Annotated in this window: 46 protein-coding genes, 1 tRNA gene, 1 other RNA gene and 1 pseudogene (1 of these 49 running past the window's edge); 12 read left to right on the top strand and 37 right to left on the bottom strand. The window is 70.4% G+C overall.

The window, feature by feature from the left end; genetic code table 11:
* Positions 1–153, top strand: partial view of a glycine betaine ABC transporter substrate-binding protein gene (locus STSP_RS07380; RefSeq protein WP_198547288.1) — the end only. 807 nt of this gene lie to the left of the window's left edge; the window shows 153 of its 960 coding nt (coding positions 808–960); the start codon falls outside the window, past its left edge; the stop codon is at positions 151–153.
* An 18-nt stretch (positions 154–171) separates the two neighbouring features.
* Here STSP_RS07380 and STSP_RS07375 read toward each other — a convergent pair whose 3' ends face one another.
* The 6 genes from STSP_RS07375 to STSP_RS07350 all read right to left on the bottom strand — a co-directional run bounded on the left by STSP_RS07375 (position 172) and on the right by STSP_RS07350 (position 6,430).
* Positions 172–960 carry a S16 family serine protease gene (locus tag STSP_RS07375; RefSeq protein ID WP_067273741.1) on the bottom strand — a complete coding sequence of 263 codons (789 nt, stop codon included), beginning with the start codon at positions 958–960 and terminating at the stop codon, positions 172–174.
* Between the two features lie 320 nt (positions 961–1,280).
* Positions 1,281–1,922, bottom strand: a complete 642-nt coding sequence (locus tag STSP_RS07370) for an IclR family transcriptional regulator (RefSeq protein WP_067273738.1) — start codon at positions 1,920–1,922, stop codon at positions 1,281–1,283.
* A gap of 410 nt (positions 1,923–2,332) precedes the next feature.
* Complete coding sequence (locus STSP_RS07365) at positions 2,333–4,132, bottom strand: DEAD/DEAH box helicase (RefSeq protein ID WP_067273736.1); 1,800 nt, start codon at positions 4,130–4,132, stop codon at positions 2,333–2,335.
* 133 nt (positions 4,133–4,265) lie between these two features.
* Positions 4,266–4,646: a type II toxin-antitoxin system death-on-curing family toxin gene (locus STSP_RS07360; protein WP_067273734.1), complete on the bottom strand. Its 381-nt coding sequence runs from the start codon at positions 4,644–4,646 to the stop codon at positions 4,266–4,268.
* The gene (locus STSP_RS07355) at positions 4,643–4,843 is read right to left on the bottom strand and encodes a hypothetical protein (RefSeq protein ID WP_067273732.1); all 201 of its coding nucleotides are present in this window, start codon (positions 4,841–4,843) and stop codon (positions 4,643–4,645) included. The genes STSP_RS07360 and STSP_RS07355 overlap by 4 nt, the downstream gene beginning before the upstream one ends.
* 51 nt (positions 4,844–4,894) lie before the next feature.
* Positions 4,895–6,430, bottom strand: coding sequence for an MFS transporter (locus tag STSP_RS07350; RefSeq protein ID WP_067273729.1), 1,536 nt, complete (start codon positions 6,428–6,430; stop codon positions 4,895–4,897).
* A gap of 293 nt (positions 6,431–6,723) precedes the next feature.
* Here STSP_RS07350 and STSP_RS07345 point away from each other — a divergent pair.
* Positions 6,724–6,795, top strand: a tRNA-Cys gene (locus tag STSP_RS07345).
* Between the two features lie 188 nt (positions 6,796–6,983).
* Positions 6,984–8,030 carry a serine hydrolase gene (locus tag STSP_RS07340; protein ID WP_332835350.1) on the top strand — a complete coding sequence of 349 codons (1,047 nt, stop codon included), beginning with the start codon at positions 6,984–6,986 and terminating at the stop codon, positions 8,028–8,030.
* 161 nt (positions 8,031–8,191) lie between these two features.
* Here STSP_RS07340 and STSP_RS07335 read toward each other — a convergent pair whose 3' ends face one another.
* From STSP_RS07335 to STSP_RS07285, 12 genes and pseudogenes are all read right to left on the bottom strand, one after another.
* Entirely contained in the window at positions 8,192–8,851 is a 660-nt protein-coding gene (locus STSP_RS07335; protein WP_067273727.1) for an SUKH-4 family immunity protein, read from the bottom strand.
* A gap of 277 nt (positions 8,852–9,128) precedes the next feature.
* Positions 9,129–9,454, bottom strand: a pseudogene (locus STSP_RS07330) (phosphotransferase); the annotation flags it as partial.
* A 29-nt stretch (positions 9,455–9,483) separates the two neighbouring features.
* A complete protein-coding gene (locus STSP_RS40730) occupies positions 9,484–9,606 on the bottom strand; it encodes a hypothetical protein (RefSeq protein WP_269801030.1) in 123 nt (40 codons plus the stop codon).
* Positions 9,603–11,930, bottom strand: coding sequence for a xanthine dehydrogenase family protein molybdopterin-binding subunit (locus STSP_RS07325; protein WP_067273724.1), 2,328 nt, complete (start codon positions 11,928–11,930; stop codon positions 9,603–9,605). The genes STSP_RS40730 and STSP_RS07325 overlap by 4 nt, the downstream gene beginning before the upstream one ends.
* A complete protein-coding gene (locus tag STSP_RS07320) occupies positions 11,927–13,972 on the bottom strand; it encodes a 2Fe-2S iron-sulfur cluster-binding protein (RefSeq protein WP_067273721.1) in 2,046 nt (681 codons plus the stop codon). Before STSP_RS07320 ends, STSP_RS07325 begins: the two co-directional genes overlap by 4 nt.
* On the bottom strand, positions 13,969–14,862 hold the full coding sequence (locus STSP_RS07315; protein ID WP_067273718.1) for an FAD binding domain-containing protein: 894 nt from the start codon (positions 14,860–14,862) through the stop codon (positions 13,969–13,971). The genes STSP_RS07320 and STSP_RS07315 overlap by 4 nt, the downstream gene beginning before the upstream one ends.
* 276 nt (positions 14,863–15,138) lie before the next feature.
* Complete coding sequence (locus STSP_RS07310; RefSeq protein ID WP_198547287.1) at positions 15,139–16,779, bottom strand: beta-N-acetylhexosaminidase; 1,641 nt, start codon at positions 16,777–16,779, stop codon at positions 15,139–15,141.
* Positions 16,780–16,811: 32 nt separating this feature from the next.
* Positions 16,812–17,660, bottom strand: a complete 849-nt coding sequence (locus tag STSP_RS07305; RefSeq protein WP_067273712.1) for a carbohydrate ABC transporter permease — start codon at positions 17,658–17,660, stop codon at positions 16,812–16,814.
* Positions 17,661–17,662: 2 nt separating this feature from the next.
* Positions 17,663–18,643 carry a carbohydrate ABC transporter permease gene (locus tag STSP_RS07300; RefSeq protein WP_067273710.1) on the bottom strand — a complete coding sequence of 327 codons (981 nt, stop codon included), beginning with the start codon at positions 18,641–18,643 and terminating at the stop codon, positions 17,663–17,665.
* Positions 18,640–19,926, bottom strand: a complete 1,287-nt coding sequence (locus STSP_RS07295) for an extracellular solute-binding protein (protein ID WP_408646241.1) — start codon at positions 19,924–19,926, stop codon at positions 18,640–18,642. The genes STSP_RS07300 and STSP_RS07295 overlap by 4 nt, the downstream gene beginning before the upstream one ends.
* 327 nt (positions 19,927–20,253) lie before the next feature.
* Positions 20,254–20,544, bottom strand: coding sequence for a DUF3039 domain-containing protein (locus STSP_RS07290; RefSeq protein WP_067273706.1), 291 nt, complete (start codon positions 20,542–20,544; stop codon positions 20,254–20,256).
* A 30-nt stretch (positions 20,545–20,574) separates the two neighbouring features.
* Positions 20,575–21,147, bottom strand: a complete 573-nt coding sequence (locus tag STSP_RS07285) for a YqgE/AlgH family protein (protein WP_067273700.1) — start codon at positions 21,145–21,147, stop codon at positions 20,575–20,577.
* Between the two features lie 296 nt (positions 21,148–21,443).
* Here STSP_RS07285 and murA point away from each other — a divergent pair, with 296 nt between their 5' ends.
* Positions 21,444–22,787 (top strand): UDP-N-acetylglucosamine 1-carboxyvinyltransferase, encoded by a 1,344-nt coding sequence (murA, locus tag STSP_RS07280; protein ID WP_067273698.1) that lies wholly within the window; start codon positions 21,444–21,446, stop codon positions 22,785–22,787.
* A gap of 200 nt (positions 22,788–22,987) precedes the next feature.
* On the opposite strand, the gene STSP_RS07275 is transcribed toward murA, so the two are convergent.
* The 12 genes from STSP_RS07275 to STSP_RS07220 all read right to left on the bottom strand — a co-directional run bounded on the left by STSP_RS07275 (position 22,988) and on the right by STSP_RS07220 (position 39,277).
* Complete coding sequence (locus STSP_RS07275) at positions 22,988–23,269, bottom strand: HU family DNA-binding protein (RefSeq protein WP_067273695.1); 282 nt, start codon at positions 23,267–23,269, stop codon at positions 22,988–22,990.
* A gap of 360 nt (positions 23,270–23,629) precedes the next feature.
* On the bottom strand, positions 23,630–25,063 hold the full coding sequence (locus STSP_RS07270) for an NAD-dependent malic enzyme (RefSeq protein ID WP_067273693.1): 1,434 nt from the start codon (positions 25,061–25,063) through the stop codon (positions 23,630–23,632).
* A 494-nt stretch (positions 25,064–25,557) separates the two neighbouring features.
* Complete coding sequence (locus STSP_RS07265) at positions 25,558–27,885, bottom strand: HelD family protein (RefSeq protein WP_067273691.1); 2,328 nt, start codon at positions 27,883–27,885, stop codon at positions 25,558–25,560.
* A gap of 163 nt (positions 27,886–28,048) precedes the next feature.
* On the bottom strand, positions 28,049–28,900 hold the full coding sequence (locus STSP_RS07260; RefSeq protein ID WP_078066952.1) for an anti-sigma factor family protein: 852 nt from the start codon (positions 28,898–28,900) through the stop codon (positions 28,049–28,051).
* Entirely contained in the window at positions 28,897–29,418 is a 522-nt protein-coding gene (locus STSP_RS07255) for a sigma-70 family RNA polymerase sigma factor (protein ID WP_067273687.1), read from the bottom strand. The genes STSP_RS07260 and STSP_RS07255 overlap by 4 nt, the downstream gene beginning before the upstream one ends.
* A gap of 237 nt (positions 29,419–29,655) precedes the next feature.
* Positions 29,656–30,291, bottom strand: a complete 636-nt coding sequence (locus STSP_RS07250) for a CGNR zinc finger domain-containing protein (RefSeq protein WP_067273684.1) — start codon at positions 30,289–30,291, stop codon at positions 29,656–29,658.
* 185 nt (positions 30,292–30,476) lie between these two features.
* On the bottom strand, positions 30,477–31,616 hold the full coding sequence (locus tag STSP_RS07245; protein ID WP_067273680.1) for a uroporphyrinogen-III synthase: 1,140 nt from the start codon (positions 31,614–31,616) through the stop codon (positions 30,477–30,479).
* A 237-nt stretch (positions 31,617–31,853) separates the two neighbouring features.
* Positions 31,854–33,236, bottom strand: coding sequence for a nitrate/nitrite transporter (locus STSP_RS07240; RefSeq protein ID WP_067273678.1), 1,383 nt, complete (start codon positions 33,234–33,236; stop codon positions 31,854–31,856).
* A 206-nt stretch (positions 33,237–33,442) separates the two neighbouring features.
* Positions 33,443–34,750 (bottom strand): acyltransferase family protein, encoded by a 1,308-nt coding sequence (locus STSP_RS07235; protein ID WP_078066951.1) that lies wholly within the window; start codon positions 34,748–34,750, stop codon positions 33,443–33,445.
* A complete protein-coding gene (locus tag STSP_RS07230) occupies positions 34,747–36,921 on the bottom strand; it encodes a glycosyltransferase (RefSeq protein ID WP_067273673.1) in 2,175 nt (724 codons plus the stop codon). The genes STSP_RS07235 and STSP_RS07230 overlap by 4 nt, the downstream gene beginning before the upstream one ends.
* A complete protein-coding gene (locus STSP_RS07225; protein ID WP_157902786.1) occupies positions 36,922–38,127 on the bottom strand; it encodes a hypothetical protein in 1,206 nt (401 codons plus the stop codon). It abuts the gene before it with no gap.
* 148 nt (positions 38,128–38,275) lie between these two features.
* On the bottom strand, positions 38,276–39,277 hold the full coding sequence (locus STSP_RS07220) for a LysR family transcriptional regulator (RefSeq protein WP_067273668.1): 1,002 nt from the start codon (positions 39,275–39,277) through the stop codon (positions 38,276–38,278).
* 84 nt (positions 39,278–39,361) lie between these two features.
* On the opposite strand from STSP_RS07220, the gene STSP_RS07215 reads away from it, so the two are divergent.
* The 7 genes from STSP_RS07215 to STSP_RS07185 all read left to right on the top strand — a co-directional run bounded on the left by STSP_RS07215 (position 39,362) and on the right by STSP_RS07185 (position 50,509).
* Complete coding sequence (locus STSP_RS07215; RefSeq protein WP_067273665.1) at positions 39,362–40,729, top strand: MFS transporter; 1,368 nt, start codon at positions 39,362–39,364, stop codon at positions 40,727–40,729.
* Positions 40,730–40,922: 193 nt separating this feature from the next.
* A complete protein-coding gene (locus STSP_RS07210) occupies positions 40,923–42,215 on the top strand; it encodes an ABC transporter substrate-binding protein (protein ID WP_067273663.1) in 1,293 nt (430 codons plus the stop codon).
* On the top strand, positions 42,215–43,189 hold the full coding sequence (locus tag STSP_RS07205) for a carbohydrate ABC transporter permease (RefSeq protein ID WP_067273661.1): 975 nt from the start codon (positions 42,215–42,217) through the stop codon (positions 43,187–43,189). The genes STSP_RS07210 and STSP_RS07205 overlap by 1 nt, the downstream gene beginning before the upstream one ends.
* 53 nt (positions 43,190–43,242) lie before the next feature.
* Positions 43,243–44,007: a carbohydrate ABC transporter permease gene (locus STSP_RS07200; protein ID WP_067273811.1), complete on the top strand. Its 765-nt coding sequence runs from the start codon at positions 43,243–43,245 to the stop codon at positions 44,005–44,007.
* Positions 44,008–44,020: 13 nt separating this feature from the next.
* The gene (gene yicI / locus STSP_RS07195) at positions 44,021–46,333 is read left to right on the top strand and encodes an alpha-xylosidase (protein ID WP_067273658.1); all 2,313 of its coding nucleotides are present in this window, start codon (positions 44,021–44,023) and stop codon (positions 46,331–46,333) included.
* A 44-nt stretch (positions 46,334–46,377) separates the two neighbouring features.
* Positions 46,378–47,388: a LacI family DNA-binding transcriptional regulator gene (locus tag STSP_RS07190; RefSeq protein ID WP_067273656.1), complete on the top strand. Its 1,011-nt coding sequence runs from the start codon at positions 46,378–46,380 to the stop codon at positions 47,386–47,388.
* A gap of 175 nt (positions 47,389–47,563) precedes the next feature.
* Positions 47,564–50,509, top strand: a complete 2,946-nt coding sequence (locus STSP_RS07185) for a glycoside hydrolase family 3 protein (RefSeq protein WP_232789549.1) — start codon at positions 47,564–47,566, stop codon at positions 50,507–50,509.
* 212 nt (positions 50,510–50,721) lie between these two features.
* Here STSP_RS07185 and ssrA read toward each other — a convergent pair.
* From ssrA to ftsE, 5 genes are all read right to left on the bottom strand, one after another.
* Positions 50,722–51,090, bottom strand: a transfer-messenger RNA (tmRNA) gene (ssrA, locus tag STSP_RS07180).
* 162 nt (positions 51,091–51,252) lie between these two features.
* Positions 51,253–51,732: an SsrA-binding protein SmpB gene (smpB, locus tag STSP_RS07175; RefSeq protein ID WP_067273654.1), complete on the bottom strand. Its 480-nt coding sequence runs from the start codon at positions 51,730–51,732 to the stop codon at positions 51,253–51,255.
* Between the two features lie 18 nt (positions 51,733–51,750).
* Positions 51,751–52,926: a S41 family peptidase gene (locus STSP_RS07170; RefSeq protein WP_067273652.1), complete on the bottom strand. Its 1,176-nt coding sequence runs from the start codon at positions 52,924–52,926 to the stop codon at positions 51,751–51,753.
* Between the two features lie 68 nt (positions 52,927–52,994).
* Positions 52,995–53,912 (bottom strand): permease-like cell division protein FtsX, encoded by a 918-nt coding sequence (ftsX, locus tag STSP_RS07165; RefSeq protein WP_067273650.1) that lies wholly within the window; start codon positions 53,910–53,912, stop codon positions 52,995–52,997.
* A gap of 48 nt (positions 53,913–53,960) precedes the next feature.
* A complete protein-coding gene (gene ftsE, locus STSP_RS07160; protein ID WP_067273647.1) occupies positions 53,961–54,650 on the bottom strand; it encodes a cell division ATP-binding protein FtsE in 690 nt (229 codons plus the stop codon).
* 319 nt (positions 54,651–54,969) lie between these two features.
* On the opposite strand from ftsE, the gene STSP_RS07155 reads away from it, so the two are divergent.
* The gene (locus tag STSP_RS07155; protein WP_067273646.1) at positions 54,970–55,161 is read left to right on the top strand and encodes a hypothetical protein; all 192 of its coding nucleotides are present in this window, start codon (positions 54,970–54,972) and stop codon (positions 55,159–55,161) included.
* 213 nt (positions 55,162–55,374) lie between these two features.
* On the opposite strand, the gene STSP_RS07150 is transcribed toward STSP_RS07155, so the two are convergent.
* Positions 55,375–55,968, bottom strand: a complete 594-nt coding sequence (locus STSP_RS07150; protein WP_067273643.1) for a hypothetical protein — start codon at positions 55,966–55,968, stop codon at positions 55,375–55,377.
* A 292-nt stretch (positions 55,969–56,260) separates the two neighbouring features.
* On the bottom strand, positions 56,261–57,367 hold the full coding sequence (gene prfB / locus STSP_RS07145) for a peptide chain release factor 2 (RefSeq protein ID WP_067273642.1): 1,107 nt from the start codon (positions 57,365–57,367) through the stop codon (positions 56,261–56,263).
* Between the last annotated feature and the right edge of the window lie 304 nt (positions 57,368–57,671).

The following is a 57,671-nucleotide window of genomic DNA, read 5'->3' as shown; positions in this document are numbered from 1 at the left end:
CCGGCGATCCCGGCCATCCTCGATCCGATCACCAAGAAGCTCAACAACACGGTGGCCCAGGAACTCAACGCGAAAGTGGACGTCGAGGGGCAGGACCCGCATCTGGTCGCGCTGGAGTGGATGGTGCAGGAGGGCTTCGTCAAGGAGAGGTGAGGGTCAAGTCCGCTGGCATCAGCAGCTGGGGACCGAGCCGCCCTTCTCCAGGGCGCGCAGCGATTCGACGGTCGCCTTCAGGGTCGTCACCGGGATGAGCCGCATGCCCTCCGGCAGCTCCGCCTTGGCGTCCGCGCACTCGGCCTGCGGCACCAGGAAGACCGTGGCCCCGTCGCGCTTGGCGGCCTGGGTCTTGAGGGCGACGCCGCCGACCGCGCCGACCGTGCCCTCCGCGTCGATCGTGCCGGTACCCGCGATGGTGCGGCCGCCGGTGAGATCGCCTCCGGCGCCGTCGCCGTCGAGCTTGTCGATGATGCCCAGCGAGAACAGCAGCCCGGCGCTGGGGCCGCCGACATCCGCGAGCTCGAGCTTCACCTTGACGTCGTCCGGGTCCTCACCGAGATACGACAGGGCGGCCTCGGTCGCTGCGTCCTGCGACTTCCGCATCTCCTCCGCGTTGTGCTGCTCGATCTCCTTGGTGCTCTCCCCGCTCGGGTAGACCGCGTCGCGCGGCATCACGGCCTGGTCCGTGCGGAACCAGCCGTCGAGCACGTTGCCGAGCCGCACATCCACGTCCGGGCCGGTCGCCGCGATGGTCGTCATGCGCAGCTGCCCGCTGGTGTCGCGCGTGGGCGCCCCCGTGATGGTGATCACCGGCTTGCCCTTGTTCTCGCCGAGCACGTCGGCCGTCATCCCGGGCTGCGCCACGGCGAACGGCAGCGGCGCGACGACCGCGCTCGCGAGCAGAGCCACGACGGGGGCGGCACAGACGGCGACGGCCTTGGGACGGGAGAGACGAGAGAGCACGGTGCCAATGTAACGTCACCGCTGTGGGCAGGCTTTCCGCAGGGCGGACCCCACCGCTGCGGGCAGGCGTACCGCACCGCTGTGGGCAGGCGTTCCGCACCGCTGTGGGCAATCGTTCCGCAGGGCTGGGGGCACCTCCCAGCGTTAGCTGGGGGAGGGTGGGCACAGCACCACGACGGCGGGCGCCGCAAAACGTCGGCTCGCACCGGACGCCGAGGACGAACGCCTGGTGCTGTGGCTGCAGCTGCGGACGCTGGGCGGACTCAGGGCCGCGGCCGCGGCGGGCTGAGGATACGGCGAACCTGGCCCGTGGGCGGGCGTCACCGAAGGGCGTCCGCGACCTCCCGGGCCGCGTCCACGACACGCGGCCCGACCCGCTCCGGCACACAGTCCGACAGCATCACGACACCGACACTGCCCTCGATCCCGGTGACCCCGGTCAGCGGCGCGGCCGCCCCACTCGCCCCCGCTTCCAGATCCCCATGGGCGAGCGTGTACCCGGGCCCGTTCGTCACCCCCTGGCGCGCGGCGAGGATGGCCCGCCCGGCGGCCCCCCGGTCCAGCGGGTGCCGGATCCCCGCGCGGTACGCCACGTGGTAGTCGGTCCACGTCGGCTCGACGACCGCGACGGCGAGCGCTTCGGAGCCGTCGACCAGCGTGAGATGCGCGGTCGCGCCTATGTCCTCGGCGAGCGACCGCAGCGCGGGCAGCGCGGCCTCGCGCACCAGCGGGTGGACCTGGCGCCCCAGGCCGAGCACGCCGAGCCCGACACGCGCCCGGCCGCCGAGATCGCGGCGTACGAGGGCGTGCTGTTCGAGTGTGGCGAGGAGCCGGTACACGACCGTGCGGTTCACGCCGAGCTTGTTGGAGAGCTCGGTGACGGTGAGGCCGTGGTCGGTTTCGGCGAGCAGCTTGAGGACACGAAGTCCCCGGTCGAGCGTCTGGGAGGTCTCCGCGGTCACGACGCCCACTCCTTAGTGGTGAGGGTCGACGGCCCCTCACGGCGGATGCGCCACCGGTCCCTCGGCGACGCGGTCAGGAGCCGCCGGTCTGCAAGCGGCCCGGGACGACCCGGGTTGGGCACCGGCTGCGCTCCGCGGCGGCGCTGCCACGAAGCGTGCGCGTTGCCGGGGACAGTAGCGATCCGGTCCGGTGAGCGGAAGACACCGTCCAGAATCCGGTCAGTAGCTCCACACCAAGGCCAGATTTGCCCGAAAAGTCCGTGGTCCTGGCGGGGTATGCCGTTGTGGGCAACCGTTCCGCAGGGCTGGGGGCGCCTCCCAGCGGTAGCTGGGGGAGGGTGGGCACAACCCACGAAGGCGGGCGCCCTCAAAACGTCGGGTGCCCTACCACCGGGAGCCCAGCGGCAGCGTCACCGCATACGCGTAGCCCACTCCTGAACCTTCGCGATCCGCTGCCTCAGCTGCCCCGCCGTGGCCTCCGCGCTGGGCGGCCCGCCGCACACCCGGCGCAGCTCCGTGTGGATCACTCCGTGCGGCTTGCCGCTCTGATGGACATACGCCCCCACCATCGTGTTGAGCTGCCTGCGCAGCTCCAGCAGCTCCTTGTGCGAGACCACGGGCCGCCGCTCGGCGGGGAGTTCCAGGAGATCGGCCTCTTCGGCGGGCTTCTTGCGGCTGTGCGCGATCTGCCGCGCCTGCCGCTTCTGGAGCAGCATCTGGACCTGATCGGGCTCGAGGAGCCCGGGAATCCCGAGGTAGTCCTGCTCCTCCTCGCTCCCCGGGTGCGCCTGCATGCCGAACTCGGCGCCGTCGTACAGCACCCGGTCGAACACGGCGTCGGACTCCAGCGCCTCGAACGGGAGCATGTCCTGCTCCCCCGTGTCCTCGTCCTGCTGCTTGTTCGCCTCGTCCATCTCCTTCTCGGACTCGGCGTACGGGTCCTCCTCGCCCTCCTTCTTCGGCTTGTCGAGGACGTGGTCGCGCTCGACCTCCATCTCGTTCGCGAAGCCGAGGAGGTCGGGGATGGTGGGCAGGAAGACGGACGCGGTCTCGCCGCGGCGGCGGGAGCGCACGAAGCGTCCGACGGCCTGGGCGAAGAACAGCGGCGTCGAGATGGTCGTCGCGTACACGCCGACCGCCAGCCGCGGCACGTCGACGCCCTCCGACACCATGCGGACGGCGACCATCCAGCGGTCCTGGTTGTTGCTGAACTCGTCGATCCGGTCCGAGGCACCCGCGTCGTCCGAGAGGACCAGGGTGGCCTTGGTGCCGGTGATCTGGCGGATCAGCTTGGCGTACGCGCGGGCCGAGTCCTGGTCGGATGCGATGACGAGCCCGCCCGCGTCCGGTATGCCCTTGCGTACCTCGCTCAGGCGCTGGTCGGCGGCGCGCAGCACGCTCGGCATCCACTCACCGCGCGGATCGAGGGCCGTCCGCCAGGCCTGGGAGATCGCGTCCTTGGTCATCGGCTCGCCGAGCCGCGCCGCGATCTCGTCACCCGCCTTGGTGCGCCAGCGCATGTTGCCGCTGTAGGAGAGGAAGATGACGGGCCGGACGACGCCGTCACCGAGGGCGCTGCCGTATCCGTACGTGTAGTCGGCGGCCGACCGGCGGATCCCGTCGTTCCCCTCCTCGTACGTCACGAAGGGGATCGGGTTGGTGTCGGACCGGAACGGCGTACCGGTGAGCGCGAGACGCCGGGTCGCGGGCTCGAAGGCCTCGAGGCACGCCTCGCCCCAGGACTTGGAGTCACCGGCATGGTGGATCTCGTCGAGGATGACGAGGGTCTTGCGCTGTTCGACGCGGTTGCGGTGCAGCATGGGGCGGACGCCGACGCCCGCGTAGGTGACGGCGACGCCGTGGTACTCGCGGCCCAGCGGTCCCGCGCTGTACTCCGGGTCGAGCCTGATCCCGATCCGCGCCGCGGCCTCGGCCCACTGCTTCTTCAGATGCTCGGTCGGCGCGACCACCGTGACCTGCTGCACGACGTGGTGGTGCAGCAGCCAGGACGCCAGGGTGAGCGCGAAGGTCGTCTTGCCGGCGCCGGGCGTGGCGACGGCGAGGAAGTCGCGCGGCTGCTCCTGGATGTACTTCTCCATCGCCCCCTGCTGCCAGGCACGCAGCTTGTTGGCCGTACCCCAGGGGGCACGGCCGGGGAAGGCGGGAGAAAGGTGGTGCGAGGAGGAGCTGGTGCTGGCGGTGGTAGTCACGGTCTCCGGTTCGGGTCGCTCGGCGCTTGGGGTCAGTCGACGTCGACTACGTATGACAACCGGGCCACCTTACCGGGGGCCTCATCGGTCCCAGGGGCAAGCTCAGCCGCTTTGCCCCCGAATGCGACATGGGTCACAGCTCCCTCAACCGGGCTGCGATCAGCCCCAGATCCCGCACCTCGCCGGAAGCGACATCGACGACGAGGTCGTATGCGGCGTCCTGATCGGCGAGGGTCAGGTCGATGCCGTTGGCCTCGAGGAACGTGGCGGCCGACAGCCATGCGGTGCGCTTGTTGCCGTCGACGAGCGGATGATTCGTGGCGATGGCATGGAGCAGCGCGGCCGCTTGCTCATACCGGTCCTGATGGGCGGACCTGCCATACATGCGCGCCCGCGGCCGGTGCACGGCTGATTCCAGCAGCCCTGGCGCGCGTACTTCGGGGGGACGGCCGCCGAACGCCAGACGGGCGATCTCGGACACCTCGGCGACGGTGAGACAACGCGTCCGGCTCACTCGCCGAGCCTCCGAAGCAGCTCGCCGTGGCTGTCGGCGATGCGCTCTGCGATGTGCCGGACCAGATCGCCTTCCCGGTGGAGGTGCCGGATCAGGACCTCGCGCGCGACCTCTTCCGGAGTGCGCTCCGTTGCGTCGACGTAGTCCTGGAGCGTCGCCCACTCGGGTTCGGTGAGGGCGAGAGTCAGCTCGTGCATGGCGCGAACCTAGCGTGCGGCCGTCATCGCCTCACTCCGTTTTCCGGCGGTTCACTCCTGCGGGAGCCGAGCCGACACGGGTGCGCCCAGCCGCGTAGCCACCCACGCCCCCACCAGTGCCACCGCCGCCATCGGCAGGAACACCGCCGCGAACGCCGCCGGGTGCGAACCCTGTGCCGCGTCGGCCGCGCCGTGGGCGAGCGATGCCGCGGCGCCCACCGTGCCGCCGCCGAGCGCCGCGAAGGCCGCGCCGCCCGCAGCCAGCAGGAGGACGTTGGACAGGCCGTCCGAGATCTGCAGCGCCGCGGAGTTCGCTCCCGCCTCCTCCGGTGGAGAGAGCTTCAGCAGGAGCACGCTGGTGGAGGAGATCACCAGCCCCATGCCGAAGCATCCGAAGGCCCAGGCGACGGCTACGGTCCAGGCGGGCACCGCCGGTATCAGCACGCTCGGCGCCACCGCGATCCCCGCCGCGACCAGCACCATGCCGAAGACCGTCAGCCGTTCCCGGTGGGGCTCCACGCGCGGACGGGCCTGGACCCAGCTGCCCAGCGCCCAGGTCGCACCGCCCGCAGCAAGGGACATCCCGGCGAGCGTGGGCGACAGCCCGCGCTGGGTCACCAGCATCAGCGGTACGAACGACTCCGCCGCGATGAAGGACCCCGCTGCTATGCCGCGCAGCAGCACCACGGACGGCAGGCCGCGGGCCGCCCGCCAGGTGCCGTGCGGAAGGAGGCCGAGGACGGCCGGGACCAGCAGTGCCGTACCGGCCACAGCAGGGGCGAGCGAGAGCCACCTCAGGTCCTGGGCTGCGTACTGGAGCAGCCCTGCACCGAGCGAGATACCGAGCGCCAGCCGTATGCGCCGTCCGTCGAAGGCCGTCGGCACCGCCCCTTCCGGCGGCCTGGACGCCCTGCGCCGTATCTGCGGCAGGGCGAGGGCCAGCGGAAGCACGACGAGTACCGGGATGCCGAGGAACACCCATCGCCAGCCGAGGTGTTCGGTCACCGCGCCGGCGGCCAGCGGGCCGACCACGGACGGGACCACCCAGCTCGCCGCGAACGCCGCCATGATCGCCGGTCGCAGCCGCTCCGGGTAGGCGCGGCCCACGACCACGTACAGCGCGACGATCACCAGCCCGCCGCCGAGCCCCTGCACCGCCCGGCCCAGGATGAACAGCCACATGGCGCCCGCCGTGCCGGACAGCAGCAGCCCTGCCGCGAACCCGGCGATGCCTGCCGTCAGCGGCGCCAGCGGCCCGCGTCGGTCGGCCCACTGGCCGGACAGCACCATCCCGAACAGGCTCGTCGTGAAGTACCCCGAGAACGCGAACGCGTAGAGCGAGACGCCGTCCAGGTCGGCCGCGGCCACGGGCATCGCGGTGCCTACCGCTGTCGCCTCGAAGGCGATCAGCAGCACGACGGAGACGATGCCGATGCTGAGGGCGCGGTGGGGGCGGCCGAGCACGCCGCCGGGGCCGTCGTCTCCGGCTCCCCCGCCTCCCCCGCCGACGGCATCGGCCGGATCGGCGCCGGTAGCGACTACGGCAGTCTCGGCGACCTCGGTGTCGCGCGGTTCCAGGGCGGTCATGTCCGCCACAGTAAGGGCCGCAGCCTGGGATGGCTCCTGTCCGGAGACCCTGACCGGCTGGTTCCTTGGTCCTAGGCCTTCTCGGCCGCGTCCATCCGCTCCCCCTCCCCTCCTCCCCCGGCGGAATGTGTCCCTCTATGAACGCCGTATGGCAGTCCCATTGCAGACCGCCCGCGTCCCTTGAGCGCCTCGCGAGCCGCCGCTTACCGTCGAGACATCGAGTTCGAGACGTCGAACCCGAGGCAAGAAATCCAGAATTCCGGATGCTCCCCACGGTCCGGAAATTCCGGCAAGGCCGTGTGCCCGAGTGGATTAGGGGCTCGCCTGCAAAGCGAGTTACGTCGGTTCGATTCCGATCACGGCTTCTACCGTCTTGAACAGACAGAACGAAAGGGCGGCATCCCCGAAGGGGTGCCGCCCTTTCGTTCGTCCGTCGCAGTGTCCAGCGGGGCACGACACGCCTGCCGTGACGGTCACCGCCACAGCGGCCGATTTGTCATATCTTCGGCTTTCTCGTCGTCTCTCTCCCCAGGAATGCCGAGGCCTGCCCGCCGTGCCCTATGGACAGCTCAACTGGACGCATACGGCGTATGAGAAGCACAGACGCCACAGCGCGGAACACCGCGGCCGCCTCGTTCCCGTCGGCCTCCACCCGTACGCGCTGAGGGTCTGCGCGGCCACAGCAGTCGTGGCGTCGCTTGCCGTCTGTTCCTCCGCCGGCACCCGTCACGAGGCGCAGCCGTCCTCCACGCGGATGGACGCGTCGGCCGCCGTACTGGCGGTGTCGCCACCAGTACGGCGACCGACGCGTCCAGTACTGCCGGCGCCGCCGCGCGAGAAGCTCGGCGCGGCTCTCGCGCGGGCCCTCAAGCCGGTCCTGCCGGACGGCGACACGCGGCTGGCGGTGTCGGTGCTCGACCTGGACGGCGTCGACCGGGAGATCGCCTCGTACGGGGACGATGCGACGTTCGACACGGCGAGCATCATCAAGGTGGACATCCTCGCGACGCTCCTGCTCCAGGCGCAGGACGAAGACCGCGACCTGACAGCCGCGGAGCGCCGGCACGCCGAGGCGATGATCCGGACGAGCGACAATGGCGCGGCGAACCTCCTTTGGCGGGCGATCGGCAAGGCGGAAGGTCTCGGCGCGGCGAACAAGCGGCTGGGGCTTGCCTCGACAGAGGGCGGCCCCGGCAACCGCTGGGGACTCACCCAGACCACAGCGAAGGACCAGGTCAGGCTGTTGCGCGCGGTGTTCGCCCGAGGGTCGGCGGCCTCCGCCCGCTCGTCCCAGGGGCTGAACCAGGCATCCCGTGCCTACATCCAAGAGCTGATGGGCCAGATCACGGAGGACCAGGACTGGGGAGTGTCGGCGGCAGGCTCCCGGTGGGCCCTCAAGAACGGCTGGCTCCGGCGGAACACCACCGGGCTGTGGGCCATCAACAGCATCGGGCAGGTCACGGTGCGCGGACGCCGGTATCTGGTCTCGGTCCTCAGCGGCGGCAACGCGTCGATGGGGGGCGGGATCTCGCTGGTCGAAGGGGCGGCGAGAGCAGCGATCCGCGCGGCCAGCGCCCATGCCGGTCCCCGGCCGGAGTGAGGGCGGCTTCCGCGCGTTGCTCGCCCAGCGCGGTGCGGACCTCGCCTCCGGCCGCTCCCTGCTGGCCTGATGCGCGGCGCCGGGCTGCGGGACGTCCGAGCCGAGGGCTACTCTCCCCTCACCTCGCCGCCCTGCCGGGAGCTGGAGGCCGCGACCGTGCGTCAGCTCCGCGAGCAGCTGGTGGCGGGCGGGCCGGCCACCGACCCGGAGATCGACCGGCACTTGGCCCTGCGCGAAGAGGAGCTGGACGTCACCACCGCCCCGCTCATCACCTGCTGGGGCCGCCGACCCCTGTGATGCCGGTGCATCAGCCACAGCGTCCAGACCAGCGTGGATATGTCGGCCGTGGATATGTCGACCGTGGATATGTCGGCAGCGGATATTTCGGCGTCGAGCGGGCGCGGAGTGGCGTCCCGCACGCGCCAGCCGAGGACCGCGCCGGTCGATCCGTCGACGACGAGGTCCGTGCCCTCGGCGAGGCGCCCGAGGCGGATCAGCTGCGACGCCCGCTCCGGGAGAACACCGTCCGCCGGGGCACCGAGCCGGTCGTCCGCGTAGTACTCGGCGAGCGTCGGCAGCGGCACGTCCGTGTCCAGCTGGAACACGAAGCCGTCCTCGGGCAGTCCGACGTCCTTCAGGAAGCGGCGGGTCGGCTCGTGGGTGAGGGCCCGCGGAAAGTCGACGTCCTCGAAGCGCATCACCGCGCCGGGCCCGAACTCCTCGTTCAGGAGCCGCTGCGGCAGGTCGAGCGCAAGGTCCGAGCCCGAGCTCTGACGCAGCTCTCCCTCGAGCGCGGCGATCACGCCGGTGACAGCACTCATAGCGGTCACGGCACTCATAGCGGTTGTAGTGGCATTTGTAACGGTCTTGCTCATGACTCCCCCATGCACCCATGCACCCATGCACCCATGCAGCCGAGCACCCCTGCGCCCCTGCACCCGTGCACCCGTGCACCCGTGCAGACGACACCTCCGGCCACGGCCGCCCACGGCCGTCCCACTGCTCAAGAACCCTACGACCCACCACTGACAACGCCCCGCCCCGACGCCGTCACCCCACCCGGGCACCGTCCCGTCCCGACAGAATCGCGTCCACCGTCACCACGACGTACAGCGGGCGAGTGCGGACCGACGCGACGTACGACCTCAGGTCCTTGCCCAGGACCACGTCCTGCACGACCGCCGTGAACCCGGCCTTCGCGTACTCGTCCGCCGTCAGCGCCGACAGCCGGTAGCGGAGCCGCAGCTGAGCCTCGGCCTCCGCACCCGCCTCGGGCCCGTACTCCTCGCGGCCTGAGAGCCGGGAGTCCGGGGGTGTCCCCCGGGAAAGCACAGCATGCGGCGGAAGAGATCCCCGGGCACGTGGACGGCCCGCGGCAGTCGCTCCGCCAGCGCCTGGGCGAACGTCGACTTGCCGGCGGCCATCACACCGGTGACCAGGACGACCCCGCGCCTCAGGTGAGGTACACGCCACCGAGCACGACGGCGATCGCCGCCAGGACGAACACCATGATCCACACCAGCAACTTCCCGGCGCTGGGCGACGGTTCGTACCGAGGAGGCTCCGGCGCGTTCACTGGGCCGTCACCACCGCGGCCTGCGGCCGGATCGGCAGCCGGTTCACGGGACGCCCGGTCGCGGCCCGTACGGCCGAGGCGATCGCCGCCGGGGACGTGACCACGGGCACCGCGCTGACCGATTTGGCCCCGAAGGGGGCCACCACGTCCCGCTCCTCGACCAGCTTCACGATGCGGATGTCCGGGGCGTCGAGCGCGGTCGGCAGCGCATAGCCCGTGAGGTCGGGGTGGCGGACCAGGCCGCGCGGGGTGCGCAGGTTCTCCGTGAGCGCCGCGCCGACGCCCTGCGTGACGCCCGCCTCGATACGGGCCTTCAGCTGGGCGGGGTTGAGGACGCGGCCGACGTCCTGGGCGACCGCGAGTTCGACGACCCGTACCGACCCCAGCTCGATGTCCACGTCCACCACCGCGCGGATCGCGCAGAACGCGAGGCCGACGAACGCGTCGCCCTGGCCCGAGTCGTCGAGCGGCTCCGTCGGATGCGGGCGGCACTGGGCGGTGGCCCACAGCTCCTTGCCCTCCATGGCCTCGGTGACGGTCGTGGACAGCACTCCGTCGTACGAGGTGATCTTGCCGTCCGTGATCTGGAGCAGCTCCGCCGACATCCCGAACTTGTGGGCGAGCGGCTGCAGCAGCTGCGTACGGACCATCTTGGCGGCGCGTTCCACCGCGCCGCCCGACACCCAGGTGTGGCGGCCGCGGCAGCCCGGCCCGGCGGGCGGCTGGTCGGTGTCGACGGACGCCACGTGCACCTCGTCGATCCCGAGCGTCTCCTGGACGATCTGCCGGGCGAGCGTCGAGAAGCCCTGGCCGGTCTCGACGGCGGCGCACAGGACCGTCGCGACGCCTTCCTGGACCCGCACGGTGGCCGTGGAAACCTCGTCGGTGCCCTCGGCGCCCAGCATGTGCACCATGCCGAGGCCGTAGCCGACGCCGCGGCGCACGGCGCCCGGTTCGCCCGCGCCTTCAGGGCCGCCCGGCAGGACCCACTCGTCCTCGGGGCTGTCCTTGGGCAGCGGGGGCAGCGGGAAGTCCCGTACTGCTGTGAGGAGTTCTTCCACCGGCGCCGGGCACGTGACTGTCTGGCCGGTCGGCAGGACGTCGCCGGTCGACATGACGTTGCGCAGCCGCAGCTCCGCCGGGTCGATGCCGAGCTTCTTCGCGAGCTTGTCCATCTGCGCCTCATAGGCGGCGCAGACCTGCATCGCGCCCTCACCGCGCACATGGCCGGACGGCGGGTTGTTCGTGCGGACAGCCCAGCCCTCGATGAAGGCGTTGGGGACGGCGTACGGCCCGCAGGCGAAGGAGACGGCGGCGGCCAGCGCCTGCGACGAGGTGTCCGCGTACGCGCCCGCGTCGAGCAGGATCTGCGCCTCGACCTTGACGAGGCGGCCCTCGCCGTCCGCGTGGTGGCGGTAGCGCAGCAGCGTGGGGTGGCGGTGGGCGTGGCCGAGGAAGGACTCCTCGCGGGTGGCGGTGAGCTTCACCGGGCAGCCGGTCTTCAGCGCCAGCAGGCCGAGCGGCAGTTGGAAGCCGGGGTCCTCGCGGTCGGCGGTCGCTCCGGGCACGCCGGTGACGACGACCTTCACGCGTTCCGGGTCGAGGCCGTAGACCGCGGCCGCCCTGTCGCGGTCGGCGTGCGGGTCGGTGGAGGCCACGTACAGCTCGACGCCGCCGTCCGGACGGGGCACGGCGAGTCCGGCCTCCGCGCCGATCGGCGCCGGGTCCTGGCGGCCGATGCGGTACAGGCCGTCGACGACGATCTCGCCCGTCGCCTCCGGGTCGCCGTGGCGCAGCGGGATGTGGCGGATCAGGTTGCCGTCGGGGTGCAGGGGTTCGGCCTCGAAGGCCTTCTCCGGGTCGGTCACCGGGTCGAGTGCTTCGTACTCGACGATGATGGCGGCTGCCGCCATCCGGGCCGTGTCGGGATGGTCGGCGGCGACGGCGGCGATGGGCTCGCCGTGGTGGCGTACGACCTCGGAGGCGAAGACGGGGCGGTCCGCGCTGCCGCGGCCGTGCACGGCGGCGCCCGGCACGTCCTCGTGCGTGACGACCGCGCGGACACCGGGCATCTCGCGCGCGTGGGTGGTGTCGATCGAGACGATACGGGCGTGCGGGTGCGGGGAGCGCAGGATGCCGGCCCAGAGCAGGCCCTCGGCCCACAGGTCGGCCGCGTACGGGAAGGTGCCCTCCGTCTTGGCCCGGCCGTGCGCGGAGGGGAGCGAGGCGCCGATGCCGTGCTGCCGCACCTCTGAGGTCGCGGCGGGCTGCGCGGTCGTGCCGGTGGGCGTTGTCGCGGTGGCGGCTGCGGCGTCGTTGCTCATGCCGTGCCTCCGTCCTGGTCGTCGTACGGTCCTGGCGCGCGGTCGTCGTACTGCCCTTGCGCCTGGTCGTCGTACGCCGCTTGCGCTTCGTGTGCCGCCGCGTTGACGCCGCCGGCGCCCGGGCCCGCCTGGTGCGGGATGCGCACCTCGGCGGATCCGGCCGCGGCTTCCGCATCCGCTTCCGTGTCTGCTTCCGCCTGGGCCTCGGCCTCCGCCTCCGCGGCCTCGGCGGACGCCTGGCGCTCGGCGACGACCTCGCGTACAGCGTCCAGGACGCCCCGGTAGCCGGAGCAGCGGCACAGGTTGCCGCAGAGCGCCTGCCGGGTCTCGCGCTCGGAGGGCGCGGGGTTTCCTTCGAGCAGGTCGTGGACGGTCATCGCCATGCCCGGTACGCAGAAACCGCACTGCACCGCGCCGCAGCGGGCCAGCGCCCGCTGGACGTCGGAGGGCTGCCCGTCGCCGGCCAGGCCCTCCACGGTGCGCACCTCGCTTCCGGCGGCGGTGGCCGCGGGCACCAGGCAGGAGGCGACGAGCCGCCCGTCCACCTGGACGTTGCAGGCGCCGCACTCGCCTTGTGCGCAGCCGTCCTTGGCGCCGGCCAGACCGAGCCGTTCGCGCAGCACGTAGAGCAGCGACTCACCGATCCAGGCGTCGGCGACGGGGCGGTCCGTCCCGTTCACGCGCAGGACGTAGGAGGCGAGGGGGTGCTCGTCGTGGGGGGCCGGGGGTGCCTCGGCCTCGGCACCGTCGGCGGGGCCGCCGGGACGGGCCTGCGGGGCGTCTTCGGCGGAGTCGGCATCCGCGAAGTCGGCATTCGCGGGGTCGGCATTCGCGGGGTCGGCGGCGGGCTCGTGGTCCGCTGATGCATCCGCGGCCTCCGACGGGTCGCCGGAGGCCACCGGGTCGCTGGGCGCGTGGACGCCCCTGGAGGCCGCGACCGCGTCATCGGCCGAAGCCGCGTGCTCGGCCGCAGCCGCGTGCTCTGCCGAAGTCGCATGCTCGGCTGGAGCCGTGTGCCCTGCCGCATGGGTGTGGTCCGAGTGAGCCGCATCCGATGCGGAGGGTTCCGGGGCTGAGGAGTCGGCCGATGCCTGGGGTGCCGCTTCCGGAGTCGCTTCCCGGGAGACCACGGGTGACTCGTCGCCGGTCGGCTCTGCCACCGCGGCAGGCATCCCGGTCTCCGGGTGACCGGCGCCGGCGCCCCCGAAATCGGTGGAAGTGAAGCCCTGTTCGGACTCCGCAGGGTGGCCGGGGTGCAGGGCCGCCAGGGTGTGGTCCCCGGCCTCCGCCCGGCCGCTCCACGACTGCCCCGCGTCGGCCCCCGTCGCCCATGGCGCGGGCGCACCGCCCGGGAGGGTCGCTGGGGGCGTGCCGCCCCACTGGGAGGCGAGCGCCGAGGTGGTGAACTCGCCGGACTCGTCCGGAAGGTCCCCTTCAGCGACGGGGATCGACCACTGTCCGGTCACGTCGGACGACCCCGACCCCGCCTGGGCCTCTTCCGGCTCGGCGAAGGACCACTGCCCAGTCATCCCGTGGTCGTACGAGAACGGCTCGCGGATGACGGCGTGCGGGTCCTGTGCCCCGTACGAGTCCTGCCCACCGTACGAGTCCTGGCTGCCGTACAAGTGCTGCGCGCCGTACGGGTCCTGCGCGGCCTGCGGCGCGTGGTCGGCTGCCGCGGCCGCTCCCGTCCCCACGCCCGCCCCGGCGTCCGACTCCGGCCACTGCGAGGTCTGCACATGCCCGGTTGCGTCCGTCTGGGCATGCCCGGCGCCGCCCTGCACCGCGCCCGGCATGAGCCACGTGCCCGTGGCCGCCGGATCGGTCGCCCCGCCCGCCGCCGGAGCGACCGTTATGGGCGGCGGCACGAAGCCGTGTCCGGGCGCCGCGAGCGGGCTGCCGGTGTAGCCGTCGATGCCCCCCTCGGGGAGCGTCACGAACGCCGTCGCGTCCGAGTCGTACTCGCCCTGGGGAAGCGGCTCCCAGGCGCCCGGCACACCTGTCGGGCCGCCGTTTCCCTGGTCGTCGTGGTGGTCGGTCACGACAGCGCCCTCCCCAGTGCTCGTCGGGCCAGCACGGCAACGGTACGCCGCAGGTGCAGTACGGCGGGCGGCAACTGCTGCGGGGTGCCGTCCTCCGCCGGTGCCGGGTCCGGAATGCACGCGGCGGCGACGTACTCGCCGAACGCCGTCAGCGCCTCGGGCACCAGCGCCCGCTCCCCGTCCCAGTCGATGAGCGAGGCGACCCACTGCTCGGCTTCCAGCGGCCGCAGCGGCATCGGTGCGACGGCGCCCACGGCGCACCGTACGCCCCGTCTGGCCGGGTCGAGGACCACGGCGACGGACGCGGTCGCGCGCCCGGGCCCCGTCCGCCCGGTCGCCTTCAGGAAGACCTGCGGGGCGTGCAAGAGCGGCACGCGCACGTACCCGATGAGTTCGCCCGCGCGCAGCATCTCCATACCGGCGAGCAGGTGCGAGACGGGGAGCTCGCGGCGGGCGCCGTCCGGGCCCGCGATGATCAGCGTGGCTTCCAGGGCGGCCAGGACGGGCAGCGCGTCGCCGGTCGGGGCTGCGGTCGCGATGTTGCCGCCGAGCGTGCCGGCGTTGCGGATCTGGGGCGGGCCGGCGGCGCGCGCGGCGGCGGCGAGGGCGGGGATGAGGGCCGCGAAGTCCGGGCGGCCCATGCGCGCGTGGGTGAGGCCCGCGCCGAGCAGCGCATGACCGTCCTGGTACTGCCAGCCGCGGATCTCGCTGATCCGGCCGAGTCCGACGAGCGCGGCGGGCCGCAGCAGACCGGAGTTGACGGCGGCCATCAGGTCGGTGCCGCCCGCCACGGGCACCGCGGCGGGCATGGCGGTCAGGGCCGCCACGGCCTCGTCCAGGGAGCCCGGCAGCGTCACGGACTGCGCCGCCTGCGGTGCGTGCGTGGTCAAACCGGCTGCCCCTTCCCGCTGTCCACCTGGTCCACCTGTGTTGCCGTACGGTACGTGCTCACAGGCCGGACGTGGCAACTCTGGCACATCTTTCCGCAGGCCCGACGCGGGGGTCCGCTAGGAGTCATTCCTCCTCTGTCAAGGCGATGGTCCTGATATCGCACAACCTCGCCCGTCGGCTCGAATTGACACCCTTCCATGCCTCTTGGGTGGATTTTCCGTCATGGACCCACGCTCCCAGCAGCGGCCGCCGCCGGTGAACCTCCTGGGGTCGCCTCACACGTTCGGGGGCGCCCCCTCGATCGGGCGTCCGAGACTGGCCGCCGTCATTCCCTCGGGGGCCGGGCGGCGCTGCCACGGCAGGGGGCCGGTGGGCGGGCGGTAGCCGACGCCCAGGGCGTCGAGCCGCCGGTAGTGGGCGGCCATCCGCTGCTCGAAGTCCGTGAAGTCGCGGTCGGCCGGGGCGGGCAGCCGGGACCAAACGACCTCGGCGAAGGCGGCCAGACGAGGGAAGGTCTGGTAGTCCACGCGCGCCTGGTTCTCCATCACCTCGGTCCAGACGTTGGCCTGGGCGCCGAGGACGTGCCGCGCCTCGTCGGGTGAGAGCTGCGGCGGTACGGGTTCGAAGCGGTAGACGTCCTCGAGGGTGCGTACGTATCCGATGGGCATCGGTTCGTCGTCGCCGCCCGCCTGGCGGTGGTCGAGGTAGACCTGCTGCTCGGGGCACATGACGACGTCGTGGCCGGCGCGGGCGGCGGTGATGCCGCCCTGGTAGCCGCGCCAGGACGACACAGCCGCTCCAGGAGCCAGGCCGCCCTCAAGAATCTCGTCCCACCCGATGAGGCGTCGCCCGCGCGCGGCGAGCCAGCTGTCGAAGTGCCGGATGAACCACGACTGCAGCTCGTCCTCGTCGGCGAGCCCCAGTTCCTTGATGCGGGCCTGTGCGGCCGGCGACCGCTTCCACTGGTCCTTGAGGCACTCGTCGCCGCCGACGTGGACGAACGTGGACGGGAAGAGCTCCAGGAGCTCCTCGAAGACCCCTTCGTAGAAGCGGAGGGTGGTGTCAGTGGGGGCGAGTACGTTGGCGGAGATGCCCCAGGTGTCCCAGACGGAGAGGGAGTTGGTGTCGATGACGTCGGTGTTGCCGAGTTCGGGGTACGCGGCGATGGCGGCCTGCGAGTGTCCCGGGATGTCGATTTCGGGCACGACGGTGATATGCCGCTCCGCGGCGTAGGCGACGATCTCGCGGATGTCGTCCTGCGTGTAGTAGCCGCCGTGCGGCTTCTCCTCCCACAGCGGTGAGGCGCGGTGGCCGATCTTCGTGCGCGCGCGCCACGATCCGGTCTCGGTCAGCCTCGGGTGGCGCTTGATCTCGATGCGCCAGCCCTGGTCGTCGGTGAGATGGAAGTGGAAGACGTTGAGCTTGTGCGCGGCGAGCAGGTCGAGGTAGCGCAGGACGCCGTCCTTGGGCATGAAATGCCGTGAGACGTCGAGCATGAGGCCGCGCCAGGCGAAGCGGGGGGCGTCCTCAATGCGGGTGACCGGCAGCCGCCACTCCCGTCCAGGGAGCGGGGCGCGCCGGTACGCGTCGGGTCCGAGCAGCTGCCTGAGGGTCTGGGCGCCCCAGAAGAGCCCGGCGGGTCCGCCGCCCACCAGGTCCACGCTGTCGGGTGAGACCGTCAGGCGGTAGCCCTCAGCGCCGAGTTCCCCGGTGACCGCTGGGTCCAGGGACAGCCTGATGCCGTTGTCGCCCGAGCCCGCTGCCAGCGGAAATCCGGTGGCGGCGCCGAGCGCGGAGCGCAGCCACCGCTCCGTGCCTTCCGCCCCATCGCCCGCGGCCAGGCGGGTTTCGGAGCAGAGCACGAAGACGTCGTCGCCATGGCCGGACACATGACCGGGCGCGGGAATCAGATCCATGCGGATGCTCCTGTGGGATGTCATGGATGTCATCAGTCCTTCACCGCTCCGCCGAGGCCCGACACGAGCCGCCGCTGCACGAGCACGAAGAAGACCAGTACCGGAATAGTCATCACCGTGGACGCCGCCATGATCCCGCCCCAGTCGTTCTCGTCGGGCTTGAAGAAGACGAGCAGGGCCATCGGCAGCGTCGACTGCGACGTGTCGCTGATGATGAAGGACTTGGCGAAGAGGAAGTCGTTCCAGGTCGAGATGAACGAGAAGACGCTGGTGGCCACAAGCCCCGGGAAGACCAGCGGGAAAAGGATCTGCCAGAGGAACCGGGTGCGGCTCGCCCCGTCGATGTACGCGGCTTCCTCGAGCGCTTCCGGAACCGCCTTCACGAACCCGCGCAGCATCCAGATCGCGAACGGCAGCGAGAAGGCGATGTGCGGCAGGATCAGCGAGCCCAGCGTGTTGAGCTGCCCGAAGTCCCGCATCAGGAAGAACAACGGGATCGTCAGGGCCTCGACGGGCACCATCTGCGCGATCAGAAACATGATCAGCAGCGTCGTCCGGAAGCGGAAGCGGAATCGCGTGACCGCCGTCGCCGCGAGAAAGGCGATCAGAGCGGAGACGACCACCACGGTCACCGCGACGACCACGCTGTTGAGGAAGTACCGGCCGAATTCCTGCTGCCCGAAGACGCGCCGGAAGGAATCCAGGGACGGGTCCAGCGTCCACGGCCGGGGCTCGGTCGACTCGATCTCACCGGCCGGTTTGAAAGCGCTGAGCACCATCCAGTACAGCGGAAACGCCACGATCACCGCGATGAGCAGTGCCGACGCCTCGGCCGCAAGCCGCCAGGGCCGCCGCACCGCACCCCGTACGAAACTCGTCATGCTCACAGCTCCTCCCCCTGCCTGCGCAGCAGCCGCAGATAGACCAGCGTGACGGCGAGCAGGATCAGCAGCATCACGACGCCGATCGCCGAACCCAGGCTGTACTGCGAGGAAGCGAAGGCCTTTTGGTACGCGTACACGTTGAGGACCAGGTTCTGGCCGGCGATTCCACCGCCGCCCGTCATCACGTAGATCTGCGTGAACACCTTGAAGTCCCAGATGACGGACTGGACGGTGACGACCGTGAGGATCGGCCGCAGCATCGGCGCGAGCACCGAGCGCCACATGCGCCACTGCGACGCACCGTCCAGCGCGGCGGCCTCGAGCACCTCTGCGGGTACGGCCTTGATGCCGGCGTAGACGGTCACCATCACGAACGGGAAGGAGCACCACACCACTTCGAGCAGGACGAGCGCGAAGGCGCTGTAGCGGCCGTACGTCCACGAGAAGTCGCCGAGCCCGAACACCTTGTTGACGGGCCCGAAGTCGGGGTCGAAGAGGAACATCCACACCGTCGAGCCGGTGATCGCGGGGGTCGCCCAGGCGCCCAGCGCGGCCAGCATCAGGGCGAGCCGCGGCACGGCGCGTACGCGCGTGAGCAGCACAGCGAGGGCGCAGCCGACGGCCAGCGTCGACACGACGCAGGCGGCCGCGAACAGCACCGTGGTGAGCAGCACCTGCCAGAACTGGCCGTCCGCGAACAGCGTCGCGTAGTTGCCGAAGCCCTGGAAGGTGGTCGGTTCACCACCGCTGACCTGCGCCTGCGTGTACTCCAGGAAGGAGATCAGGCCGAGTTGGTAGACCGGGTAGACCAGCAGTCCGGCGAGGACAACGAGGGCGGGGGCGAGGTACAACCAGGGAGTCCAGCTTGGACGCCGCGCGCCCCGACGCCGCCCCAAGGGGCGCGGGGAACTGCGCGACCAGCCACGGACCACCGGCAGCCGCACACGATCCGTACCCCCCGAGCTGGTAGGCGCTGTCATCCGACGGAACCAAACGCGTCGTCCATCTTCTTCGCCGCGTCGCCCGAGGCAGCCGCCACGTCCTTACGGCCGGTGATGACCTCCTGGAACATGTTCGGCAGCACCAGGGACGCATCGATCTGCGCCCAGGCCGGCGAGGCGGGGACGAACTTGGTGCCCGCGTCCAGGGTCTTGATGAAGGGCTCGACGAAAGGTTCCTTCTGGGCAACGGTGTTGCGCACGTCCGTGTAGGTCGGCAGGAAGCCCATCGCGTCGAAGAGCTTCTCCTGGCTCTCCTTGCCCGCCAGCTGCTCCATGAACTCGACCGCGAGCGTGCGGTGCGACGTGCTCTTCAGTACGCCGAGGTTGTTGCCGCCCGCGAAGGCCGGTGCGATCTCGCCCGCCTTGACGCCCGGCAGCGGCACGACCGCGTACTTGCCCTTGACCTTGCCCGCCTCGACCGCCTCGTGGTTGAAGTCGCCGCCGATCGCCATGGCCGCCTTGCCGGACGCGAAAGCGGTCACGACGTCGTTGCCGGTCATGGCCGCGCACTTGGCGGCGGGACAGTTGTCGTCACCGAAGAGCGAGGTGTAGGCCTTGATGCCCTTCTGGGAGGCGGCGCTGTCGATAGCGGACTCGTAGGCGCCGCCCTTCTCCACGGCCAGCTCGCCGCCGTTGGCCCAGACGAAGGGCATCGCGGCGTACGTGGACGTGCCGCCCACCGCCATCCCGTACAGATCCGGCTTCGCCTTATGGATCTTCTTGGCGGTCGCGGCCAACTCGGCCTGCGTCTTGGGCACGTCGAGGCCGAGCTCCTTGAAGATGTCGGTCCGGTAGTAGAGGGCCCGGACGCCGACGAAGAACGGCGCTCCATAGACCTTCCCGTCGACCGTCACGCCCTCCTTGGCGGTCGGGTCGGTGTCCTTCGCCTCGGCCCAGGCCCCGAACTCCTCGGTGATGTCGGCGAGTCCACCGTCGTGGACGTAACCGGCGGTGTCCGTGTTGCCGTACTCGACGACATCGGGGGCGCTCTTCGGGTCGTTGAAGGCCGCCTTCATCTTCTCCGCGCGGGTCTCGACGGGGATGTACTCGACGGTGACCTTCGTGCCCGCGTGGGCCTTCTCGAAGGCGTCGACGGCGGCGTCGACGACCTTCTGCTTCGGCGCGTTGTTGACTTCCTGGAAGAGCCAGACGCGCAGCGTGCCGCTCTTCTCGTCCGTGGTCGAGCTGCTGTCGGAGGTCCCCGGGGCGCAGGCGGTGGCGGTGAGCCCGGCGAGGACAAGTGCCGCCACGGAGGCGGTCATTCGGGCAGAGGCAGGGAGCTTCATCGGGCATCCTCCGAAGGTGTTGCAGCATATGCAATAGCGGTTTCGCTCTGCACAACACAACGGAGGCTAGGAGTTCAATGAACATGACCACAAGTGGTCTCAACCACTCTGTGACCACCGGAAGCACCCCGTGCAACGCCCGGGCAGCACAAAGGCCCCGGAGGCGCGCAGAGAGCGCGTTTCCGGGGCCTTCAGACCATCGCAGCCATGGGGCCACCGCAGGGACTGCGGGGCGGGGCCAATCAGAGGGCCACCGCAGGGACTGCGGGCAGGGGTCAGACAGGGGCAGGTCAGGCAGGGGCCTTACTTGTCGCCGCCCTTGCCCTTGTCTCCGCCGCCGGCACCCATGGACTCGTAGATCTCCTTGCACATGGGGCACACGGGGTACTTCTTCGGGTCGCGCCCGGGCACCCACACCTTGCCGCAGAGCGCGACGACGGGCGTGCCGTCGAGGGCGCTCGCCATGATCTTGTCCTTCTGGACGTAATGGGCGAAGCGCTCGTGGTCGCCGTCACCGTGCGACGTCTGTGGCGTCGGCTCTACGAGGGTCCCCGTACCTGTTCCGCGCTCGCGCTCGGGCTCAAGAGTGCTCATAAACGCCAAGGGTACTGAAGCGCGCCGGGATCAGTTGAGCGACGGGTCGTCCGGATAGGTGGCGACCATGGCGAGCTCGCTGCGCTGGCGTCGCAGCACCTCGCGCCAGAGCCGCTCCGGCGTCGGGGACGACACGTCACCCGGCTCCGACTCGACGACGTACCAGGCGCCCTCCGCCAGTTCCGCCTCGAGCTGACCGGGGCCCCAGCCGGCGTATCCCGCGAAGATACGGAGCGAACCGAGCACGGACGCGAGCAGCTCCGGCGGTGCCTCCAGGTCGACGAGCCCGATCGCCCCGTGCACCCGCCGCCAGCCCAGCGGCGCCGTCTCACCCGCCGCGCCGCCGGGGATCACCGCGATGCCGAGCGCCGAATCGAGCGAGACCGGGCCGCCCTGGAACACGACACCCGGCTCCCCCGCGAGATCGCCCCAGCCCTCGAGGATGTCGCCGACGTCCACCGGGGTCGGACGGTTGAGGACGACGCCGAGCGAGCCCTCCTCGTCGTGGTCGAGGAGGAGCACCACCGCGCGGTCGAAGTTCGGGTCCGCCAGGGCGGGGGTGGCCACGAGCAGCCGCCCTGTGAGCGAGGACACCTCGGTCATGCCAGACATGATCCCGCATCTTCCCCGCGCGGGGACACCCAATGCCCTTACCCGAGTGAATACGGCCGCGGAGCGAAGGTGTGGCCTGGTAGCGCCCCCTTTACGGGGTGGTGGACGACGGACGGGCGGACCGGGCGGAGCGCGCCCGAACCGGTGACCCGGCGTTCCCGCCCGGGCACGGTTCGTGTTGTAGCGAAGTCATGACGCCCTCGTGCCGTCCTCGGGCTTACGGAAGGGGGGTGGGCGGCCATTACGCTTCTCCTCGGCCCTGCCCCTTAACCCGGAACGCGAGATTCATGACGGTCACCGGCACTGACGACGTACTGCTTGTTCACGGCGGAACCCCGCTGGAGGGCGAGATCCGTGTCCGCGGCGCGAAGAACCTCGTGCCGAAGGCCATGGTCGCGGCGCTGCTCGGCAGCGCTCCGAGCCGGCTGCGCAACGTCCCCGACATCCGCGACGTCCGTGTCGTACGCGGTCTGCTGCAGCTGCACGGTGTGACCGTCCGCCCGGGCGAGGAGCCGGGCGAACTGGTGATGGACCCGTCGCACGTCGAGAGCGCGAACGTCGCGGACATCGACGCGCACGCGGGCTCCTCGCGCATCCCGATCCTGTTCTGCGGTCCGCTGCTGCACCGCCTCGGGCACGCGTTCATCCCGGGCCTGGGCGGCTGCGACATCGGCGGCCGGCCGATCGACTTCCACTTCGAGGTGCTGCGGCAGTTCGGCGCGCGGATCGAGAAGCGCGCGGACGGCCAGTACCTGGAGGCGCCGCACCGGCTGCGCGGCACCAAGATCCGGCTGCCGTACCCGTCCGTCGGCGCGACCGAGCAGGTGCTGCTGACCGCCGTCCTCGCCGAGGGCGTCACCGAGCTGTCCAACGCGGCGGTCGAGCCGGAGATCGAGGACCTGATCTGCGTCCTGCAGAAAATGGGCGCGATCATCGCGATGGACACCGACCGGACGATCCGCATCACCGGCGTCGACAAGCTCGGCGGCTACACGCACCGCGCGCTCCCCGACCGCCTGGAGGCCGCCTCCTGGGCGTCCGCCGCGCTCGCGACCGAGGGCAACATCTACGTCCGCGGCGCCCAGCAGCGCTCGATGATGACCTTCCTGAACACCTACCGGAAGGTGGGCGGCGCCTTCGAGATCGACGACGAGGGCATCCGCTTCTGGCACCCGGGCGGCACGCTGAAGTCCATCGCGCTGGAGACGGACGTGCACCCCGGCTTCCAGACCGACTGGCAGCAGCCGCTGGTCGTCGCGCTCACGCAGGCCACGGGCCTGTCGATCATCCACGAGACCGTGTACGAGTCCCGTCTGGGCTTCACGTCCGCGCTGAACCAGATGGGCGCGCACATCCAGCTCTACCGCGAGTGCCTGGGCGGCATGGACTGCCGCTTCGGCCAGCGCAACTTCCTTCACTCCGCGGTCGTTTCGGGCCCCACGAAGCTGCAGGGCGCCGACCTGATCATTCCCGACCTGCGCGGCGGCTTCTCGTACCTGATCGCCGCCCTGGCGGCCCAGGGCACGTCCCGCGTCCACGGCATCGGCCTGATCAACCGCGGCTACGAGAACTTCATGGAGAAGCTCGTAGAGCTGGGCGCAAAGGTGGAACTACCGGGCAGCACGCTCTGACGTAAGCCAGGGCACCCGCCGCCGCTGTGGGCAGTCGCGCCGCGCGCCGCTGTGGGCAGTCGTGCCGCTGGGGCGGCACGGGTGGGCACAGCGGCACCCCGGACGGCGGGCAGCCGCCAAGAGACCCCAGCCACCCCCACGAAGTCGCACATGCGAAAGGGCGGCCACCCCTCTCGGGGTGGCCGCCCTTTCGCCTGGGCTCACTGGCCCTTGGCGGCTTCCTTGAGCTTGGACCCCGCAGACACCTTCACGCTGTAGCCGGCCGGGATGTTGATCGGCTCGCCGGTCTGCGGGTTGCGGGCGGTACGAGCGGCACGGTGGGTGCGCTCGAAGGTGAGGAAGCCGGGGATGGTGACCTTCTCGTCGCCCTTGGCAACGACCTCGCCGACCGTCTCGGCGAACGCGGCCAGCACCGCGTCGGCGTCCTTGCGGGTCACCTCGGCGCGGTCGGCCAGCGCGGCCACCAGCTCACTGCGGTTCATGTTTGTACTCCCGTGTTCTTCTTGCCGTTGAGGCGTGCCACGCGGCGGAGCCGCATATGGATGCGGCGAAGCCGATGCTGCCAGGGTCCTCGGTCGGTCCCCGGACCCGGGTCCGTAGCCAGACCCTCGCGCCCAGAGACGCATCCTGCCCCCACCTGCGGCGGGAAAGCCAATCCGGCACCCCTGGGAGTCACACGAAAAGCGCCACTGCCTCGAATTGATGACGCTCCGTCCACTCCCGACAGCGGACCGCAGGGCTCAGGCTGGCTGCCCGCCACCCTAGAGGGAGGCTTCAGACCCCGCGTTCCACGACGCGCCGACTCTAATACCCCGGACCGACAACGCCGGTATCCCGGTCGTTCAGGCGGTGGTGTTACCCGTCACAGCGACCCCGGCGGCCTTCGCGGCGTCCCGCACCGCTCCGGCGACGGCGCCCGCGACCTTGTCGTTGAAGACGCTCGGGATGATGTAGTTCGGGTTGAGCTCGTCCTCGGTGACGACGTCGGCGAGGGCCGTGGCGGCGGCCAGCATCATCTCCGTGTTGACCGTCCGCGACTGTGCGTCGAGCAGGCCGCGGAAGACGCCCGGGAACACCAGCACGTTGTTGATCTGGTTCGGGAAGTCCGAGCGGCCGGTGGCCACAACTGCCGCGGTCTGGCGGGCGATTGCGGGCTCGATCTCCGGGTCCGGGTTCGCGAGCGCGAACACGATGGCGTCGTCGGCCATGGCGGCCACGTCGTCGCCGTCGAGCACGTTCGGCGCCGAGACGCCGATGAACACGTCGGCGTCGCGCACCGCTTCCTTCAGCGTGCCGGTGACGCCCTCGGGGTTGGTGTTGTCGGCGATCCACCGCAGCGGGGAGTCCGCGGCGGCGTCGACGAGGTCGGCGCGGCCGGCGTGGACGACACCGTGGATGTCGGCGACGACGGCGTGCTTGACGCCAGCGGCGATCAGCAGCTTGAGGATGGCCGTACCGGCCGCACCGGCGCCGGACATGACCACGCGCACGTCCTCGATCGCCTTGCCGACCACGCGAAGTGCGTTGGTCAGCGCGGCGAGGACGACGATCGCGGTGCCGTGCTGGTCGTCGTGGAAGACGGGGATGTCGAGGGCCTCGCGCAGCCGCGCCTCGATCTCGAAGCAGCGGGGCGCGGAGATGTCCTCGAGGTTGATCCCGGCGAAGCCGGGGGCGATGGCCTTGACGATCTCGACGATGGCGTCTGTGTCCTGGGTGTCGAGGCAGATCGGCCAGGCGTCGATGCCGGCGAAGCGCTTGAAGAGAGCCGCCTTGCCCTCCATCACGGGCAGGGCGGCCTTGGGGCCGATGTTGCCGAGGCCGAGCACGGCGGAGCCGTCCGTCACGACCGCAACGGAGTTGCGTTTGATGGTCAGGCGGCGGGCGTCCTCGGGGTTCTCGGCGATCGCCATGCACACGCGGGCCACACCGGGCGTGTAGACCATGGACAGGTCGTCACGGTTGCGGATGGGGTGCTTGGACGCCATCTCGATCTTGCCGCCGAGGTGCATCAGGAACGTACGGTCCGAGACCTTGCCCAGGACGACGCCCTCGATGGTGCGCAGCTTGCCGACGATCTCGTCGGCGTGCGCGGTGGAGGTCGCGGCGATGGTGACGTCGATTCGGAGCTTCTCGTGCCCCGAAGCGGTGACGTCGAGGCCGGTCACCGAGCCTCCGGAGGACTCGACGGCCGTGGTGAGCTGGGACACCGCGGTTCCGCTCGCGGGCACCTCCAGCCGGACCGTCATCGAGTAGGAGACGCTGGGCGCCGTTGCCATGGCCGACTTCCTCTGCTTTCCCTTTGTGTCGCGTGTGTCGCGTGCGCTGTCCGCGAGTCCACGGACAGCGTCATCCGATGGTGTCACCTACCGCCGAGTACGCGGTAGCCGCATCGGGTTGCGAACGTTTTGTTCTCGCGGAAGACCGCTCCGACCATACGAGAGCGCCGGCTCTCTGTGCGGCGGAGGGGTGCCCGGGCGCGCAAGGACAACACGGTCGGCACACGCGTCGGCACACACGTCGGCACACACGAACAGGCCCGCGCCGCCTGGTGGCGCGGGCCTCTCGCACGCTGAGTGACACCGACCCGCCATGCTCGCCTCGCGGCAAGTGGTCGCTCGAAGCGACGAAGGTTGGGCCCGGGGGCTTGGATCGAGCCGGTGCCACGTCAAAGGTAACAAACGATCCCCGTAAGGCAATTCCCGTCCCGCCCATCGGTCCGGAAGGAGGTCCGGATCACGCTCCCGGATCAGTCCCACGGAGCAGATCCGGATCAGTCCCGGAGCAGATCCGGCATTCCGGAGGCGTCCGGCTCGTCCCGCTCCGCCGAGACGACCGTGAGCTGCTGCGTCGCGCGGGTCAGCGCGACGTACAGGACACGCAGTCCGGCGGGCGACTCGTCGGCGATCTCCGCAGGTGAGACGACCACCGTCGCGTCGTACTCCAGGCCCTTCGCCTCCAGGCTGCCGAGTGCGACGACACGCTCGCCGAGTCCCGCGAGCCAGCGGGCGGCCTCCTCGCGGCGCTGCATCGCGACGACGACACCGACCGTGCCGTCGACCTGATCCAGCAGGCGACTGGCCTCCGCCCGGACGGTCCCCGCCATCCCGTCGCCGCGTACGACGGCGAAGCGGGGCTGTACGCCCGTCGAGCGTACGGCGGACGGCGCCGCGGAGCCCGGCATGGCGAGGGTGAGGACGCGGGACGCCAGCTCGGCGATCTCGGAGGGGTTGCGGTAGTTCACGGTGAGCGTGAAGCGGCGGCGGGGCCGGGTGCCGAGGGCCTCGTCGCGGGCCTCGGCGGCCTCGTCCGGGTCGGACCAGGAGGACTGGGCGGGGTCGCCGACGATCGTCCAGGTGGCGTGCCGGCCGCGGCGGCCGATCATGCGCCACTGCATGGGCGTGAGGTCCTGGGCTTCGTCGACGATGACGTGCGCGTACTCCGTACGCTCCTGGGCCAGCCGCTCCGCGCGCTCGCGCGAGGACTCCTCGCGGACCGGCATGAGCTCCTCCAGGCCCGTGAGCTGGTCGAGCGGGTCGAGCTCGCGCTTCTTGCGGGGCTTGGCGGGGGTGCCGAGGATCGCCTGGAGCTCGTCGAGCAGGGCCACGTCGTGCACGGAGAGCGCGTCGCGCCGCAGCGAGCGGGCGATCCTGCGCACCTCGCCGGGGTTCAGCTCGCGGCGCGCCCACCGGCCGAGCAGCTTCTCGTCACCCATCGCCGTGAGGACACGGCGCGGGGTGAGCTCGGGCCACCAGGCGTCGAGGAACGCGATGAAGTCGTCCTCGGAGCTGATGTCCTCGTCGAAGGAGGAGCGCAGCTCGGCGGCGAGCTCCGGGTCGGTGTGCCGGGATCCGGCGCCCGACTGCTCCCACAGGGCGTCGAGCAGCAGCTTGCGGGCACGGGGACGGAGCAGGTTGACGGGCGCGGTGCCGCCGAGGGCCGCACGGCGGATACGGCCGAGCTGCTCGCCCTCCAGTTCGAGCCGACGCCCGAAGGCGACGACCCGCAGCCGGGTGGGCGGCCCTGCGGGGGCCGCGGAACCGCGCGCAGGCCCGAGCTCCAGCGCCCCGCGCGCCGCCTTCCGCAGCACGCGCAGCATCCGCGACGAACCCTTCACGCGGGCCACCGACGGCGCGTCGTACACCGTGGCCTCTGCCCCGTCGACCAGCGAGCCGACCGCGCGGATCGCCACCTGGCCCTCCTCGCCGAGGGACGGCAGGACGCCCTCCGTGTACGCGACGAGCAGCGGCGTCGGCGAGACGATGAGGATGCCGCCCGCGTACCGGCGCCGGTCCTGGTAGAGCAGATACGCGGCGCGGTGCAGGGCGACCGCCGTCTTGCCGGTGCCCGGGCCGCCCTCGACGTACGTCACGGAGGCGGCCGGTGCCCGGATCACCAGGTCCTGCTCGGCCTGGATGGAGGCGACGATGTCGCGCATCGTGTGCGTGCGGGCCTGGCCGAGCGCGGCCATCAGCGCGCCGTCGCCGACCACGGGCAGTGCCTGGCCGTCCAGGTAGGCCGTGAGCTCGGGGCGCATCAGGTCGTCCTCGACGCCGAGGACCTTGCGTCCCTTGGAGCGGATGACACGGCGGCGCACCACCCGGCCGGGGTCGACGGGCGTGGAGCGGTAGAAGGGTGCGGCGGCGGGGGCGCGCCAGTCGATGACCATCGGCGAGTAGTCGGCGTCGAGCACACCGATGCGTCCGATGTGCAGGGTCTCGGCGATGTCGGCCGTGTTGTCGTCGCGCACGGCGCCCTCGGCCGGCTCCACCGCCGTGTACGCGCCGTCGGGACCCTTCTGGCCGTCCTTGCCCCGCAGCAGATCGATACGGCCGAAGAGGAAGTCCTCGAACTCGTTGTTGAGGCGGTTGAGGTGGATTCCGGCACGGAAGACCTGCGCGTCCCGCTCGGCGAGCGCGCCGGGCGTGCCGACGTGACCGCGCTTGGCGGCGTCGTTCATCAGGAACTCGGCCTCGTGGATCTTCTCCTCGAGACGCCGGTACACAAGGTCCAGATGGTCCTGTTCGACGCCGATCTCGCGGTCGCGTACGGAATCGACAGCGATCTCTGCAGCGGAATCGACGGCTTCCTGCGCGGCCACCGAGGCCCCCTTCTGACGTGCTGGGCAGCCGTCCACCGTACGCGAAAGGGGGCCCTGATGTGCACCTGCGTACGCACATTCCTGCACAAATGTGCTACGCGGACCGCCAGACGTCCCACACGTCGACCCGCCGGACGTCCCACACGTGCACCAGCCGGACGTCCTATACGTCCACCTCCACCAGTCGCCTGCCGTCGAAGGTTTCGACCTCGAAGTGGTCGATGTCGTTGCGGGCGAACGCGGCGCCCCCGTGCACGTACAGCGGGTGCTTGGCGGACTCGTGGGTGCTGCCTGGAATGCCGTATCCCCACTTCGGGACGGACCAGGTGGTCACCGTCTCGCGCTCGCCGTTCTTGCCGACCGCGATGAGGGAGCACTTCTCCGGGCCCTTGACGTTCTTCAGCTCCAGGACGGTGTGCGTGCCCCAGGCCTTCGTCTCCATGCCGATGGTGGCGGTGACCTTGGTCGACGCGTCCGTGGCCTGCACCTTCTCGTCCATGTGGTGGAAGAAGGCGTCCTGGGCCGGGCTGGTCGGATGCGGATCGGCGAGCGTGGTCGCGTCCTCGCCGTCCACCGCCATGACCGTCAGCGGCCCGCCGATGATCAGCGCGGCCGCGGCCGCCACCAGATACAGACCCCGCCTGCGCTTCACGGCGCGCCGGGCCGCGACCTCGTCGATGAGGCGTTCGGAGAGCTTCGGGCTGGGTTTGGCCGCGAGCTGTGCGCCGAACTGCTGCCGGACCGGGTCGCTCTGCGCGCCGGGAAGATCGGCGAGCGCCGCCAGCATCGGCTCCATCCCGGCGAGCTCTTCCAGCTGCTGCGCACACCAGTCGCAGCCGGCCAGATGCGCCTCGAACGCGGTCGCCTCGGCGTCGTCCAGGATGCCGAGGGCGTAGGCGCCGACCGTCTCGTGCACGTCGTCGGGTCCCTCGGGCCCCGGAGACCGCCCAGAGCCGGGAGACCCGGGAGACCCGGGCGATCCGAACCCGGACCCGTACCCGTCGTACGCGCTCATGCCGTCACCCCCCGCTCCTCCAGCGCCAGCTTCATCGAGCGCAGCGCGTAGAACACCCGCGAGCGCACCGTGCCGCTGGGTATGCCGAGCGTCGCGGCCGCCTCATTGACCGTACGCCCTTTGAAATACGTCTCGACCAGTACCTCTCGGTGAGCCGGGGTCAGGTCCTCGAGCGCGTCCGAGAGTGTCATCAGCCACAGCGCCTTGTCGATCTCGTCCTCCGCGGGGATGACCTCCAGCGGCGACGGGTCGACCTCCTGCGGCCGGGCCTGCCGGCTGCGGTGACCGTCGATGACGATGCGCCGGGCGACCGTCACCAGCCAGGGGCGTACCGAGCCGGTCGCACGGTTGAGCTGACCGGCGTTCTTCCAGGCCCGGATGAGCGTCTCCTGCACGACGTCCTCGGCGCGCTGCCGGTCCCCCGCGACCAGCCTGAGCACGTATGCGAGCAGTGGACCGGCGTGCTCCCGGTAGAGGGCGCGCATGAGCTCCTCGTCGGGTTCCGCGGGCTGGGACATGCGATGTCGTGCCCTGGGCGGACGTTCATCGGCCACGGCGGAATCCTTGCGCACGCCTACCTCCGGTGTCCCCGAATCGACTCGGGCTGCCCAGCCGGTGCTTCCCAGCCGGTCGCTCACCATCGGGGTACGTAGCGCGGTGGCGTTGTGTTCAAGGCTCCGTCAAAGCAATTCCACAGCAAGGGGTTTGCCGGATTCGCCAGCGCCTCAAGGCACTTGACCGGGGCTGCCGGATGTTCAGGCCCGCGCGAGTGCCGCCCGGCGGCGGTGCCGGGCCACGCGTTCCCGGTTGCCGCACGCCTCGCTCGAGCACCATCGCCTGCGTCGGCCACGTGATGTGTCGAGGTAGATGAGGGGGCAGTTGTCGCCCTCGCACTGCCGCAGCCGCGCTCGGGCGACCGGGTCCGTCAGCAGCTCGACGGCGTCGCGCGCGACGGCGGCGAGGAGCGGGGTGCAGCCGGGGTCGGCGTGCAGGGCCCGGACGAGAGTGCCGTCGCCGGTGCGGATCGCCCTGGGGGCGGGCGGGGCCCAGAGGGCGAGTGCGTTGACGCGTTCCAGGGCGCTGCCGACGGACCGTCCCTCGAGTTCGCCGCGCACCAACTTCCCGACGTGGAAACGGAGTTCGTGGAACGCCGAAAGCCAGGAGGGCTCGGCTGTGCTCAGGGGCGTACCCGCGGGGACGAGCCCCGCGCCCACACACCAGACGCGCAGCCGGTCCACCGACCCGAGCCGCTCCTCGGGATGCGCCGTCGCCAGCAGGTCCAGACAGATCCGCCCGGCGTCGAACCGCGGCTCGTGCGGGGGCGCACCTGGGGCCGGTACAGGGGACGACGCGTGGGTGGCCGCGGCCGCGCCGGCGACGCCTGATGCCATGAGCCTGTCACCGCCTTGGGGGATACCGGTGAGTGCCGTATCCCTACAGTGCCTGCCCTGGCGCGCCGCCGGAACCCCTGGTACCGGTGCTCGTGCGCGCGGTCCGGGATCCCCGGGCGTACCCCGTCACAGTGCGGGTGCCTCAGCACCCACGGTGCCGTCGGCGGCCGGGAGCCGCCCCGCCCCTACGCGTCCGCGTACTTCGAGTCCGCCGCCGGATCCAGCGCCAGCCGGTACCCCCGCTTGACCACCGTCTGGATCAGCTTCGGGGTGCCGAGGGCCGTGCGGAGGCGGGCCATCGCCGTCTCCACCGCGTGCTCGTCGCGGCCCGCGCCGGGCAGTGCGCGCAGCAGGTCGGCACGGGGGACGACCCATCCCGGGCGCCGGGAAAGGGCACGCAGGAGCGACATCCCGGCGGGCGGCACGGGTCGCAGGCAGCCGTCCACCAGGACCGCGTGGCCGCGGATCTCCACCCGGTGCCCCGCGATCGGCAGCGCCCGGGCGCGGGCGGGCAGTTCCTGGCAGAGCAGCTGTACGAGGGGGCCGAGCCGGAAGCGCTCCGGCTGCACGGTGTCGATGCCGCAGGCCTGCAGCGGCAGCGCCGTGACGGGACCGACGCAGGCGGGGAGCACGTCGTGGTTCAGGGCCGAAAGCAGTTCGGGCAGCAGGCCACGGCTCTCGGCACGGGACAGAAGGGAAGCGGCGGCCGGGGCGCTGGTGAACGTGAGCGCGTCCACGCCCCGCGAGACGGCCAGGTCGAGGAGCCGGTCGACGGGCGCGATGTCCTCCGGCGGCATCCACCGGTAGACCGGGATGCCGACGACCTCCGCGCCGCCCTCCCGCAGCGCCTCGACGAAGCCGGGCAGCGGCTCGCCGTGGAGCTGCACCGCGATACGGCGCCCGTCGACGCCCTCGCTCAGCAGCCGGTCGAGGACCTCGGCCATCGACTCGGACGACGGCGACCACTCCTCGGTGAGCCCGGCGGCCCGGATGGCGCCCTTGACCTTGGGACCGCGGGCGAGCAGCTCGACGCCGCGCAGCCGGTCGAGCAGGGCCTCGCCGAGGCCCCATCCGTCGGCGGCCTCGACCCAGCCGCGGAACCCGATGGCGGTGGTGGCCACCACCACGTCGGGCCGCTGGTCGATCACGTCCTTGGTCGCGGCGAGCAGTTCGCTGTCGTCGGCGAGGGGCACGATGCGCAGCGCGGGGGCGTGCACGACGGAGGCTCCGCGCCGCTGCAGCAGGGCGCCGAGCTCATCGGCGCGGCGTGCGGCCGTCACCGCGACGGTGAACCCCGCGAGGGGGCCTTCCTTTTGGTCGAACATTGGCTCTCGTCCCGAGCTCTCGTGGTTCTCCGGTGGCTGTCAGGTAGTCCTCCGGGGTTCACCGAGCCTGCCAACAGCCCGTGACAGGCTCGGATCGTTGTCATGTCGTCCGTGTTACGTCACCGCGCATCCCGTACAGACCGGCGGCGGGACGTCCGGCCCGGCCGCGGGTACGGCCGGGCCGGGTGCCCGCGGCGATCAGCCACCGATATCGACGTCCCGGAATGCTGCGGTCCGTCACACCTCCGCGTAGCTGAGCTGCGGCTTCGTCTCCGAGGTGGCCGCGGCGGGCGAGGCGGTGGCGGCCGGACGGCGAAGGTATACGGCCCAGGTCACCGCGATGCACACCGCGTAGAAGGCGAGGAACGCCACGAAGGCGCCGGTGCCGGTGCCCGCCGTCATGAACGACTGCCGGAAGGCGAGGTTGATACCGAGACCGCCGAGCGCGCCGACCGCACCGATCAGGCCCATCGAGGCACCGGACAGCCGGCGCCCGTAGGCCGCGGCCTCTTCCCCGGCGAGCCCCTTCTGCACGGCCTTGGCGGCGAAGATGCCGGGGATCATCTTGTACGTGGAGCCGTTGCCCAGGCCCGTCAGGACGAAGAGCGCGATGAAAGCGGTGGTGAACAGCGGCAGCGACTTCTCCATCGAGGCCATCACGATCACGGCGGTGGCCGCGGCCATGGCGACGAAGTTCCACAGCGTGATGCGGGCGCCGCCGTACTTGTCGGCGAGCGAGCCGCCGATGGGCCGGATCAGCGAGCCGAGCAGGGGGCCGATGAAGGTGACCGACGCGGCCTGCAGCGGCGTACGGCCGAACTGGGTCTGCAGCACGAGACCGAAGGCGAAGCTGTAGCCGATGAAGGAGCCGAAGGTCCCGATGTAGAGGAAGGACATGATCCAGGTGTGTGCGTCGCGGACGGCTTCCTTCGCCGCGCCGGTGTCGTTCTTGACGGACGCGATGCTGTCCATGAAGAGCGCGGCGCACACCGCGGAGATCACGATGAGCGGGATGTAGATCCCGAGCAGCACCCGGGGACCGCCCGCCGCACCGATGACGCCGAGGGCCACGAGCTGCACGACCGGCACGCCGATGTTGCCGCCGCCGGCGTTCAGACCGAGCGCCCACCCCTTCTTGCGCAGCGGGAAGAAGGAGTTGATGTTGGTCATGGAGGAGGCGAAGTTACCGCCGCCGACGCCGGTGAGGACCGCACACAGCATGAAGGTGGTGTACGAGGTGCCGGGCTCCATCACCACGAACGCGGCGATCGTCGGCAGCAGGAGCAGCGACGCCGCGATGACCGTCCAGTTCCGGCCGCCGAAGCGGGCGACGGCGAAGGTGTACGGCACGCGGACGAACGCCCCGACGAAGGTGGCCATGGCCACGAGGAAGAACTTGCCGGCCGGATCGATCCCGTACTCGGGCCCCATGAAGAGGACCATGACGGACCACAGGGTCCAGATCGAGAATCCGATGTGCTCGGACAGGACGGAGAAGATGAGGTTGCGCCGCGCGACGCGCTCACCGGTCTCCTTCCAGAACTCCTCGTTCTCCGGGTCCCACTGCTCGATCCAGCGGCCCCCCTTACGCGATGCGGTGGTGGTGCTCGGGGCTGTCATCTCACGCCTCCACGTATCTCGGCTGATGAGCCGAAGGTAGGGAGGGCGCGTTTCCGCACTGTGGCTGTGGGTGACCGCCGGGGAACTTTGCTCTCACCCCGGCCAGGTCGGGGAAGTGAGGGTTTTGCCGTGGATCATGACGGCTTGGCCGCGGGCCCTGCCCTCGGTCTCGTATTCCTCTGCGAGCGCCACATTCACGGCGGACGCTACCGCGCCCGTGTCCGCGGCTTCGCCGCCGTCTTCGTCGCACCGTTCGGCCACAGCCGCGGCCGCCGCTTGGCCGCAAGGTCCTCCAGCCAGCCCACGGCCAGGATCGCCGCGCCTATCAGGGGCCAGACGAGCGCGAACATCCACAGCGAGTACGTCGTGTCCAGCGCCGCGTACATGCGGTCGTTCATGAACGGGAGGTCGTACGCCAGGTCGATGATCGGGACCGTGGCCATGATCAGCATGTTGTGCCAGAGGTAGATCGTCACCGCTCGGTTGTTGGACAGGGTGACGAGCTTGTCCCATGTCGCCAGGCGGCCCGGCAGTTGCTGCCACGACGGCGAGTAGACGAGCAGGATCACCACAAAGCCGAAGGACCAGGTGGCCTGGGCGAGCGGGATGTCGTTGAGGTCCCAGCCGTCCGGGCCGAGGTGGCCGGAGGCCCACCACAGGCCGAAGGCCATGATGAGCGACGAGCACGAGACCGCCATGTAGCGGGGGATCTTCTGCAGGTGGCCCTCGTGGTGGGCGAAGCCCAGGACCCAGCAGCTGCCGAACACCGCGAAGTCCGTGACCGCGTTGCCCGTCTCACCGGGGATCTTCACCAGACCCGTCCCCACCACCGCCGTCAGCGCCAGCGGGGCCAGCAGCGTCACCCACGGCACGCGGCGGAACGCCCACAGCAGCAGCGGGGACGCGATCACGAACCACAGGTACGCGCGCAGGTACCACAGCGGGCCCGCCGCCTGGGCAGGCCACGTGTCCTCGAGGAGGCCCGCCTTGTCACCGAGATGCCACGGGAACGGCGGGGCACCGATCGGGACGACGTAGTTGAACAGGCTCGCCCAGCCCCAGGTGCCGCCGTGGTCGGGATCGGTGCCCGGGTTCCAGCCGCCCGCGAAGAGCAGCACGAGCACCGCCGCGCTGAACGCCCACATGGGGGGCAGGAGCCGGCGGACACGGCCCCGGATCACACTCAGCGCCGGGCGGCCCAGTGAGCGGGCCATGAGCGAGCCGGCCAGCGCGAACATCACGCCCATCGAGGGGAACAGGATCGTCAGCCATGCCCAGCCGAAGAGGTGGTAGACGACGACGCGGACCAGCGCGATGGAACGCAGCAGGTCCAGATAGCGGTCGCGGCCCGGCTTCTTGGGTGCCTCGGCTGCCTTGGGCGCGTCGGCTGCCATAGGCGCCTCGGCCGACGCGTACGCAGAAGACGCCTGTTCAGGAGTCCACGGCATCTCTTCAGGGCTCGGCGGCACCTGCTCAGGGCTCGGCGGATACGGAATCCCATACGGATGCGTCATGCCACTGGCCTCCGATCACCGCTGCTGCCCGTCCTCTGCTGGGGGACGGACACGGCGCCGGGCGCCGCCTCCACCACTCCGGTGCGCCGGAGTTTCTGCCAGCGCAGCCGGCCTCCGGTGAGGGCGGTGATCCAGGACTGGAGGAGGACCACGTACATGAGCTGCCGGTACAGGATCTGCTGGAGCGGCAGGGATACCAGATGGGTCATGCGCTCGCGGTCGAGCCGGAAGGCGTAGGCCGCGCAGACGGCCTGGATCCCGAGGACGCCGAGCCAGGCGCCGACGGTCTTCTGCGTGGGGCCGAAGACCAGCCCGTACAGCAGGAAGACGTCGATGAGCGGCGCGAGCAGCGGGGCGAGCACCATGAACAGCGACACCAGGGGCAGGCCGACGCGGCCGAAGCGGCCGGACGGGCCGCGTTCGATGAGCGCCCTGCGGTGCTTCCAGATCGCCTGCATCGTGCCGTACGACCAGCGGTAGCGCTGGGACCACAACTGCTGGACGGACTCGGGGGCCTCGGTCCAGGCGCGGGCGTTCTCCGCGTAGACGACGCGCCAGCCGTCGCGGTGCATCGCCATGGTGATGTCGGTGTCCTCGGCGAGCGTGTCGTCGCTCATGCCGCCGACCCGCTCGAGCGCCGTCCGCCGGAAGGCGCCCACCGCTCCGGGGATGGTGGGCATGCAGCGCAGCATGTCGTACATACGGCGGTCGAGGTTGAAGCCCATCACGTACTCGATGTGCTGCCAGGCGCCGATGAGCGAGTCCTTGTTGCCCACCTTCGCGTTGCCTGCGACGGCGCCGACGCGCGGGTCGCCGAAGGGCTGCACCAGCTCACGGACGGTGGACGGCTCGAAGACCGTGTCGCCGTCCATCATCACGACGATGTCGTGACGGGCGTTGGCCAGGCCGCGGTTGAGCGCCGCGGGCTTGCCGGCGTTGAGCTGGCGCACCACGCGGACGTTCGGCATGCGCATGTCCTCGACGATGCGGGCCGTGCCGTCGCTGGAACCGTCGTCGATGACGATCACTTCGATGGGGTGGTCGCTCTGCGCCAGCGAGTTCACCGTGTTCCGGATGCACTTGGCCTCGTTGTACGCGGGGACCAGCACCGACACCGGTTCGGTGACCGGCGGGCCCCAGCGGAAGCCGCGCCGCCGCACGCGCCGGGCGTGCACGGCGGACAGGACGAGCATGAGGCCGAAGCGGGTGATGACGAGGAAGCCGATCACCGCGAGGCCGACGACGAGGACGCCGGTCACGTTCTCGGACGCCTCGACCAGGTACACCCACGCCTTGCCCTTCCACAGGTCGAGGCCGGTCACGGGCGTGTGGGCGCTCGGTGCGTCCAGGGCTTCGGTGAGGTTGGCGAACTCGTACCCTTTCGCCTGCAGTTCGGGCAGGAAGCGGTCGAGCGCGGCCACGGTCTGCGAGCGGTCGCCGCCGGAGTCGTGCATCAGCACGATGGCGCCCTGGTGGCCCTTCGGCGTGGCCCGGCGGATGATCTCGTCGACGCCCGGGCGCCGCCAGTCCTCGCTGTCGGTGTTGTTGACGACGGTGATGTACCCACGGCCGCCGATGTACTCGGTGACGGGCCACGACGCGTTGTCCATGGCGGCGGAGAACGACGAATAGGGAGGGCGGAAGAGCGACGTGCGGATACCGGCGGCGCCGGCGAGCGCGAGCTGGTTCTGCGACAGCTCCCAGTCGATCCGGCGCTGGGACTGGTACGAGAGGTCGGGGTGGTTGAACGTGTGCAGACCGATCTCGTGGCCCTCCGCCACCATGCGCTGTACGAGCTCGGGATAGCGGGAGACCATCGTCCCGGTGACGAAGAAGACGGCGTGCGCGTCGTGTTCGGCCAGCACGTCGAGGACCTTGGGGGTCCACACCGGGTCGGGCCCGTCGTCGAAGGTCAGCACGAGGCGGCGGTCCGGCACGCTCAGCGTGGCGGCCTGGCCGCTGCGCGTGTCGATGACCGGACCGCCCCTGAGGACCTCGTCCGGCACCTTGTCGGCGGCCACCGGCGGGCGGACGCGGTGGTCGGCGAGGATCTCGCTGTGCACGTAGCCGCGGAGCATCAGCATCGCGAGCAGCGCGACGAGGATCAGCGAGGGCAGCAGGTAGCGCATGGGCAGCCTGCGGCGTTGCGGACTGCGTGAGCGGGAGGTCATTTACAGGGTGCTTTCCGAGGACGAGGGCGAGGAAGCGGAGGGTTCGGCGGGGCTGCCGGGGTCCAGCTCGACGGGGGCCTCCCCTATCGGGCTCTCCGCCACGGTGTCGGTGCCGTCGTCCTCGCCGCTGGACGGCGTCGGCTCGGTGGACGGCTCGCCGGTGTCCGTCGGTTCGGGGTCGACCGGATCGGTCGTGGGGCCGCCTCCGGTCGGATCGGGGCCGGGACCGGGATCATCGGAGGTGGTGTCCTGCGGGTCCGGCTCGTTGCTCGTCGTGGGGTCGGGGTCGGCGGACTCCCCCGGCTTGCTGGCGCTTGCGCTGGGGTCGGGCGAGGCGCTGGCGCTGTCCCCTGGAGACGCCGTGATGCCGTCGGTGCCCGAGGGCAGCACGTCAGGTGCTGTGCCCGCCGAGTCGGACGGGCTCGCGGTGTCGGCGGGCAGCGGTGAGGGCTCCACCTGGCTCGCCGGTTTGCCGTCGTCCTTCTGACCGGTGATCGGCAGCCAGGGCGCGCTCGAGTTGCCCGAGAGCAGGGTGGCCACGATGACCACCGCGTAGACCGCGCAGACCGTGCCGACGGCGATGCCTATCCGGCGCAGCGTACGGCTGCGGCGTCCGGAGTCGTCGACGAAGACCGGGACCTCGTGACCGCGCTGCTTCTCCTGGACGGTCAGCCGGCCCTCGTCGTACCCGATGGCGTCGAGCTGGACGGTGACCTCGTTGGGGTCATGGGCGTGGGCGAGGAGGAGGTCCTCTCCGGACCGCTCTCCATGACCGCCACGGTCCGGTCCATGACCGACACGGTCCGGCTGCCCGGTCGGGGCGCCCCGCAAGCCGCTGCCGTCCTGTGGCTCCCGGCCTCCCCCAAACTCTCGGCTTCGCTCGAGCAGGGGGGACCCCCGGCGAAACCAGTCTTCGGCCGTCCGCCCGGCATCGCTCGCCGGGCCGCCGTGCGACGGCTCAACGTCATCCGCCTGGCTGTCGCCGCGGGAGGGTTCGGCATCGTCCGCCCGGCCGCCGTCGCGGGACGGTGCGGCGTCATCCGCCTGGCCGTCGTCGCGCGACGGTTCGGCATCGTCCGATCGGCCGTCGTCGCGCGACGGTTCGGCGTCGTTCGCCCGGCCTTCGGCCTCCGGCCGTTCCGGGTCGTCCGACTCTCCGGAGTCCTCCGACAGTTGGGCGTCTTCCCGCCACTTGTCCACGCGCACGCACTTCCCCCCAGGGACCGATCCGGGTGCGCGTACGACTCCGGGCACCTGCCGTCGGATCGGGCCCCCACCCGATCCGAGCGCCCCCCTATCACACTGCGCCCGGACCATGAATGTAGCGCACCGGAGTGACAGTCGTACCGCTGAGTCAGTCCTGGCTCACCATGACGAGGGCGTCCGCGGCTGGAATCCATCCGTCCGTGGGCCGGCGAAGCCAACCGTGCCGCGTCGCCAGAGTCGCCGCGGCCTCGCGCAGAGCGTCAAGAGCCGGATGTACCAGGCCCTTTGGCCACACCAGTGACACGGGCGACAGCGGGACGGGGTCGACGAGGGGCCGGAGCACGGTGCCGGGCATGGGCGGGAAATCCACCACGGCCAGTACCGGGTTGCGGTATTTCGCCATGATCCGCTGGAACTCCTCGGCGCCCACCGCCAGCGGTGCGGGCGGCGCGACCTCGATGCCGCGGCCCTCGAAGAGCCGGTACGCCAGGTCGGTCCACTCCGGTGTGCGGGGGTTGCCCGCGCCCGCGTACACGGTCTCGCCCGCGAGCTCGTCGAGTGGCACCGCCTCGTGCTCGGCCAGCGGGTGGTCGGTCGGCAGGATGACCGCCATCGGTTCGTAGCTGACGGGCTGCTGCGCGAGGCGGCCTCGTAGCGCGGGGGCGAGACCGGCGTACCGCCCGAAGGACGCGTCGAGGCGCCCGGCGAGCATCTCGGCCGCGGCGCCGGTGAGGCCGCTCTCGAAGCGGGCCATCAGCTCGCACTCGGGCACGAGTTCCCGGGCGTGCTCCAGGATCCGCCCGAAAACCAGGCCCGGGCTGTTGACGTCCACGAGCAGCGGCCGCCCCGGGTCCCCCGTCCCGCGGCGGAAGGCGGCGAGCAGCGCGTCCTGCGCCTCCAGCACGCGCCGCGCGTACGGGACGAGCCGCTCACCGTGGGCGGTCAGGGCGACCTGACGCGTCGTCCGCACGAAGAGATCGACACCCAACTCCCGTTCCAGGCGGCGGATGTCGCGGCTCAGGGCCTGCTGTGCGACGTACAGCCGGGCGGCGGCGCGGGTGAAGTGCAGTTCTTCCGCTACGGCGAGGAAGGCGCGGAGGAGGCGGGGGTCTGTCGCTGCGTTCGCGGACGGGGGTGTGGGGACGGGCACGCGGCGAATTTACAACGCAGGTGCGTCAATCGGCGTCGAGAAGGTGTTGGACCGCACGGGCCGCGGGCCAGCACCGTTTGATGCATGCCGCAACAACCTTCATCGCTGTTCCTGGCCGTCACCGGGGATTCCCTGATAGCGGCGGCGGTGCCGCCCGCACGCGACCTGGTGGACGACCGACCCCAACGAACCCGTTCAAGCGACGGGCGCCGCCCACGGCGGCGACGCGGGAGTCCGGTGAACCCGTACGCCCGTCTCTTCGCCATAACGGGCGCCCGCGCGTTCACCATCGGGAATCTCATGGCCCGGCTGCCCATGGGCATGTTCAGCGTGAGCGCCGTGATCATGATCGCCGGGTCACGCGGCTCGTACGCCCTCGCGGGAGCGGTGACGGCGACGGGGCTGGCCGCGACGGCCGTGGTCGCCCCCTGGACGGCGCGGCTCGTGGACCGCCTCGGGCAGGCGCGGATCGCGTTGCCCGCAACGGCCCTCGCGGTGCTCGGGAGCCTCGCCCTGCTGCTGTGCGTGCACTACGGAGCTCCCGACTGGACGCTCTTCGCCGCGTACGCCGCGACCGCCACCACACCCAACACCGGTGCCATGTCCCGCGCCCGATGGTCCCACCTGCTCAAGGGCGACGAGAAGGCGCTGCACGCCGCCAACTCCTTCGAACAGGCCGCGGACGAGCTCTGCTTCATGCTCGGGCCCGTACTCGCCGCCTTCCTCTGCGGCACGTTGTTCCCGGAGGCGGGCACCCTGGTCGGCGCGGTGCTGCTGATGACCGGGATGCTCGTCTTCGCGGCCCAGCGCTCGACGGAGCCGCCGCCCCGTCCGCGTACCGCCGCCAGGACCGCGTCGCCCCTCCGGGCGCGCGGGATGCCGCCCCTGCTCGTCGCGTTCCTCGCGATGGGTGCGGTCTTCGGCTCGATGGAGGTCGTGACGATCGCGTTCGCGGATGCACAGGGACACAAGGCGGCCGCGGGTGTGGTGCTCGCGCTGCAGGCGGCCGGTTCGTGCGCGGCCGGGCTGCTGTACGGAGCGACGCGGCCGGTGGGCCCGGCGAATCGTCGCTTCCCGCTGTGCGTGGCCGCGATGACGGCCCTCATGTGCCTGCCCCTGCTGGCGGCCGCGCTCACCGGATCCCTGGTGGCACTCGCCGTCTCGCTGCTGATCGCCGGGATGGCGACGGCCCCGACGATGGTCACCGGGATGACGCTGGTGCAGAGCCGCACCCCTGACGACCGGTTGAACGAGGGCATGACCCTCGCGGTGACCGCCCTGCTCGGCGGCATCGCGTGCGGCTCGGCCGCCGGCGGCTGGGCGGTGGAGCGGGTGTCGGCCACGGCGGGGTACGGGGTGCCGGTCGCCGCGGCCGCGGCAGCGCTGCTGGTCGCACTGGCGTCGGCACCACTGACCCGGGCAAGGCGCCATGCGACCGCTCGCACATCCTGATCACGTCCCGGCAGAAATTCCCGTCCAGCCCATTGACGCCCCCACAGCGCGCACATAGGTTCCCGCATCGAAGCGCTTCGACGAAGATCGTCGAAACGATTCGACGATCCAGGCCGAATTCGACGGCATTCGACAGCCCGGCGTCATGCGATCCACCCGCAAGTGATCTTCCCACTCCCTTCGGAGGCACTGGATGTTGACGGCACGAAGGCGTGCGGCGGCGGTGGCGGCTGCGGTTCTTTCGGGAACCCTGCTCCTGGCCTCCTGCGGCGAATCGGACAGCGGTTCGTCCGACGCGAAGACCCTCACACTCTGGCATTACGAGGCCCCAGAAAGCGCAATGGGCCAGGCCTGGAACGAGGCGATCAAGGAATTTGAGAAGACCCATCCCGGTGTGAAGGTGCGCTACGAGGAGAAAGGCTTCGAGCAGATCCAGAAGACCGCCCCGATGGTGCTCAACTCGGACGACGCGCCCGATCTCATGGAGTACAACAAGGGCAACGCGACGGCCGGTCTGCTCTCCAAGCAGGGGCTGCTCACCGATATGACGGCCGAGGTCGAGAAGCGCGGGTGGGACAAGCTGATCGCGCCGAGCGTCCGCACGACCAGCCAGTACGACGCCAAGGGCGTCATGGGGTCCGGCAACTGGTACGGCGTGCCGAACTACGCCGAGTACACGATGGTCTACTACAACAAGGACCTCTTCAAGAAGTACGGCATCGCCGAGCCGAAGACCCTCGACGATCTCACCAAGGCCATGGACACCTTCGTCGGGAAGGGAATCACTCCGCTCGCCAACGCGGGCGCGGAGTACCCGGCGCAGCAGTACCTCTACCAGCTCGCACTCTCCAAGGCCGACCGCTCCTGGGTCGATTCCTATGAGCTCTACAAGGGCAAGACGGACTTCCACGACCCCGCCTGGACCTATGCCGCGGAAACCTTCGCGGACTGGGTGAAGAAGGGCTACATAGCGAAGAGTTCGAGCGGCACCAAGGCCGAGGACGCGGGCGTCGCGTTCATGTCCGGCAAGAATCCCATCTTCTTTTCCGGCAGTTGGTGGTTCGGCCGCTTCAAGGAGGAGATCAAGTTCGACTGGGGCACGTTCCTGTGGCCCGATTCGAAGATGACGCTGGGCTCGGGCGGAAATCTCTGGGTGGTGCCGAAGGGCGCCAAGAACAAGGATCTCGCCTACGACTTCATCGACATCACGATGAAGAAGAAGTACCAGAACCTGCTCGGCAACAAGGGCGGTGTCCCGGTCGCGGCCGACGCGTCCGCCATCACCGACGAGCAGTCCAAGGCCCTCATCGAGAACTTCAACACGCTGTCCGCGAATGACGGTCTGGCCTTCTACCCGGACTGGCCCGTCCCCGGCTTCTACGACGTCCTCGTCTCCGAGACGCAGAAGCTCATCACGGGCAAGGCCACGCCGGACGCGTATCTCGACGCGCTGCAGAAGGCCTACGACGACGGTGTGCCGCAGTAATGACCGTGCTCGCCGAACGGAGCGGCGGGGGCCGGGCGACCGGTAAGTCCCGGACCACCCGGCCCCCGTACCGCCCCCGCCGCAACTCGTACGCGCTGTTCCTGCTCCCCGGAGCCCTCGCGTTCCTCGCAGTCGTCGTCCTGCCGTTCCTGATGAACACCGGTGTGAGCTTCACGGACTGGCAGGGCGTGGGGACGCCGAAGTGGACGGGGCTCGACAACTACCGCCGGCTCCTCGAGGACGACGCGTTCTGGGAGTCGTTCCGGCACAGCCTGGCGATGGTCGTGGCGATGGCGGTCATCCCGACCGCGATCGGCCTCGTTCTCGCCGCCGCCCTCTTCGACTTCGTCGCCAAGCACTTCGGTGCGAAGACGGCGGCCGTCCTGCGGGCCTGCTTCTATCTGCCGCAGGTGCTGCCGATCGCGGTCGCGGGCATCGTATGGAGCTGGATCCTCGCGCCCGAGAACGGCTCGCTGAACGAGCTGCTGAAGGCGGTCGGCCTCGGCTCGCTCCAGCAGGACTGGCTCGGCGATCCCGACATCGCGCTCTACAGCGTCATGGGCGTGATGGTCTGGGTGCAGATCGGCTTCCCGCTGGTGGTGTTCATGTCCGGGCTGCAGCGCGTCGATCCGCAGCTGTACGAGGCCGCCGAGCTGGACGGCGCCGGCTGGTGGCAGCGGTTCTGGCACGTCACGCTGCCGCAGATCCGGCCGGAGATCTACGTCGTGCTGCTGTGGTGCACGATCGCCGCGCTCAAGGTGTTCGGCGCCGTGTACGTCCTCACGAAGGGCGGTCCCGGCGGGGCCACCAACGTCCCCTCGTACTTCTCCTTCCAGAACTTCTTCGAGAAGACGCAGGTCGGATACGGCTCGGCGGTCGCCACCGTGCTGACCGTGATCATCCTGGCGCTGGCCCTGGTCGGCCTGCGTCTGCAGACCCGCGCTGAGGACGCGGAGGAGGGGGTGGCCCGGTGACCGCCGTGCGCAGATACCCGGTGCTGGCCGCTCTCTTCATCGGCGCCGTCTTCATGGTCCTGCCGTTCCTGATCGTCGCGGTCAACGCCGTCAAGTCGCCCGCCGAGTACTCCGCGAACGGCCCGCTCAGCCTGCCCGACGGCCTCTACCTCGACGGCCTGAAGGACTTCTGGGAGCGGGTCGACTTCGGGCAGAAGCTGGTCAACTCGGTGCTGATCAGCGGGGCGGTGGCGGTCGGCGCGGTCGTCCTGTCGGTCCTCAACGCGTACGCGATCGGCATCGGCCGGATCAAGGGCCGCCCCTGGGTGCTCGCCTTCTTCGTACTGGCGAACATGCTGCCGCAGGAGGCCCTGGTCTACCCCGTCTACTACCTGTCCAAGGAAGCCGGCCTCTACGACACCCGGCTCAGCGTGATCATCGTCTTCGTCGTCATCCAGTCGGCCTTCGGGACGTATCTGCTGTCGTCGATCCTCGGCCAGTTCCCGCGCGAGATCATCGAGGCGGCGCAGATCGACGGGGCGAACAAGTGGCAGGTCCTGTGGCGGATCGTCGTCCCGGTCAGCCGCCCCACCATGGGTGTGCTGATGGTCCTGTTCTTCATCTGGACCTGGAACGAGTTCCTGCTGCCGCTGGTCATGCTGATCTCCAACGACAACCAGACGGTGTCGGTGGCGCTCGGCGTCCTCCAGGGCCAGCGCCTGATGGACGCCACGATGACGAACGCGGCCGCGCTGCTGGGCGTCCTGCCCGCCATCGTCTTCTTCCTCGTCTTCCAGCGGACGCTCACCCGCGGCATCGCCGTCGGTGCCGTCAAGTAAGGGGTACGGAGCCTTGAAATTCACGGACGGCTACTGGTTGCTGCGCGAAGGGGTCACCGCCGCCTACCCGGTCCAGGTGCTCGACGTCGCATCCGAAGAGCCCGGCACCCTGCAGATCCACGCCCCGACCCAGCCCATCCGCCACCGCGGTGACCTGCTGAAGGGACCGGTCGTGACCATCAGCGCGCACGCCCCGATGCCCGACGTCATCGGTGTCACGCTCACCCACTTCGAGGGCGAGGAGGAGCGGGGACCCCGCTTCACGGTGAACACCGAGGACTTCGGCTCGCACGTCTCGTACGACGAGGAGCACGCCGTGCTGACGGCGGGCGCGCTGTCCGTGCGCGTGGCCCGCACCGGCCCCTGGCACGTCGACTTCCTGGCGGGCGGCCGGACGCTGACCACCAGCGGCATCAAGGCCATGGGCATCATGCGGGACGCGGACGGCGGCCACTATCTGCGGGAGCAGCTGAACCTCACCGTCGGCACCTCGGTGTTCGGGCTCGGCGAGCGCTTCGGGCCGCTCGTCAAGAACGGCCAGGTCGTCGACATGTGGAACGCGGACGGCGGCACCGCCACCGAACAGGCCTACAAGAACGTGCCGTTCTACCTCACGGACGCGGGCTACGGCGTCTTCGTCGACCACCCCGGCAAGGTCTCCTTCGAGGTCGGCTCGGAGGTCGTCTCACGCGTCCAGTTCAGCGCCGAGAGCCAGCAGCTGACGTACTACGTGATCTACGGGCCGACGCCGAAGGAGATCCTGCACAAGTACACGGCGCTCACCGGCCGGCCCGCACTGCCGCCCGCCTGGTCGTTCGGGCTGTGGCTGTCCACGTCCTTCACCACCTCCTACGACGAGAAGACGGTGTCGTCGTTCATCGACGGCATGCGCGAGCGCGATCTGCCGTTGTCCGTCTTCCACTTCGACTGCTTCTGGATGCGCGAGTTCCAGTGGTGCGACTTCCAGTGGGATCCGCGGGTCTTCCCCGATCCGGCGGGCATGCTGACCCGGCTGAAGGAGCGGGGGCTGCGGATCTGCGTATGGATCAATCCGTACATCGCGCAGCGGTCGCCGCTCTTCGCGGAGGGCAAGGCGCTCGGGCATCTGCTGAAGAAGCCCGACGGCAGTGTGTGGCAGTGGGACCTGTGGCAGCCGGGCATGGCGCTGGTCGACTTCACGAGCCCCGCCGCCCGTGACTGGTACGCGGCGAAGCTGGAGGCGCTGCTCGCTCAGGGCGTCGACTGCTTCAAGACGGACTTCGGCGAGCGCATCCCGGTCGATGTCGCCTACGCGGACGGCTCGGACCCCGAACGGATGCACAACTACTACACGTACCTCTACAACAAGACCGTCTTCGATGTGCTGCGCAAACACAAAGGCGAGGGCGAGGCCGTCGTCTTCGCGCGCTCGGCGACCGCGGGCAGCCAGCAGTTCCCGGTGCACTGGGGCGGCGACTGCGAGGCGACGTACGAGTCGATGGCCGAGTCGCTGCGCGGCGGTCTGTCGCTGGGCCTGTCCGGCTTCGGCTACTGGAGCCACGACATCGGCGGCTTCGAGGGGACGCCGACTCCCGCCCTGTTCAAGCGGTGGATCGCCTTCGGCCTGCTGTCCTCGCACAGCAGGCTGCACGGCTCGTCGTCGTACCGCGTGCCGTGGCTGTTCGACGAGGAGGCCGTGGACGTCCTGCGGCTGTTCACCAAGCTCAAGCTGCGGCTCATGCCGTATCTGTACGAGACGGCGCGCACCGCGCACGCCGAGGGCATCCCGATGATGCGGGCGATGGTGCTGGAGTTCCCGGACGATCCCGGGTGCGCGCATCTGGAGCGGCAGTACATGCTCGGCCCGGACCTGCTGGTCGCGCCCGTCTTCTCCGACGAGGGGGACGTGTCGTACTACGTGCCCGAGGGCACATGGACGCATTTCCTCACCGGCGAGACGGTCACCGGGCCGCGCTGGGTGCGCGAGCGGCACGGCTTCCTCAGCGCGCCCGTGCTGGTGCGGCCGGGCGCGGTGATCCCGGTGGGCGCGGTGGACGACCGGCCCGACTACGCGTACGCGGACGGCGTGACCCTGCAGGCGTACGGCCTGAAGCCCGGGGCCCGGGTGACGGTACCCGTCGGCGACGTGACCTTCACCGTCGTACGGGAGGGCGACACGCTGCGCGCCTCGGCGAGCGACCCGGTGGCGCCCTGGCAGCTGTCGGCCGAGGGGCGGACGGCGCGGGCGGAGGCCGGCACCGGATTCCTCACATTGGAGCTTGACCAGGGCCTTTCAGGTACATCTGGCCCATCCGGCACATCCCGTACCTCCGGCAACCCCCAGTAGTCCGGGCGACGACTGACAGATATTCGACCGCTGAGGGGGATGTCTTGGTCAAGATCACAGATGTGGCGCGGCATGCCGGGGTGTCCCCCAGCACGGTCAGCTACGCGCTGAGCGGCAAGCGCCCGATATCCGAGGAGACCCGCAGGCGTATCGAGGCGTCCATCCGGGAGCTCGGCTACCGTCCGCACGCCGGGGCGCGGGCGCTCGCCAGCAGCCGCTCGAACGTGCTGGCGCTGGTGATCCCGCTGCGTACGGGCATCCATGTGCCGGTCGCCATGCAGTTCGCCGTCTCCGTGGTGACCAGCGCGCGGCAGCACGACCACGACGTGCTGCTGCTGACTCAGGAGGAGGGCGACGACGGGCTGCGGCGGGTCGCGGATTCGGCTCTCGTGGACGCGCTCATCGTCATGGACGTCCAACTCCGCGATTCCCGGCTGACGTTGCTGCGCGCGCTCGACCGGCCCTCGGTCCTCATCGGCTTCCCGGCCGAATCCGAGGGGCTCACCTGCATCGACCTGGACTTCGAGGCGGCGGGCCGTGCCTGCGTGGAGCATCTGGCGCTGCTCGGGCACCGCTGCGTGGGGCTCGTGGGGTCGCCTCCCGAGGTGTACGCACGGGAGACGGGCTTCGCCCAGCGGGTCGTCCAGGGCTTCACCGCCACGGCCCAACAACATGGCCTGACCTCGTCCTTCCACCCGTGCGAGGCGACCCCGGCCGCCGCCCGGCAGGTCGCGGCGCAGCTGCTGCGCGAGCAGCCGGCACTCACCGGGGTCGTCGTGCACAACGAGCCCGTCGTGGAACCGCTCATCGAGGCGTTCGAACAGCTGGGCCTGCGCGTGCCCCGCGATCTGTCCATCACCGCCATCTGCCCCGATGAGGTCGCCGAGCAGATCCGTATCCCCGTCACCTCGATCGCCATCCCGTCCGCCGAGATCGGGGCGCGGGCCGTGGAGCTGCTGATGCAGAAGCTCGACCGCGTAGCCGTGCCGAACGCCACGCTGCTCGCGCCGCGGCTGACGGCGCGTGCGAGTTCGGCGCCGAGGCCCGCCCACTGACCCCTGCCCACTGCCCCCCTGATCTTTCTGCCCGCCCCTGCTCTTTCTGCCCGGCGACCGTCCGCCGGGACCGTCGGACGGTGTCCGCCGGGACGGCTGGACGGTCGCCGCACTCCCCCCACGTACTCGCATCACTTCGCCCGCTGCAACAACGCACACCGAAGGAGCCGTACACGTGAGAGCCACCAGACAGCGCAGAGCACGAGCGAGACGTACAGCCATACCGACCCTGGCGCTGGCGCTGCTGGCCGGACTCGGCGCCACCACCGCCGGGCCCGCGGCGGCCGACGACCCGGCCTACCCCTTCCGCGATCCGCGGCTCTCCGTCGACCAGCGGGTGGACGACCTCCTCTCCCGCCTCACCCTCGACGAGAAGATCTCCCTGCTCCACCAGTACCAGCCCGCGATCCCCCGCCTCGGCATCCCGTCGTTCCGCACCGGCACCGAGGCCCTGCACGGCGTCGCGTGGCTCGGCAAGGCGACCGTCTTCCCACAGGCCGTCGGGCTCGCCTCCACCTGGGACCCCTCGCTGATCGAGAAAGTCGGCTCGGCGGTCGGCGACGAGGTCCGCGGCTTCCAGCAGGAGCGCCCGGCGGGCTGGGGCCTCAACGTGTGGGCGCCGGTGGCCAATCCGCTGCGCGACCCGCGCTGGGGCCGCAACGAGGAGGGCTACTCCGAGGACCCGTATCTGACGGGCAGCATGGCCACGGCCTACGGCACCGGCCTGACCGGCGGCGACCCAGACCACCTCAAGACGGCGCCCACGATCAAGCACTTCCTCGCCAACAACAACGAGATCCGCCGCGACACCACCTCGTCCGACCTGCGCCCGCGCGTCCTCAAGGAGTACGAGGAAGCGGCGTTCAAGCCCGCGATCGAGGCCGACGCGGTGACCGGCGTGATGACGTCGTACAACCTGGTCAACGGCCGCCCGGCGACGGTGACTCCGCTGCTCAACGACACCGTCCGCGGCTGGACGGACCGGGAGCTGCTGAACGTCACCGACGCCTGGGCGCCGGGCAACCTGGTGAACAGCCAGAAGTACTACGACACACAGGCCGAGGCCGACGCCGCCGCGCTGAAGGCGGGCATCGACAGCTTCACCGGGGACGACACCAACTCCGCGCCCACAACCACCGCGGTCAAGAACGCCCTGTCGAGCGGACTGCTCGAGGAGTCGGACATCGACGGGGCTGCCGGGCACATCCTGAACGTCCGCGTCCGGCTGGGCGAGTTCGACCCGGACGGCGGCCGCTACGGCAAGATCGACAAGTCGGTCGTCAACAGCCCGGCCCACCAGAAGCTCGCCCGCGAGGCCGCGGCCGACGCCATGGTGCTCCTGAAGAACCAGAACAAGGCCCTGCCGCTGAAGGCGTCGGAGACCAAGGAGGTCGCGGTCGTCGGCCCGCTCGCCGACATCCTCTACACCGACTGGTACTCGGGCACGCTGCCGTACGAGGTGACGCCGAAGGACGGCATCGCGAACAAGCTCGGGTCATCCGGTGACGTCACGAGCAGCGAGGCCGTCGACCGCATCGCGCTGAAGAACACGGAGACCGGCAAGTACGTCACCGCGGGCACGGACGCCGACGGCGAGGCGCTGAAGGAGAACGCCACGAGCGCCGGCACGGACGCGCAGTTCGACGCCTTCGACTGGGGCGCGGGTGTGCTGACGCTGCGCTCGGCCGCCAACGGCAAGTACGTCGGCTACAACTGGGCGAACTTCGTCAACGACCAGGCGCAGCCGGGCGGCTGGTTCGTCCAGCAGCAGTTCAAGCTGGAGAAGCAGGACGACGGGACGTATCTGCTGCGGTACGCGGGCTACGAGACCAGGGAGTCCTGGTGGTCGAACCCGGTCTACCTCGGCCCGACGGGCGACGACGGCACTCTCGGCCTGGTCGCCAAGGAGAACGCCGCGCACTACACCAAGGAGGTCGTCCGTAGCGGCGTCGACGAGGCCGTGGCGGCGGTGAAGGGCAAGGACGCGGCCGTCGTGGTCGTCGGCTCGATGCCCGCGATCAACGGCCGCGAGACCACCGACCGCACCGACATGGGCCTGGCGCCCGCGCAGGAAGCGCTGGTCAAGGCGGTGAAGGCGGCCAACCCGAACACGGTCGTGGTCGTCGAGACGAGCTACCCGACCACGCTCGGCGCCCTCCAGAAGGAGATCCCGGCCCTGCTGTGGACCACCCACGCGGGCCAGGAGACGGGCAACGCCCTCGCCGACGTCCTCTTCGGCGACGCCAACCCGGCGGGCCGCCTCACCCAGACCTGGTACCGGTCGGAGTCGGACCTCCCGTCGATCCTCGAGTACGACAACATCAAGTACGACCGCACCTACCAGTACTTCAAGGGCGACCCGCTGTACGCGTTCGGGTACGGCCTGTCGTACACGACGTTCGCATACGGCCAGGTCAAGGCGGTGAAGGACGGCTACGAGGTGGCGGTGACCAACACCGGCACACGGGCGGGCGACGAGGTCGTGCAGCTCTACACCCACCAGCGGGTCTCGCGCGACAAGCAGCCGCTCAAGCAGCTGAAGGCGTTCCAGCGGGTGTCGCTGAAGCCGGGCGACACGAAGACGGTGAAGCTCAAGGTCGCGACGAAGGACCTCGCGCACTGGGACGTGACGCGCTCCAAGTGGGTCGTGGAGACCGGCACGTACGACGTGCTCGTCGGCGCCTCGGCCGAGGACATCCGCACCCGGACGTCGGTGAAGGTCAAGGGCGAGACCATCCCGCCCCGGGACCTCGCCAAGACGACCCGCGCGGAGAACTTCGACGACTACGAGGGCATCCGCCTCGTCGACGAGTCGAAGGCGCGCGGCACCGCTGTGGGCGCCACGGAGAACGGGGCGTGGCTGAAGTTCGCCGACGCGCAGCTCGCCGCGGGCGCGGATGAGTTCACCGCACGTGTGGCTGGAGTGGCCCCCGGGACCATCGAGATCCGTCTCGGCTCCCCGACCGGCACACTCGTCGGCACGGCGAAGACGTCCGGCACCGGCTCGACGTACGCGTACGAGACGGTGACAGCCGAACTGTCGGCCGCCGCGAAGGGCCGCCAGGACGTGTACCTGGTGCTCGGCGAGGGCCTGCGGCTGGCGACGTTCTCGCTGCGCTGACCGGCACGAACGGCCGACCACCCCCGGGTGTCCCGGGGGCGGTCGGCCGGCTTCACTTCGGCCGGCGACGCGGGCGGGGCGCCGACAGAGGTGGGTGTCCACGGTATGGGGGTGCGGGTGGCGAAGCCCCCGCAACGCGCGGCGAAGCCGCGCACAAACGACGAAGGCGACGCGGCCCCCGCTTCCGGGGGCACACGTCGCCTCTCGCCTTCTCGTGGAGATGGCGGGAATCGAACCCGCGTCCAACGGTGCGGAACCAGGGCTTCTCCGTGTGCAGTCCGCTTCGCTTTTCTCGGCCCCGGAGATCACGCGAACAAGTCTCCGACGGGCTCAGTCACTGTTTGGTTTCCCTCTTCACCCCGTGACCGGGATCAAGGTTTAGTCCCCTAGCTGATGCCAGGATCCGGGTCGGGAACAGCCCCGGGCTGACACTTCGCGAGTCGCTACTTAGGCAGCGAGGGCGAAGGAATCGCGCTTGGTTTCGGCGATTATTTTTTTCGGCCTGTGGTTTACGAGATCATGGCCGCTTCCTCGACACGCTTCCCCTGCTTCGACAGCCGCTGTCGAAACCGATCATCCCCATGTTCATTAATCAATGCGCGCCCCTGCAGGTCAGGAGCTTGCCCCCACTGTGAGGGGCAGGTGTCATCGTACGTGACCAACGCCCGAGGGTGCCAGCCTATTCCCGCGCCGACGCCCGAGCGTGCCGCCTGTTCCCGGCCCGCGGTGCGCCCCCGCGGCGCTCAGGCCCGCTGCCGCCGCCGGACCGCCGACATCGCCCGCTCCGCCTCACGGCGGTCCTGCTTCTCGCGCAGGGTCTGCCGCTTGTCGTACTCCTTCTTGCCCTTCGCCAACGCGATCTCGATCTTGGCGCGGCCGTCCTTGAAGTACAGCGCAAGGGGCACGATCGTGTGACCAGTCTCCTGGGACTTCGAGTCCAGCTTCTCGATCTCCGCACGGTGCAGCAGCAGCTTCCGCTTGCGGCGTGCGCTGTGGTTGGTCCAGGTGCCCTGGCTGTACTCCGGCACGTGCACGTTGTGCAGCCACGCCTCGCCGCCGTCGAGCTGCACGAAGCCGTCCACCAGCGAGGCTCGCCCCTGGCGCAGCGACTTCACCTCGGTGCCCGTGAGGACCATGCCGGCCTCATAGGTGTCGATGATGTGGTAGTCGTGCCGCGCCTTCTTGTTCTGCGCGATCAGCTTGCGCCCTTTTTCCTTTGCCATAGTGCGGCCATTTTCGCACTACGAGGGGGATCCGAGGCCACTCAATACTGTCTCGGCCTGCTTCTGTGCGCCTTTGCCCGCCTCGAGGTCGGGTGTGATGCCCCGGCCGTCGACGGCGCGCCCGGACGGGGTGCGGTAGTGGCCGACCGTGAGCTCGGCGACGGAACCGCCCGGTAGCCGGCTCGGCATCTGCACGGAGCCCTTGCCGAAGGTCCGGGAGCCCACGACGATCGCGCGGCCGCGGTCCTGGAGGGCCCCCGCGAGAAGCTCGGCCGCGCTCATCGTGCCGCCGTCGACAAGCGCGACCACGGGTCTCTCGGTGTCGCCGCCGCGCTCCGCGTGCAGGGCATGCTCCTCGCCGCGCACGTCGTACGTCGCCACGAGCCCGCCGTCCAGGAACGCGGAGGCCGCCGTCGCCGCCTCGCTGACCAGGCCGCCGGAGTTGCCACGCAGGTCGAGGAGGATGCCGGCGCCGGCGGGAGCGTCGCGCACGGCGGACCGTACGCGGTCGCCAGTGCCCTTGGTGAAGGACGCGATCTTGATCAGCACGGCGCCGCCCCGGAGCTTCCGGACGGTGACGGAGTCCGTGGAGAGCAAGGCCCGGTGCAGGGTGACGCTCCACGCGCGCGTGCCCCGCTGCATACCGAGGGTCACGGGGCTGCCTGCGGCCGCGCTCTTCTCGTCGCCGCGCAGCAGGGCCACGACCTCGGTGGTGGGCCGGCCCGCTATGCGCTCTCCGTCGACGGTGCGCAGCCAGTCTCCCGCGCGGATGCCCGCCCGCTCGGCGGGTCCGCCGCTCTGGACGCGGGCCACCTGGATCCGCCCGTCCTCGGCGCGCCTGGCCCACAGCCCGACGCCGGTGTACTCGCCTTCGAGGGCCTGCTCGAACTTCTCGTACTCGTCGGGCGAGTAGACGGCGCCCCAGCGGTCCCCACTGCGGCTCACGGCCCGTTCTGCCGCCTCCGTGACGTTCTTGCCGTCGGCCATCGCCTCGGCCGCGGCCTCGGTCACGGCCTGCTCGTGCGCAGCGGAGACCGAACCGAGGGAGCCGGAGGCGGACTTACGGGACTGACCGGGCTCGGTGTTCCAGGAACCGGTGGCGACACCGGTGGCCAGCACGCCGGCGAAGACCAATGTCAGGGCCGCCCCGCGGCGCACGCGGTGGGGCTTGGGGAACAGGTCAAGACCTGACATGACGGTGAGTCTAGGACAACCCAGAGCGCCGCACGGTGCGTTGGACCGCGCGGCGCCCGGGTCATGCGTCACACCTTCAGGTACTTGCGCAACGCGAAGAACGCCGCCAGTGCCGGCATCAGCAGCCCGATCGCCAGGACGAGCGGCAGCTTGGCGAGCACGGCGTCCCAGCCGATGAAGTTGATGAGATTCAGTTTCTCGGAGAGCGCGAGGCCGTGGTCGATGATGAAGTACCGGCCCACGAGCAGCATCACGCAGGCGACCAGGCCGCCGATGGCGCCCGCGACCGCGGCCTCCATGATGAACGGCATCTGGATGTAGAAGCTGGAGGCGCCGACGAGCCGCATGATCCCGGTCTCGCGCCGCCTGCTGAAGGCCGACACACGCACCGTGTTGACGATCAGCATCAGCGCGACGACCAGCATGAGCGCCATCACCGCGAGCGCCGCCCAGTTCATGCCGTTGAGCAGCCCGAAGAGGTTGTCGAGGATGCCCTTCTGGTCCTGTACGGACTGGACACCGTCACGCCCGTTGAAGGCGGTCGCGATGACCTGGTACTTCTCCGGGTCCTTGAGCTTGACCCGGAACGACTCCTGCATCTGGTCCGGCGTGAGCGAACTGGCCAGCGGCGAGTCGCCGAACTGCTCCTTGTAGTGCTTGTAGGCCTCGTCGCTCGACTCGTACGTGACCTTCTCTACGACCGGCATCTCCTTCAGATCGCTTTCGATCTGCTTCTTCTGCTCGGTCGTGACCGCGCCCTTGGCGCAGTTGGGGTCCGACTCGGCGTCGCTCTTGTTGCAGAGGAAGATCGAGACGTTGACCTTGTCGTACCAGTAGCCCTTCATCGTGCTGACCTGGTCGCGCAGCAGCAGAGAACCGCCGAACAGCGCCAGCGAGAGGGCGACGGAGACGACGACCGCGAAGGTCATCGTGAGATTGCGGCGGAGACCGACGCCGATCTCCGACAGGACGAACTGGGCACGCATGGCGTCTACTCAGGCCTTTCCGTGGACAGGTGCTTCGAGCTCGGGCGGTCAGTGCTGGTAGCCGTACACGCCGCGTGCCTGGTCGCGGACGAGGCGGCCCTTCTCCAGCTCGATGACGCGCTTGCGCATCTGGTCCACGATGTTCTGGTCGTGGGTCGCCATCACGACGGTGGTGCCGGTCCGGTTGATGCGGTCGAGGAGCTTCATGATCCCGACGGAGGTCTGCGGGTCGAGGTTGCCCGTGGGCTCGTCGGCGATCAGCAGCTTGGGCCGGTTGACGAAGGCCCGCGCGATCGCGACGCGCTGCTGCTCACCACCCGACAGCTCACCGGGCATCCGGTCCTCCTTGCCGCCGAGCCCGACGAGGTCGAGCACCTGCGGCACGGACTTGCGGATCTCGCCGCGCGACTTGCCGATGACCTCCTGCGCGAACGCGACGTTCTCAGCGACCGTCTTGTTCGGCAGCAGCCGGAAGTCCTGGAAGACGGTCCCCAGCTGGCGGCGCATGTGGGGCACCTTCCAGTTGGACAGCCGCGCGAGGTCCTTGCCCAGGACGTGCACCTGTCCGTGGCTGGCGCGCTCCTCGCGCAGGACCAGCCGCAGAAAGGTGGACTTTCCAGAGCCGGAGGACCCGACCAGGAACACGAACTCGCCACGTTCGACCTCGAGGGACACATCCCTCAGAGCGGGGCGGGTCTGCTTGGGGTAGACCTTGGAGACGTTGTCGAATCGGATCACGGATGCACCACGGGTCGCCGGGGGTAGGTGACCGTGACCATACGCGAACCTGGCGCCGGGGCGCAGTCAGCGTGCTCACTTGCTCGCCGGTTGCACGATTTGTCACAGAACGGAACAGGCTGAATCCGGCAGGACGGGGCAGGATCCGAGGAGCCGCGCCGAAATCCGCGGAAGCTGGCACAGTGGTAGGGGGGAACTGCGGTCCACCGCGGACCGTTGTTCAGGTGAAGACATCGCAACCATCGACTGAGCAGACCCCGGCGGCAGACGACCAGCTCCGCGGGAGCGGCGCCGGTTCAGACGCAAGGAGGGCAAGCGCATGACCTACGACCGACTGGTGTGTGCGAACTGCGCTGCGCCCGTGAACGAAGGCCGCTGCCCCGTGTGCCGGGCGAACCGCGAGCGGATGCAGCAGGAGGGCCCGTTCGGGGGCCTCAACCCGATGGCGCTGATAGCGCTGCTCGCGGTGCTGATCGCGGCGGTGGCACTGCTGGCGCACCAGACCGCCTGATCACCGGTCGGTCACTCTGCGTCATCCTCACGGGAGGCGCCGGGGAGAGGCTGTCACCTGTCGCATACGTACCGTGATGGTGCACGTAGCGTCGCCAGACTAGGGCACGCAGCGTTACCACGGCAGGGCGTGCCGACGAGAAGGGCCCGGAGTCAGAAGCGCTCCGGGCCCTTGCCCGTATCAGCCGTCGTACGCGTACGACGTCGCCGTTGATCAGACGGCGGCGCGACCGCCCATGAGGCGCGGCAGCAGGCGGAAGCCGATACCGCCGGCGATCATGGTGGCGGCACCGATGACCAGGAAGGTGGTCTCGGCGGCACCCGTCTCGGCGAGCTCGCCCTCGTCCGTGGCCTGCTCGGAGCCGGTGTCCGTCAGCGCCTCCTTGCCCTCGTTCTGCTCGACGGGCTGGGAGCCGCCGTCCGGGTCGGTGTTGTCGTTGCCGCCACCGCCCTCGGTCGGGTCCTCGGTCGGCTCGGTGGGCTCGTCGGCCGGCTCGGCGGGGTCGGCCGGGTCCGCCGGGTCAGCCGGGTCGGCCGGGTCGGCCGGGTCGGCCGGATCCGCCGGGTCCGCCGGGTCGCCCGGGATACCGGTGTCGGACGGAGCCGGCTCCTCCGGCTCGTCGCCTGCCGGCGCGTTCACGTCGACGCCGATGCCGTCCTCACCGGCGTGCGCGTCCACGCCCACGACACCCAGGTCGACACCGACGTCGAGGGCCGAAGCGGCACCGGCGGCGGTCAGCGAAGCACCGGCGGCGATCACCGCACCGGCCGCTATGCGCGCCACACGGATCCGCGTCTTCTTGGTCATCTGCCTGCTACCCCCAGTAGCTGATCGTCAATGGAGCAGCGCCCGGGGCAGCGGCGGGGCAACTCGCTTGAGCAGGCCCCCTGTTCACACGCGCCCCAGAGATACGCATGCCGCGCGTTAGCCTTCCGATTTTTCACAGCAACGTCAAGGTCGTTGCGGGCGCGATGCCGGATATGAGCACGCTTGACCGCCGTAAGGACATGTGAGTGTGATGTAAAAGGCAGACAACCAGGTACAGAAAAGGCAACTGCCACTCAGCGAGCGGCAGTTGCCTTGTCGACAAATCGGCAGGTTATTTCTCCTGCTGCTTGCGCCAGCGAATTCCGGCCTCCAGGAAGCCCTCGATCTCGCCGTTGAACACGGCCTCGGGGTTGCCGACTTCGTGCTCGGTCCGCAGGTCCTTGACCATCTGGTACGGGTGGAGGACATACGAACGCATCTGGTTGCCCCAGGAATTGCCGCCGTCGCCCTTGAGGGCGTCCATCTTGGCCTGCTCCTCCTGGCGGCGCCGCTCGAGCAGCTTCGCCTGCAGAACGTTCATGGCCGTGGCCTTGTTCTGGATCTGCGAGCGCTCGTTCTGGCAGGAGACGACGATGCCGGTCGGAATGTGCGTGATGCGCACCGCGGAGTCGGTGGTGTTGACGCCCTGACCACCGGGCCCGGAGGACCGGTAGACGTCGATCCGCAGCTCCGACTCGTCGATCTCGACGTGGTCGGACTGCTCCACGACGGGGAGCACCTCGACACCGGCGAAGGACGTCTGGCGACGGCCCTGGTTGTCGAAGGGCGAGATGCGCACGAGGCGGTGAGTGCCCTGCTCCACGGAGAGCGTTCCGTAGGCGTACGGCGCCTGGACGGCGAAGGTGGTCGACTTGATGCCGGCCTCTTCGGCGTACGACGTCTCGTAGACCTCGGTCTTGTAGCCCTTCTGCTCGGCCCAGCGCAGGTACATGCGCTGCAGCTTCTCGGCGAAGTCGGCGGCGTCGACGCCGCCGGCCTCCGCGCGGATGTTCACGAGCGCCTCACGGGCGTCGTACTCGCCCGAGAGGAGGGTCCGGACCTCCATCTCGTCCAGCGCCTTCCGGACGTCGGCCAGCTCCTGCTCGGCCTCCGCGCGGGTGTCGGGATCGTCCTCGGCCTCGGCGAGCTCGAAGAGCACACCGAGGTCGTCGATCCGTGCGCGGAGGGCCTCGGTCTTGCGGACCTCGGCCTGCAGGTGGGAGAGCCTGCTGGTGATCTTCTGCGCCTCGTCGGGGTTGTCCCACAGGGACGGCGCGGCCGCCTGCTCCTCGAGCACGGCGATGTCTGCCCTCAGCTTGTCGAGGTCCAGGACGGCCTCGATCGACTCCATGGTCGAGGAGAGGGACTTCAGCTCTTCGGATACATCGACGACTGCCACGCCCTCCAGCCTAACGGCTGGCGCAACGTTCGCTTTCCCCCTCTGACGGGGGTACGGGCCACTGCGTGGTGCACTGCATACAGACGGTGACCCTCCGTCGTGGGTTACGCCACCCCGTCGGGGTGCGGGTACCGGGCCAGGGCGCCCGCCGTCGTGGGTTGTGCCCACCCTCCCCCAGCTACCGCTGGGAGGTGCCCCCAGCCCTGCGGAACGATTGCCCACAACGGTAGCGGTCGCCCCCACCGGCCGGTAGCCGCCCGCGTGCCGAAGGGGACGTGGCGGGATGTGCGCCCGCAGCGGCTGG

This window comes from Streptomyces jeddahensis, from assembly GCF_001642995.1.
Taxonomy (GTDB): Bacteria; Actinomycetota; Actinomycetes; order Streptomycetales; family Streptomycetaceae; genus Streptomyces; species Streptomyces jeddahensis.
The sequence above is the reverse complement of the archived record's forward strand: the minus strand, read 5'-3'. Positions and strand labels throughout refer to the sequence as shown.

Coding starts and splice junctions, on each gene's coding strand:
- STSP_RS07300 (WP_067273710.1), bottom strand. CDS start 18,643: ATGACAGCGCCTACCAGCTCGGGGGGTACGGATCGTGTGCGGCTGCCG.
- STSP_RS07210 (WP_067273663.1), top strand. CDS start 40,923: ATGTTGACGGCACGAAGGCGTGCGGCGGCGGTGGCGGCTGCGGTTCTT.
- STSP_RS07325 (WP_067273724.1), bottom strand. CDS start 11,930: ATGAGCAACGACGCCGCAGCCGCCACCGCGACAACGCCCACCGGCACG.
- STSP_RS07350 (WP_067273729.1), bottom strand. CDS start 6,430: ATGACCGCCCTGGAACCGCGCGACACCGAGGTCGCCGAGACTGCCGTA.
- STSP_RS07335 (WP_067273727.1), bottom strand. CDS start 8,851: ATGAGTGCTGTCACCGGCGTGATCGCCGCGCTCGAGGGAGAGCTGCGT.
- STSP_RS07235 (WP_078066951.1), bottom strand. CDS start 34,750: ATGACGCATCCGTATGGGATTCCGTATCCGCCGAGCCCTGAGCAGGTG.
- STSP_RS07355 (WP_067273732.1), bottom strand. CDS start 4,843: ATGCACGAGCTGACTCTCGCCCTCACCGAACCCGAGTGGGCGACGCTC.
- STSP_RS07170 (WP_067273652.1), bottom strand. CDS start 52,926: ATGTCAGGTCTTGACCTGTTCCCCAAGCCCCACCGCGTGCGCCGCGGG.
- STSP_RS07295 (WP_408646241.1), bottom strand. CDS start 19,926: ATGACCGCCTCCGTGGCGGCACTTGTCCTCGCCGGGCTCACCGCCACC.
- STSP_RS07240 (WP_067273678.1), bottom strand. CDS start 33,236: ATGACAGCCCCGAGCACCACCACCGCATCGCGTAAGGGGGGCCGCTGG.
- STSP_RS07310 (WP_198547287.1), bottom strand. CDS start 16,779: ATGGATCTGATTCCCGCGCCCGGTCATGTGTCCGGCCATGGCGACGAC.
- STSP_RS07255 (WP_067273687.1), bottom strand. CDS start 29,418: ATGTCCCAGCCCGCGGAACCCGACGAGGAGCTCATGCGCGCCCTCTAC.
- STSP_RS07215 (WP_067273665.1), top strand. CDS start 39,362: ATGCCGCAACAACCTTCATCGCTGTTCCTGGCCGTCACCGGGGATTCC.
- smpB (WP_067273654.1), bottom strand. CDS start 51,732: ATGGCAAAGGAAAAAGGGCGCAAGCTGATCGCGCAGAACAAGAAGGCG.
- STSP_RS07260 (WP_078066952.1), bottom strand. CDS start 28,900: ATGAGCGCGTACGACGGGTACGGGTCCGGGTTCGGATCGCCCGGGTCT.
- STSP_RS07290 (WP_067273706.1), bottom strand. CDS start 20,544: ATGAGCACTCTTGAGCCCGAGCGCGAGCGCGGAACAGGTACGGGGACC.
- STSP_RS07205 (WP_067273661.1), top strand. CDS start 42,215: ATGACCGTGCTCGCCGAACGGAGCGGCGGGGGCCGGGCGACCGGTAAG.
- STSP_RS07305 (WP_067273712.1), bottom strand. CDS start 17,660: ATGACGAGTTTCGTACGGGGTGCGGTGCGGCGGCCCTGGCGGCTTGCG.
- STSP_RS07285 (WP_067273700.1), bottom strand. CDS start 21,147: ATGACCGAGGTGTCCTCGCTCACAGGGCGGCTGCTCGTGGCCACCCCC.
- STSP_RS07230 (WP_067273673.1), bottom strand. CDS start 36,921: ATGACCTCCCGCTCACGCAGTCCGCAACGCCGCAGGCTGCCCATGCGC.
- STSP_RS07150 (WP_067273643.1), bottom strand. CDS start 55,968: ATGACCAAGAAGACGCGGATCCGTGTGGCGCGCATAGCGGCCGGTGCG.
- STSP_RS07245 (WP_067273680.1), bottom strand. CDS start 31,616: ATGTTCGACCAAAAGGAAGGCCCCCTCGCGGGGTTCACCGTCGCGGTG.
- STSP_RS07200 (WP_067273811.1), top strand. CDS start 43,243: ATGGTCCTGCCGTTCCTGATCGTCGCGGTCAACGCCGTCAAGTCGCCC.
- STSP_RS07275 (WP_067273695.1), bottom strand. CDS start 23,269: ATGAACCGCAGTGAGCTGGTGGCCGCGCTGGCCGACCGCGCCGAGGTG.
- murA (WP_067273698.1), top strand. CDS start 21,444: ATGACGGTCACCGGCACTGACGACGTACTGCTTGTTCACGGCGGAACC.
- STSP_RS07270 (WP_067273693.1), bottom strand. CDS start 25,063: ATGGCAACGGCGCCCAGCGTCTCCTACTCGATGACGGTCCGGCTGGAG.
- STSP_RS07155 (WP_067273646.1), top strand. CDS start 54,970: ATGACCTACGACCGACTGGTGTGTGCGAACTGCGCTGCGCCCGTGAAC.
- ftsX (WP_067273650.1), bottom strand. CDS start 53,912: ATGCGTGCCCAGTTCGTCCTGTCGGAGATCGGCGTCGGTCTCCGCCGC.
- STSP_RS07250 (WP_067273684.1), bottom strand. CDS start 30,291: ATGGCATCAGGCGTCGCCGGCGCGGCCGCGGCCACCCACGCGTCGTCC.